The organism is Micromonospora sp. MW-13, assembly GCF_003434305.1.
Taxonomy (GTDB): domain Bacteria; phylum Actinomycetota; class Actinomycetes; order Mycobacteriales; family Micromonosporaceae; genus Micromonospora.
Genome location: NZ_QKKX01000044.1, coordinates 115,344 through 171,627 on the forward strand (window position 1 = coordinate 115,344; position 56,284 = coordinate 171,627).

Genomic DNA, 56,284 nt, shown 5'->3' on the forward strand with positions numbered 1-56,284 from the left:
AGACGTACCTCCCGGCGGTCTCCGGAGCCGGTCCCGGCCCGGTCGATCCGCGCCCCGGTCGGGACGATCCGGCCGGATCCCCCACCGCACCGACGAACCGAGTCGAGTCACACCATGGCTGAGCCGAACCCCCCGACAGTGCCGGACGCCGCCCTGGCCCCGGCGCCGAGCACCGATGTCACGTGCTACTACCACGAGGACGTCAAGGCCCCGCTGCTGCGCACCGCGATCCTGCCGGTCGCCGACCGGCTGCGCGACGCCGGGCTCACCGTCCACCTGGAACGGCACTGGCTGCACGGCCCACACGTACGGCTGAGCCTGCGCGGGGCGGAGGCGCTGCGGGTCGCGTCCGCCGCCGAGGCCGCCGAGCGGCTGCGCGGGCATCTGGTGAGCGCGCCCTCCCGGGCCGGCCTGGACGTGGCGCAGTTGCTGCGCCGCTCCGAGGCGGCCGGCCGGGCCGAGCTGGTCCCACCGCCCTACGACCCGATCCAGCCGGACAACACGGTGCTGGTGACCGAGGGCGACCGGACCTCGCTCGCCGCGTTGCTCGGTTCGCCCGGCGCGGTCGGCTGCCGCGCCGACATCCTCGCCGAGGGGCTGCGCCCGGTCCGGGTGTCCCTCGACGAACTGGCCCGGGTCGGCGACGCCCCGGCCGCCCGGGTGGGGGTCGTGGTCACCGCGATGGCCGCGCACGCCGACACCTGGCCGGGCCGGCTGCTCTCGGGGTACCACACCTTCCTGTCCCACCTGGAGGACTTCCTCTTCGGCGAGCGGGACACCGTGCTGCGCCCGCGCTTCGCCGCCTTCGCGAGCCGGGCCGGTGACCGGTACCTGCGCCTGGTCCGCCAGGCGGCCACCCCGGACCCCGACGATCCGGTGGCGGCGGCGTGGCGGGCCTGGAGCGCGGCGTCGTGGCGGATCGCCGAGCGGGCGTACGACGCCGGCGCGCTCAGCGGGCAGCTCTCCACCGAGTTCCGGCGCCGGTCCACCTCGTTCGACGAGGCCACCGCGATCCGGTGGGACCTCGAACAACGCGGGGCCAGCGCGTACCACCGGGCGCTGGAGGCGTCGGGCTTCCAGCGGATCGCGGCGACCCGGGAGTTCCAGGTGTACCGGTTCTGCACGAACATGCTCTACCAGTTGCTGGCGCTGTGTGACGTCGCGCCGCTGGAGCGGTATCTCGGGGCCCATCTGCTCGCCGAGGCGACCCAGCAGATCCACGGCGTGGCGTGGCAGGACGCGCTCGTGGCCCGCGACGGGTGACGCCGGTGGGCGGCACGGGGGTGGTGACCCTGCGGCCGGGCAGCATCGTCCGGCCGGTCGAGGGCGGGCTGTTCGTGGGCGGCTGGCGGTCCAGCGCACTGGTCACCGCACCGCCGGTCGCCGGTGAGCTGTGGCGGCGGCTGGAGCCGCTGGTGCGCGAGGGCATCGATCCGGAGACCGCGATCGCCGGCAGGTCCGCCCGGACCGCCGCGGCGGTGCGCTGGCTGTTCGGTCTGCTCGCCGAACACGACCTGCTGGTCGACGCCCGGCTGCCGTTGGACGGGCACCCGCTGGCCGCGTACCTGGCCGGGGTGGCCGGGGACCCGGCCGGCGCGCTGGCGGCGGTGCGACAGGCCACCGTGGCGGTCACCGGCGGCCCCGGCCAGGTGCCCGCGGTACGCGCGGCGCTCCGCGCGTCCGGCGTGGCGGTCGCCGGCGACGCCGGTCCCGACGCCGACCTGACGGTACTGATCCGCACCGGGACCGGGGACGATCCGCCGAACGGCGGCGGCGAAATGCTGGCGGTGACCGTCCGGCCGGACGGCGCCCTGATCGGCCCGCCGGGACGGCCCACCCCCACCGGCCCCGGCGCACCGGCGGACCGCGTACCGGCACCGGTGGGACCGGCGCACCGGCTGCTGCCGTACCTGGTGGTGCACGAGGTGGTGCGGGCCCTCGGCGGGCTCGCCGACGACACGGCGCTGCTGCTGCGGGGCGGCACCGTCCGCCGGGTCGGGACGCCGGCGGCCGACGGCGACGGCGGCGTCGACCGGCCCGAACGGCCGGACCCGGGCGACGTCTCGGTGCTGGTCCGGGGGGACGACGGCCCGCTGGTCGAGGCGGTCCGGGCCGCCGCCCCGATCCGGTCCACCGGTACGCCACACCGCCGGCCGGGACGGGTCGTGGTCGTCGGCGCGGCACCGGACTGGCCGGTGGCCCGGCACCTCGCCGAGCAGCGCACCGCCCACGCGACCGGGGCGGCGTACCTTCCGGTGCGGGCGCGCGGGACGTCGATCGAGATCGGCCCGCTGAGCCGACCCGACACCGCCGACGACGCCTGCCTCCAGTGCGCCGACGTCCGGCGCCGGGCCACCCTCGACACGGGCGACCAGCGCGGCAGCGCGGTCGCCGCCGCGCTGGTCGCGGACGGCCGGCCGCTGCCGCTGCCGCCGTACTGGCAGCGACTCGTCGCAGCGCTGGCCGCCGGGCAGCTCACCGGCGGCGTCGATCCGCGAACCGTCGGCGTGCTGGCGGTACGGGACGGCTCGGTCACCCGCCACCTGGTCCGGCCGGTGCCGGACTGCCCGGCCTGCGCGGCGCTGCCGCCCGACTCGGCCGCCGCCGCCCGGGTCGTCCTGCACCCGCGCCCGCTGCCGGCACCGGACCGGCTGCGCCGGGGCGCACCGGACCTCGGCGTCCTGCGCGCCGAGCTGGTCGACCTGCGGTACGGGCCGGTCACCGCGGTCCACTCCGAGCGGGAGGGTCCGGTGGCGCTCGCGGCGGCCGAACTGCCGGTGCCGGGCCGCTCCGGTCGGCTCGGCGGCTACGGCCGCGCAGCCGACCACCCGACCGCGCAGGTGCTGGCGCTGCTGGAGGCGGTGGAACGGGAGGCCGGCCGGTACCCGCAGGGCCGCCGGACCACGGTGCTGGGCAGCTACCGGGAACTGGCCGCCGACGCCGTCGACCCGGCGCGGCTGGGCCTGCCGGAGCCGGACGCCGTGCGGCACCCGGCCTACCCGCTGGACCCGTACACCCCGCAGACGGTGACCTCCTGGGTGTGGGCCCACGACCTGAGCGGTGACCGGCAGGTCCTGGTGCCCGAGCACGCCGCGTACTACGGGGTGCGCCGACCCGGGGCGGGCCGCTTCCTGTTCGAGAGTTCGAGCGGCTGCGCGGTCGGGAGCTGCCTGGAGGAGGCGGTCCTGCACGCCTGCCTGGAGACGATCGAGCGGGACGCCTTCCTGCTCACGTGGTACACCGCAACGCCGCCGACCGCCCTGACCATGCCGCCGGACCTCGATCCGGTCACCCGGCACCTCGCCGACCGGATCGCGGCCGAGGGGTACACCCTGCACCTGTTCGACATCACCAGCGACGTCGGCGTACCGGTGATCTGGGCGCTGCTGACCGCGGACCGGGCCGACGCCACCGCCCGGGGCGCGACCTTCTCGGCGGCCGGGGCACACCCCGATCCGCGCCGGGCCGTCGCGGCGGCGGTCCTGGAGGCCGGCGTGAACATGGCGGTCGCGCCCAGGATGCCCCGCCCGCCCCGGGACCGGCTGCTCGCCATGCTCGACGACCCGGACCAGGTGCGGGACCTGGCGGACCACGCGGCCCTGCACCTGCTCGCCGAGACCCTGCCCCGCTTCGACTTCGCGACCCGGCCGGCGGACCCGCGACCGTTCGACGCGCACTTCGCGGGCCGGCGGGATCGCTGGCGCCATCCGGACCTGACCGAGGTGCTGCGCCGGCTCGTCGACGCCATGGCCGCCGCCGGGATGCCGCCGCTGGTGGTGCGGCAGACCGGCGCGGCGGAACGCCGGCTGGGGCTGACCGCCGTGAAGGTGCTCGCCCCCGGCGCCCTGCCGATGACCTTCGGGCACCTCAACCGGCGGGTGGACCTGCCCCGGTTGCGGCGGCGCTCCGGCACCGGTCCCGGTCGCCCGACACTGCCCCACCCGTTCCCGTAGCCGCCCGCCCGGTACCCACCCCGTCCCGGAACGCATCCGTTCCGGTACGCATCCCGTACGGTCAGAGGAGCACCCACGATGAGTCGCTGGTCCGCGCTGCACGCCTACCTGCACGGCGGCTCCGAACACACCGAGACGGTGCTGCGGGAGTACGTCGTGCCGACCACCGGCGACCTGCTCGACCGGGGCGAGATCTCCTCCTGGTTCTTCGTCCGCTACTGGGAAGGCGGCCCGCACCTGCGCTGGCGGGTCGCCGACGCCTCCCCCACGACGGTACGGCGGCTACGTGACGGGCTCGCCGAGGCGGTGGCCGCGCTGCCACCACCGGCCCGGGAACTGCGGCCGGCCGACTGGTACGCCGGGTTCGGGACGGCGGGTACGGCCGACACCGCTGGCAGGACCGGCACGGCCGGCGGGCCGGACCTCGGCTGGCACCCGCACGGCACCGTGCTCGACCAGCCGTACCACCCGGAGGTCGACCGGTACGGCGGACCGGAAGCCATCGGGGCGGCCGAGGAGTTGTTCGCCGCGTCCAGCCGGGTCGCCGCCACGCTGCTCGACGCGGCGCCCGCCCGGCGTCGCTCGACCACGGTGGACCTGCTCTTCGGCTTCCTCGCCGCCAGCGGCCTCACCGCGCCCGAGGCGGTGCGCTTCCTGCGCGGCTACGCCAACGGGTGGTCCCTGGTGCCGGAGGCACACGGCCAGGACCTCGGCCTGGCCCTGATCGCGGCGGAACGCGACTTCCACGCCAACCCGGCCGCGTACGCCGGGCGGCGCCGGCTGATCGACGACATCGTCACCGGCCGACGCGGCGCCACCACCTCGGTCAACTTCTGGGCCGATGCGGTCACCGGGTACGCCGCGACGCTGCGGGCGCTCCAGGGGCGGGGCCGGTTGCGCGGCACGGTCGCCGGCATCCTCGCGTCGCAGCTACACATGTTGCACAACCGCCTCGGGCTGGGCATCCCGGCCGAATGCCACCTGGCCTGGCTGGCGTCGTTCGCCTACGCCAAGCCGGCCGCGCACGCCGAGCCGGCCGCGCCGCAGGGATTCCACGCCGACACGCTCGACGCGGCGGACCGGCGCTACCACGAGCGGTCGAAGTTCGTCCGGGCCCGGTGGCCGGAGCAGCACCCCCGACCGGTCGAGCCGGTCCGGCCCGACCCGGGCGCGTCGGTCGGGGCGGCGACGCTGGCCTTGCCCGAGCCGACCCCGGGTGGGCTCGGCGACGCCTCGCTGGCCGAGGTGCTGCTCGCCCGGCGGACCCGCTACGACTTCGGCCCGGGCGAGCTGGACGCGGCGGAGCTGGGCCGGTTGCTGCGCTACGCGGCCGGCGAAACCGCGCCGGAGCGGGGCGGCACGGCAGCGGACGAGGAGGACGCGCCGGTGGGCGGTGCTGCGCGGCTGCTGGCGTACCCGAGCCCGGGTGGCCTGGTGACCACCCGGCTGATGGTGCTGCCCCGCCGGGTCACGGGCGTGCCGGCCGCGCTCTACCGGTACCTGCCGGAGCGACACGGCCTCCAGCGGGTGGCGGCCGATCCGGGCACCGCGCGGCTGGCCCGGATCGCTCCCCAGTTCGCCGCGCCCGGCACGCCACCTGGAATCGGCGACACCGGTGGGATCGGCGAGCCCGGCGGGCCGGCCGGAACCGGCGGAACGGGCGGGCTCGACGTCGAGGCGGTGGCGCTCTGGCTGTTCGTGGTGGCCGACCTGGACCGGGTACGGGCCCGGTACGGACTGCGCGGCTACCGCTTCGCCGCCGTCGAGACCGGCCACCTCGCACAGAACCTGCTGCTCGCCGCGACTGCTGCCGGGCTCTCCGCCGCGCCGGTCGGCGGCTTCTACGACGACGAGCTGAACCACCTGCTGCTGCTCGACGGCCTCACCTCGACCGCCTTCTACGCCATCGCCCTGGGGCGTCCAGCGTGCACACCCGTTGCTGACCTCGTCGTCCCGAACTGGCGGCGAGCGCGTCGGATCGGGTGTCGCCCGTAGGCGTAGGCTCGGGTCGCTTCGTGGGCGACAGATGTACCCAGAGACATAGATGACGTATGACACCCCGACCCTTACCAGCCCGCCACCTTCCAGGCGGGCACGGTCACCAAGCGGGTTTCGGTGGCGACGAGGATCCATCACCGACCAGGAGAGTGGCGGTCCACTTCGAGCTGGTGTCGGTAGGTGCGACCGCACGTCGAGCGCCCAGGCTGGTCAGCGAACTGCGCGGAACCATTGGGGCGCGACTTAGGTACGCGTGCGGGTGACAGACGCGACCACGGCGACCAGACTTTTCCGCATGCGCACACGAGTCATGATCGTTCTCGCAGCGGTCGGTTTGAGCGGGCTGATGATGACCAGCGGTTGCTCCTATGTAGAGGACATCTGCGGCGACGGTGAGTACCCGGTCATCGCGGTCGGTGGACAGGGCGGCAGCGCCTGCGTCCCTGATGGCCAGGAGCCGACCGCCCCGTATGTCCGCTACCCGCAAGGCAAGGTCCCGAAGCACGTCGATGATGAGTGGGACATCTACTGGCGCAGCCACGGCATCGACGATCGGGGCAACATCATCGAGACCTGAGGACGGCTTGACCCGCTACAGCCCGGCGAAGATGGGCGTGGAACGTTACCGCTTCCGCAGAACGCAGATCACCACAACATCGAGGAGGTCGACCCGGCGGGAGCACGCTACCGCCGCACCGACCACGACGATGCTGCCTTCGTCGGGCGCGTCTCGGAACTCATCGCATGACTCAACGGATCACGTGGAGAGCCCGGTGCGGGGCCGGGCCAGCACGCCGGGTTCGGCGGGCGGGGACGAAATACCGGCAGCCCAAAGGCTGCAGGGCGTCTCGTTAGTTGCTGTCACCGTTGCTGCCGACAGCCACCTCTCGCCGCGACCGGCGCGCGCGTCGGGTATTGAAGCGCGGTGAGCAACTGACTGTGCAAGTTGGCGTTGGAGTACAGGCCGCCGCCTTGATCGCCCGCATGTCCTCCGGTTCGATCGGTGAAACGGCCGCCCGCTTCCTCGACAAGCAGAATCCATGGTGCGTGATCCCAGATGTGGTACCGCTCGACCAAGAAGGCATCGATCTCGCCACGAACAAAGCTCGACGAGCGGGAGGGGGCTTGCCGGTACGCGGGCCACACTCGATGGGAGACGGGCTCTGGACGCGTCGTCCAGAGCATCGAGCCGAGCATCTGCCAACGTCGAAGTGGTGCTAACTCCAAGGCAGTTGCTGCTGCGTCATCCCAGCGGCGTCCCGCCAGCTGGCGACACGCAGCCCAATGTAGTCAGCCATGGCTCCTCCTGCACGAGGTCGACGACGTCCGGCGTAGAGTCTGCACAACGGACGGTACGTGCGGTCACGCTTCGCGGCCAGCCCAACACCGCACGCATGCCGCCAGGTCAGACCATCCAGCCGCCAGCCCTCCGGTTGCACCGACCTCTCGCTTGTAAGTCCTGGGCGCCTCGTCCGGCGGCGTCTACCCACGTCTGCCACCTCGGGCGTTCGTCCGTATGCCGCTGTCGCCGGTTCTCCGGTCGTGTCAAGGCTCGCCGTAGGCGACCGCGAAGCGGCTTGGTCTTGGCGCGGCCGGGGCTTCTCGCGTAGCCCTCGTGGTGCTTGACCGAGGAGATCCCCCGTCCGCCGCCGATCTCCGAGGGAAGGCCGGGGCTCGGGGCGGAGCCCCGAAGGTCTAACCGCCCGCTAGGCTCCTCGCCTCAACGTCAGAGTGCGGGAGTGTACGTGATCAAGCTGTTCAGGACCAAGAATTCCACGTGCCGCTGTCGGCCCCAATGGCCGGCTCTGGTGACGGAGATGAACGGCCATGTCATGCCGTGCCAACCATCCGAGCACGGCAGTCCGATGACCAGGCTATTGGAGCTGTCAGCCCGGTGCGCCGAATGCGCCGCGACCTACCCGGGCAACTTCATCATCGAACCAGGCACGCCGCCTCCGTTCGAATGGGCGCACGAGCCTGAGAACACCGTGTGCTCCTGTGAGCCACGGTGGCCGAAGCTGATGGTCATGCTGCGTGGCCAGTGGTACCTCGGCTACCCAGGGACCGACGGTCAGCTGGTAGTTGACGGCGCAGCGGAAGGGGCATTCTGCGATAGCTGCGGGGCCCGCTTCCTCGGGGACATGGTGGTCGACCTCAATGACAGGTCACACGTCGAAGATCCTGACGAGACATAGCAGGTGTGGCCGGCCGGCCCGGCCGATGCCGGCCGGAGGTCGCCAGCAGGCCGGGGCCGGGCCGGCGCGGCGCCGCCGCTTGATGCGTCGCATGTGAGCGCGTAGAAAGCCGGTGGTTCGGCAACGGGCGATCGGGCTACGGTTCGCGGATGAGCATCCTGCCCGGCGCGACGAGGCAGTCGTTCGTGGGTCGCGATCTTCGGCATCGCACCCTCGATAGGCACTCCTTCAAGTTTTGTGATTTCCGTGGCGCCGACCTCCGGGGTGCGTCTCTCCGGGGTGCCAGCTTTGCTGGCTGCGATCTGCGGGATGCCGACCTGCGCGACGCGGATCTGTCCTACGCGCGGTTCAGCTACGTTAGGACTCACGATCCGGAGTACGGACGCACGGACGCTACCGGGGCCCGGTGGGACGGGGCCAACCTTCGAGGCGTCACCGCCGAGCGCGTCATTGGGTGGCCGGACGGCCTCTCAGACTCACGCACTACTTCGGGTTGACGTGTCGGCACCCAGTGCTACTCGGCCCTCGTTGGGCATGCCAGCGTACCCTTTCTGCCGAATCGCTGGACTCGACTCCAGAGACCTCGGTGTGAACTCTCGGCGAGGCGGTCGGATCGGGTGTCGTCCGAGGTCATTCGGCCTGCTGAGGGTCGTCCCGGTCGGGTTCGGTCGGGTGGGTTGCTGTACTCCATAGCTGTACTTCCTTGGCTGCACGGAGCACGTCACGGGCGGCGGTGGCCAGCGGGCAGTTTGCTGTCCGGCAGATCGGGCAGCGGCCGTCGGGGCCGGGTTGATGGTCGCGGAGGACCCAGCGGGCGGTGAGGATAAGCCGGTTGCGGATCTGGGCCAGGGAGAGGAACGGCGCGGTCATCCTCAACCCACCCCGAGGGTGGCGGCGAGGTGGATGAGCGTCGTTGGGGTGGCGGGGTCGCGGGCGACCTGGGCGAGCACGTCCCGGCCTGCCGGTCGGTGGCGGATCTCGGCCGGCGCAACGTGGTCGGCTTCCATCAGGGCCCGGCCGGCGCTGATCGGATCGTCGGTCTGGAGGTACGCGCGGGCGGCGTCGATCAGGTGGGCGGCGCGGTGTTCGGCGGGTAGCCACCGCCAGCCGTCCCGCGTGGTTGCCTTCTCGTGCCAGGCTACGGCGGCCCCTCCGTCGCCCAACTCCACCGCTGCGGCGACCCGGGCCAGCTCCACCGCCGTCGGCCCGAACCCGGTGCGGTGGTGGTCATGCCCGTCGCCGACTCGGGCGGCCAGGGCGGCGGCCTCGTCGAGCAGCTCGGCCACCGCCGCGTCGTCGCCGTGACGGGCGGCGGCCAAGGCTGCCTGGAGAAGCAGGGTTCCGCACAGGGACAACTCCGGGGGTAGGCCGAACTCGATCACCGGTGGGGCGATCCGGTAGGCGGCGGCCAGCATCGCCGACTTCGCCACCCGCACCTGCCCAGACGCGCGGAGCACCTGACCGAGCTGCACCGCTGCGGCGGCCACCACCACTCGGTCGCCCGTGGCAGCGATCATCGCCCGGTCGACAGCAAGCCACGCCAGGTCCGGGGCACCCAGCTTGACCATCAGCGACGCGGTGATCCGGTACGCCTCCACCAGTGGCGCCCGACCCGCCACCGGGTCAGTGTCGTGGACGCGCTCGACGTCGGCCAGCAACTCCGGCAGCAGGTCGACCACGCGTGTATAGCGGGCATGTTGAAAGGTCGTCCAGGCGTGCGCGACCTGGCGGGCCATCTGGACGGCCGGCAGCACCGGCCGGCTGCCTGCGGGTCGGCCGAGGGGAATCTCGTACGTCGACAGCGCCGCCCGGATCCGCTCCACGCCCTCGGTCCGCTCGGGCACGCCCGCGGGTCGTATGTCCCTGCCGAGTAGTACCGCGGTGTCGATGCGCAGGACAGCGGCGATGTTCTGGAGGGTGGAAAGCTTGTCGAGGGACCGGACGCCGCGCTCGACCTTGTCGACCCAGCTCTTGGACTTGCCGAGCCGGTCGGCGAACACCTGCTGCGACAGTTTCCGCCGACCACGCCAGTACGCCACCCGACGACCGACCGGCAGTCGGTCACCGTCCACGATTTCCCCGCCGGTCCGGCACCGCCCGCGTAGTTTCCTCCACCGGTACCCGGTCCGCCTCGGCTTGGGCGAGAAGCCGTTGTTTCGCCGCCTCATGCTCCGCCGCTTGGATCTGCTCGCCCCGGCTCTGCGTCGGCTCGCGCTGCACACCGTCCATCTGCGTCCTCCTGTGGAAGGGCGCGGCAGCGGTGCTCTTGGAAGGACCGACCACCGCCGCGCCGAACAAGAGGCGCGGCTTCTCGGCCGGAACGGCACCTGTCCTAGCCACGCCCGGAGATCAGCATCCAGTGATCGGACAGTTACGGTCGAGGAGCGGCGCGTCCGCTATCTACGTGCGGACAATGCGCAGACAGCGGCCTCGGCCTGGTCAACGAGGCTGATCGTGCGGGTGGCGTGTCCGAGACTCTGGACCCGCTCATAAACGCCTAACGCCTCGCCGACATCTCCGGTGTCCGCGAGCGCCGCAGCGAGACGCAGTAAGTAGGGTCCGGTCCACGCGGCACCGGCCGACTCTGCTGGCAGCCCGGCCAACCCAAGCCGCAGATGCTCGATCGCCTGCGCGTCCCAACCGAGTAGCCGGTAGGCGAGTCCACGCTGCATGGCCAGGTATGCGGCCGAGTGGAAGTAGATCCACGGCGGCTCCCGGTCGGGCGCCTGACTGGCAGCCTCGTTCAGCTCTACGGCCTGGTCGAGCAGGTCGGTGACGGCCTCCGCCTCGCCGATCAAGGCGTGGCCACGGGCCTGCTGCTGGGCGGCGATGGCCCGCACTCCGGGGCTGGCCGGCTGTCGCACCGCCGCTGCGGAGAGACCGATCAGCGGACCTGAGCGACGCTCCGACCAGGCCAGATGCCCGCGCATACTGAGTGCAGTAGCGATCATGTCCGCGTTGCCGGCCTCCGTGCCCCACTCCAGCGCGGTGCCATACCACCGGCTGGCGACGCGACGTCGATCGCCGGCGGCAAACAGCCACCCTCCGAACTGAGCCCACTGCGCCGCGAGATCGACCACCTGCGGCCGGAGCGCGCCGGCGACCTCGACAACCAGCGTGGTCACCAGGTCCAACTGGGTACGAATCGTCGGTAGCAGCGGTGTGGAGCCGAGGGTGTCTTCGAGCCGCCGGTGGGCGGCGAGCAGCTCTGCCAGGATGTGCAGGGTCGCGGGGTCGACACGGCGGGGGTGTCGGGCGGCATAGGCCAGCCGCTCAGGGTCGCGCGGCGCGGGAGACGGGTGCAACATGCCGGACAGGAACCCGCTGGCATCAAGAACGTCATCGAGCCGCGCGGCCAACTCCACGGTCGGCCGGCGGCGGCCCGTCTCCAGGTCGTGAAGGTGCCCCCGGCTGGACAAAACGAGCGGGGCGAGCTGCCGCAGCGAAAGCCCTGCCGACATGCGCAGCCTGCGCAGCTCAGCACCAAATCGACCATCCGTGATGGGGGGCATGGCGCACTCCTCAGCTACAAGGACGCGGCGGCCTGCCCAGACTCTTAGCAGGTCACCACTTCGGACGGTACACCCGACCTCACCCCCATCACGGGCAGCGGCCAAGGGCGGCCTGCACCAGCAGTGTGCCGCACAGGGACAACTCGGATGGGGTGCCGTACTCGATCACGGGCGGGGCGATCCGGTACGCGGCGGCCAGCATCGCCGACTTCGCCAGTCTCGCCCGCCCCGACTCGCGCAGCACCTGGCCGAGCTGCACCGCAGCGGCAGCCACCAACCCCCTGTCACCGGCCGGGCTTCCCGGCCGAGCAACACGGCCGTGTCGATCCGCAGGACGGTGGCGATGTCCTGGAGGGTCGACACCTTGTCCAGCGACCGGACACCCCGTTCCACCTTGTCCACCCAGCTCTTGGACTTGCCGAGCCGGTCGGCGAACACCTGCTGCGACAACTTCCGCCGCACCCGCCAGTACGCCACCCGCCGACCGACCGGCAGCAGCTCACTGCTGCCCACGACGCCACCGCCGCTCCGGTACCGCCTGGGTCGTCTCCTCAACCGGTATCCGATCCGCGTCGGCCTGCGCAAGAATTCGCCGCTTTGCCGCCTCCCGCTCAGCCGCCTGGATCTGCTCGCCCCGGCTCACCGCCGGGTCGTCGCCATCACCCTGCATTCCCACCTCCGTCAGCAGAAGCGCGGCGGCAAGCTCGGCCGTCGCGTGCCATCCACAATGACGCCGAAATGTCACCGACCGCGACGACACAAGATGCGACAACCCGGCCACATCACCGGCGACATTTAGGCGACATCCCGCTATGGTGACGGTCATGACCGTCCCGAACACCGCCCTGCGCGCCGTCCGTACCGGAATGCGCATGAGCCAGGACGACTTCGCTCGCGCGCTCCAGGCCGCCGGCCACCGCGTCGGCGAGCCCAACGACGCCAACAAGAGACTCGTCCAGCGATGGGAGTCCGGCGCGATCGCCGCGCCGCGGCCCGTCTACGCCCGCGCGCTGGAGGTCGTCACTGGCCTACCCATCTCGCTGCTTGGCTTCGCCGCGGTGCCCGACGGCCATGTCGCCGACGACCAGCACGGTGGCCACGACCTGACGTCTCCCATGTCCAGCCTGGCCACGCCGACGCCAACGTCCAGGCCAGCCACGGTTCACACGTCGTACGAGGGCGTATGGCTCAGCCGCTACCAGTACTATTCCAGCGGTCGGGGGGAGTCCTTCGCCGGGCAGCACTTCGTGGTCGTGCTTCAGCACGGCGACCGGCTGACCGCACGCAGCCTGCCGGGCTCGGCGGCATCGTCTCTGTCGCTGGATCTCACCGTGGACGGTGCCGTTGTCACTGGCACGTGGGTGGAGCAGACCGACTCGGCCGGCTACTACCGGGGCGCCCGGTATCACGGCGCAATCCAGCTTCTGGCCGAGCCCACGGGTCGACGGATGGCCGGAAAGTGGGTCGGGTTCGGCAAGGACATGGACATCAACACTGGCCCGTGGGAACTAGTTTTCCGGGATGCCTCGACGTCCAAGGCGACGCTCGATCGGTACAACACGTCGGCGGCGTAGCGCGCGCCTCGCGGGGGCAAGGCGACCTGTCGGGCGCGCGTACGTCTCCGGCTGCCGGTGGCAACGGAGTCCACGGATGTCCGGCGTTGCCCGCGACCGTCGTCACCAATTTGGTCACCCAGCTCGGCTATCAGACGTTGAAGCGGAACTTAGACGGCCTCTCCCGTGACCTGCGGCGACCTGGTCGGCGCGCTGGTCACGCTCGCTCCTGGGCTCACGTCGTTGATGGCTGGTTGCCGACGTTTCGCGCTGTCTTGTGCCCCGTGTGTGCCCCCCGGAGACTCCCTTGCTCAGGAAACGGGCGCACCTCGCGGCTGTGCGGACCACGCCCTGGGCGGATCCGCGATATGGTGGTCTATGCCGTTAGCGCGTTCCGCCAACCGAATTTGGTGGCTTGGCCTGATCTCAGCGATCGTGATGACCGGGTGCGATTCCACACGCGAGATCCCATCCGAGCCCTTGCCGCAGACGTCCACCTCCGGGCAACGGCAGATAGCTCAGTCGTCTGCACCGCCTACCGCTGCGGTCTGCCCGCCGACCGCGCAGAACACATCCCGGGATCTACAGGGTGTCGGTGACGGCGCAACGCTGTGGGCGATGCTGTTTTCGGGGATGCTGCGGACCGGCACGGAAGTCAAGGTGGCCTGGCGCATGACCGGCAGTGGCGACTTCTCGATCAGCGCCACAGGTCCCGACGGAAAGGTCGTCAAGCCTGTCTGGGGTCCCGAGCCGCATGGCGGGAGCAACTGGAATCGGCCGGGCGACGAGTGGGGCACCGGCTGGGTTTTTCCCACTCCTGGTTGCTGGACGATCAACGCGACGCGAACCAGCGGGACAGGATCCCTGTTATTGCGGGTCGCTCAACAAGGTGGATGATTAGGACGTATAGGGACACAGCCCCTGCCGAAAGGGCGAATCGTGCGGGGCTGCATTCCCCCGAGGGGGTCAACCATCGGGCGTTCGTCCGCATGCCGCTGTCGCCGGTTGTCGTGGTGCCGTGCCGTTGCTGTCGCCGGCCGCAAGACACACGGTTTAGGAAGGCGACAGTCGCAGTCTTGCCATCGTGGCCGTGACCTGCACGGGCCGGTCGTCCACCGGCTCTACGTATCAAGATCATTGCAGGCGCTCTGCACGATGCGCTGCGGACGCCCGAGGACGGCCGGAGGCCGCCCGCAGGGCAGGCCGCGAGCGCGACGGCTACCTCTGCCTTACAAAGATCAAGACGATTGCCTGCCTGCGTCGGTCACTGCTGGCGACCTGCTCGCCGTGTCGCCTACCGTCGACCCCGGACCGTGTTCGTCGGCAGGCTTGGCTGTACGGATGGCTGTACGGCCTTTTGATCCGTAGCTCCGGGCAGTGCGGTCCTGTACGGCTATCCGCGATGTCAGATGGCCCTTGATCACCCCGGGAGGGATGCTGCGGGCCGGTGGGTTGCTGTACGGCGCTTGCGCGCCGTGCGGGCACTTGCCCTGGAGCATGTCAGCCATGCGTGGTCGTTCCCGCCGTATACCGCCCCAACCTTGCCGTATTCAGTTTGACTGAATATCCTTTCGTCATGACTATCCGCGAACAGAGCTATTTCGCGCTCGCCGCGCTGATGGACGGCCCACTCCACGGATACGCGATCATCAAGCGCGCCGAGGAGCTGTCAGGCGGTCGGGTACGCATGGCGGCTGGCACCCTCTATGCGGCGCTCGACCGGCTCAGCGCCGAAGGGCTCCTACGCGTCGTCGACGAGGAGGTGGTCAACGGGCGGGCCCGGCGCTACTACAACCTCACGGACGAGGGCGTTGCCGTGCTCCGCGCCGAGGCCGATCGGATGGTCCAGGCTGCGCGCGTCGTGACCGACCGACCGGCGCTGCGCGTTCGGGCGGTGAGGCCGGCATGACTCAGGAGGTACTTGAGGCGCGGTACCGGCTGCTGCTGTGGGCGTACCCGAAGCGCTACCGGCGTGAGCGCGGCGCTGAGATGATCGGCACGCTCATGGAGGCGGCCGGCCCTGATCAGCGGCGCCCGCCGACGCGGGAGGGGGCGATGCTGGTCCTACGGGGACTGCAGACCCGCGCCAGGACGCACGACGCGCGTTCGACCAGCCGGGGCTTCCGTGGATCGCTGCGCCTGGCTGTGCTCCTGCTGCTGGTGTATGCCACGGCCGGCAGCCTGGCCGAGACCGGCAGAGTCCTCCCCCGCATCGTCACGGACGGCGTGGACTACCCACCTGAGCTCATCTATCCACTGGTAACCGTCATCGCCGCCTTGGCGGTCGTCGCGGTAGCCGGCGGGCGATACGTACTGGGCCTACTGGCGGCGCTTAGCGCGCTCGCCGCGACGCTGGTCGTTCTGCGCCTCGCCTTGGTCGGCGTAGACAGCGTCACCGGTGAGCGCCACTATCCACCGATCGAGTTAATCCGCGACGTCGCCACGACTGACTCGACCCTCTGGCCGCTGCCGCTCGCCGTGCTGTTGATCGTGCCGTTGATTCTCTGGCCGGCGCCGGGCACACGGCGGCCTATGGCCTGGCTGCTCGCTGTGCCGGTCGCGGTGTTTCTGCTACCCACGGACTACGACGTGACGATCGGCCTGCAACCGGGGGCCACCGTCGTCGTGATGGCCGGCTTCCTGCTATGGGTTGCCGTCGATGCCCGGGCGACCATCGCGGCCGGGGTGCTGCTCATCCCGCTGATCATCGCCATGCTGTCGCTCAGAGCCCTGGGCGCCTGGGGTCAGCCCGAGGCTCTCGGCGCCACGTGGTTCTGGACACTCGTCGTCGGGGCCATGACCCTGCTGACCGCCGGCGCCCTCGGCCTCCGCCGCCAGGCCCGCGCCTAGACGCCCGCTGTGCCCGAGCCGGAGCTTGGAAGATCACCGTGCACGACGCCCGACGTACCTGCGCCACGCTGCTCGTCGACCTGGACGTGCGCCCGCGCGTCATCATGCAGGTGCTTCGCGGCACGCGGAGGTCTCGGTCACGATGGAGATCTGTCCTCGGACGCCACCCGGGACGCGCTCAAGCGTCTGGGCGAGAGCCTACGATAGCCACTGCACTTGAGGGCACATTTAGCGATCACCGGCCGCTGGCATCGCCGGCGAACCCCTCACCGGCCAGGTAGGCCGGCGAGCCAGCGGTCCAGGGCCGCCGGGGAGCGGAGCAGCACCACCGGCGGCCCCGACGGATCCGTCTGCCAGGCCCGCATCCGCCGGCGAGCCCGGCCGAACGCGGTGACGTGCCACACCAGGATCGAGTCTCGGGACAGCACGCTGCCCAGCGACTCACGGTTGCCGTTGCAGATCTCCTCCCCCGTCACCAGCCGGCGCGCGGTACGGCGCAGCAGCCGCCAGAGGGAGCACCAACGCGGGTAGTCCAGGCCGACCACCAGGTCGGCGCGCGCCAGCGGCACATCCCGCCACCCGTGGTACGCCCCGTCCAGGATCCAGCGGTCCCGTCGGCAGATCTCCTCGATCCGGCTGCGCTGCTGCGCGACCGGCACCTCGACCCAGCCGGGCTGCCAGAGCAGGTCGTCGACCGGGTACCACGGCACGCCGAGGCGCTCGGCCAGCAGCGCGGCGAGGGTGGACTTGCCGGCGCCGTACACCACGTAGATCAGAATGCGAGACGGTGCGCTCATCGCGGCAGCGTATGCGGTCGACGCGACCGGGAGCCTGGACCGGATAGCCGGTTCCCGCCGCCACGGTTCCGACTCAGGTCGCAAACCGATTGCGTCCCTGCGCCAGATGTCGCGGCGGCGCTGCCCCGGCAGGCTTTTGCCGAGGGCCTTCGAGTGACGCCGCACGGACCTGCTCCGGACACCCGAGGGCCCCGAAGGGCAGCAGACGATGTTCCACGATGAGGCACCCGAGCGGCTCACCCCGCGACCCCGCCCGCCCCGGTCCGGGTCCCGCCTCCTGCGCCGGGCGGCGTTCCTGGCGACGATGGTCGTTGTCGCCACGGCCACGGTCGCGGGCTGCGCAGCGGGCACGACCCCGACCAACCCGGCCCCGCCCGTCGGCGTCCCGGCCGCCCCCGGCGCGTCGACCGACCCGGCCGCCCTGAACCGCCGGGATGTCGACGCCTGGCTCGACGGCCTGCTCCCGGCCGCGCTCCAACGGACCGGCATCGCGGGAGCCTCGGTCGCCGTCGTCCGCGACGGCGAGATCCTCACCGCGCGGGGGTACGGCCACGCCGACACGGGCACCGACGGCGGTGCGGCCCCCGTGCCCGTCGACCCCGACCGGCACCTGTTCCGGGTGGGGTCGGTGTCGAAGCTCGTCACCGCGACCGCCGTCATGCAGCTCGTCGAGAAGGGCGACCTCGACCTCGACGCCGACGTCCGCGACCAGCTCGACTTCACCCTGCCCCGCAGCTTCGACCGCGCCGTCACCCTGCGGCACCTGCTGACCCACACCGCCGGGTTCGAGGAGCGGGTCGGCGGCCTGATCGACCTGGCCGGCGCCGGCACCGACCTGCGCGAGGCCCTGGCGACCGACCCGCCCGAGCAGATCTACGAGCCGGGCACCGTGCCCGCCTACTCCAACTACGGCAACGCGCTCGCCGGGTACGTCGTCGAGCGGGTGAGCGGGATGCGCTTCGAGGAGTACGTCCAGCGCAACGTCCTCGGCCGCGCCGGCATGACGTCGTCGACCTTCGCGCAGCCGCTGCCGCCGCACCTGCGGGACCGCCTGTCGAACGGGTACGACGACGCCTCCGCCCCGGCCGCGCCGTTCGAGACCGTCGGCGTCCCGCCCGCCGGGGCGCTCAGCGCACCGGCGACCGACATGGCCCGCTTCATGCTCGCCCACCTCGGCGCACCGGTCGGTGGTACAGCCCTGCTCGGCCCCCCGGCCCTCGAACTCATGCACCGGCCGGCGCTCGACGCGGCCTCGCTCGGCACCCTCGCCGACGGCCCCCGGATGACTCTCGGGTTCTTCGAGGAGAACCGCAACGGCCACCGGATCCTCGGCCACGGCGGCGACACCTCGTACTTCCACTCCCACCTGCAGATCTACCCCGACGACCGGGCCGGCATCTTCATCTCGCTCAACAGCAACGGGCGCGGCGCGATCGACAGCCACGAACTGCGGCAGGCGGTCCTGTCGGGGTTCGCCGACCGCTACTTCCCGCCGGCCAAGCCCCTGCCGGTCCGGGCCGTCGACGCGGCAACCACCGCCGAGCACGCCGCGCTGGCCGCCGGCACCTACGAGAGCTCGCGGGCGATGCGCAGCACCTTCCTGACCGCGATCGGCCTGGTCGGCCGTACGACGGTGAGCGTCCAGGACGGCGGCCGGCTGCTGTTCGAGCCCGGCCCGCTCTCGGACTCCCCCGCCCTGTACGAGGAGATCACCCCCCACGTCTGGCGGGAGGTCGGCGGGCAGCGCACCCTCTCGATGCGGGTGGCCGACGGCCGGGTGCAGGCGATCGGCTTCGAGTCCGCGTTCGCCCTCCTGCCGGTCGGGCCCGCCCGCAGCACCGCCCTCGCCGTCCCGGTGATCGCCGCGTCGGCCGTCGTGCTCGTCCTCGCCGTCCTGTCCTGGCCGGTCGGCGCGGTCGCCCGCCGCCGCCTCGGCCGCGCCCCCCGCGACCCCGCCGGACGCACCGCGCGGGTCCTGAGCCGCCTCGCCGTCGCCGGCGCTGTCCTCGCACTCGTCGGCTGGGGGGTGAGCATCGTCAGCATCATGGGCCTCCAGGAAGTCCCGAGCGCCGCCCTGCGGGCCGTGCAGGCGCTACAACTGATGGGTCTGCTCGGTGTGCTGCCCGCCGCCGTCCGGCTCGTCGACGACATCCGCCGCCGCGCCGGCTGGCACCGGACCGCCGGCAGCGGCCTGATCCTGCTCGCGCTCGCCGGTACGGGATGGTTCGCCGTCGAGTTCATGCTGCTCGCCCCGGACATCTCCTACTGACCCGCCGACGCCCGACGATTCCCGACGGAGGACGCTCATCACCATGGCAGAGCACCCCGGCGCCGGCCGAGCGCCGGCCGGCGCACCCGGCTCGCCACGACTGACCCGGCAACTCGACGAGCGACTCACGAGGCTCGGAGTGACCGGCCGGTTCGCGCGGGACTGCCTGCTGGCGGCCGGCGTCACCGTGGCGACGTTCGTGCTGCTGACGACGTTTCTCCGGTTTGTCGCACCCGTCGACGGGCTCTCCGTCGACCCGGCGCGGGCCCGGCTGCTCGTCGCCGCCGCCTGCGGGCAGGCGATGGTCCTGTGCCTGCGTCGGGTACGCCCGCGGCTCTGCCTCGGGCTCGTCGTCGGCCTACAGGTCGTCATCACCGCAGTGGTCCCGTCCGAGGCGACGGTCCGTGGCGTCGCACCGCTCGTCGCGGCCTACACCGTCGGCACCCTGTTCCCCGCCAGGACGGCGCTGCTGCTGGCCGGCGCGGCTGCGGTGGCCGAGGCGTCGGGGGTGATCGCGGTTACCGCCGGGATGGCCCCCGACATCCTGGTCACGGCGCTCGGCCACCTGGCGTCGGGGGCCCTGTCCTACCTGGGGGCGACCTTCGTCGGCAGCTACGTCGCCACCCACCGGCGCTACCTGGAACTGGTGCGGGTGCGGGCGGACGAAGCGGTCCGGGCGCACCGGGAGAAGGTGCGGGCGGCGATCGGCGCGGAGCGCTCACGGATGGCCCGGGAGCTGCACGACGTCGCCGCCCACCACCTGTCCGGCATGGTGGTGCAGGCGGCGGCGGTCGAGCGGCTGATCGACCGCGACCCGGCGGCCGCGAAGGCCGGTGTGGCGTGGATCCGCGGCCAGGGCAAGGAGACCCTCGACAACCTGAGACTCGTCGTGGGTGTGCTCCGGGGGCGGTCGGTGACGCGAGGCGGCGCAGACACCGCCGGGCACGAGGAGGGGAACACCCCGGTGCCGGGACTGGCCATGCTCGACGACCTCGTGCGCACCGCACGCGACCTCGGCACCTCGGTCGAGTTCGTCGGCGAGGGAGCGCGGCGCGAGGTGCCCCCGATCGCCGACGTCGCGCTGTACCGGATGGTGCAGGAGTGCCTGTCCAACGCCCGCCAGCACGCCCCGGGCGCGCCGGTGCGCGTAGGGCTCCGCTTCCTGCCGCGCGAGGTTACGCTCGAGGTGTCGAACGCACCCGCCGCGCGCGGCCCCCAACCGGCGGGACGGGCCAGCAGCGGGGTCGGCCTGGTCGGCATGCGGGAACGCGCGCAGCTGATCGGTGCGCGGTTCGCGGCCGGCCCGACGCCGGCCGGCGGGTGGTCTGTCACAGTGACGTTGCCGACGGGACGCGACGACGCGCCCGCCGGCTCCACGACGGCGACCCCGAGGGGAGATGACCCGGCATGATCACGGTGATGCTCGTCGACGACCAGGCAGTCGTGCGGGCCGGCTTCCGGGTCATCCTGGAGCAGGCGGGGGACATCGAGGTCGTGGCGGAGGCGTCCAACGGGTCCTCGGCTGTCGAGCTGGCCCGCCGGCTGCACCCGGACGTCATCTGCATGGACGTCCGGATGCCCGGCGGCGATGGGCTCGCCGCGACCCGCCAGATCGTCGCCGACGCCGCCGGGGCGCCGCCGGCCGTCCTCGTGGTGACGACCTTCGACCTCGACGAGTACGTCTTCGGCGCGCTCGAGTCCGGGGCGAGCGGGTTCATCCTCAAGGACTGCGAGCCCGAGGACCTCATCGACGCGGTCCGCCGCCTCGCCAACGGATACGGGCTCGTCGACCAGGCCGTCACCCACCGGGTGATCTCGGAGTTCGCGCGGCGCAGGCCGGCGCCCCCGTCCGACGCCGCGGCGGCTCACCAGCTCACCGCGCGGGAGCAGGAGATCGTGGGGCTGCTCGCCAAGGGCCTGTCCAACGTCGAGATCGCCGAGGAGCTGTTCATCGAGACCAGCACGGTCAAGTCCCACCTGGGGCGGGCGATGGCAAAGATCGGCGTACGCGACCGGTTGCAGACCGTGGTCTGGGCGTACCAGAACGGTCTGGTCCCGCGCTGACCCGAGTCCCCGGTCACCGCCGACCAGCGTGACGCCAGGCGACCGCCCTGAGCGCCGCCCTGCTCCCCCGCGGACATGCAGCCGCCGGGACAACCGCCGGGGGAACCATCCGCCAAGGTCGGATCGGTACGCCCCGCACCGGGTGGACGAGCCGCCGCGAACGGTCGCCGGCGGTCACCGGAGCAGGGGCACCAGGGAGCGGCTGAGCTGGCCGCCCGGGCGGTACACCACGCACATGATGTCGCGGTCGCCGTCGGCCCAGGTCTCCGCCGTGGGCAGGATCGGGTAGTAGTCCAGCCCGGAGGCGGCCCGGGAGGTCCACCGCCGGTCGAAGTCACCACCGCACCCGGCCCAGGCAAACGCCGCCAGCGCCGGCCGGTCCCACGGCCCGTCCGCCGCGTGCAGGAACGCGTACGACTGGTTGTCCGCGTGTTCCTCGCACGGGCGGTAGAGCACGACCACCCCACCGGCGCGTCGCGAGTGGGCGGGGTCGGTGAAGCACTCGCCACCCTCGATGTTGAGGATCCCGGTGGTCTGCGCGGTGATGAACGTGTCGTCCTTGTGGGGGGCCGCCGGGCGTGGTTCGGCGGCCGGGAACGCCGCCACCGCCAGGACGGCGGCGACCAGCGCCCAGCCCCGGTGCCGGGGTCGGGGGTGCGGCACCCTGTCCGCCGCTGTCCGGGTCATCGCAGGTCCGTTCCGTAGGTGGTGACGCGGGCGGTTCCGCGCCGCCGCATGGTAGGCCCCGCCCGTTGAACCCAAGATCGACGGCTGATGTCCGGCGCGGAACGGCCCGGTTACCCGGCGGCGAAGGCACCTGCTCTGGATCATGAGTTCACCTGGCGGCCAGCCGGATGTCGTTCCGGCTTCCACTCGCCGGCCGGTAATGCGATGGCCTGCCGCGCCACCGTCGGCGGGCGCATCCCTCCTGCTGAAGGGCTTCCTACCGTGAATTCCGGCAATAGACCCTGGATCACCATGTCGCGACGGACGAGGATCGTGGCGGCCGGCGGGGCGGCGCTGCTCGTCGGCGGCTTCGCCCTCACCCCGGCGGCGTTCGGCGACGCCGCCCCGGCCAAGTACCCGGCGGCCGAGGTCCACCGGCCGTCGCCGATGCCCGACCGGGTGGTCCTCACCCCGACCACCACTCCGGCGACCTCGCAGAAGGTGACCTGGCGGGCCGAGGCGACCGCGGAGTGGGCTCAGGCGCAGATCCTCGCGGCGCCGAAGGCGCTCGGCTCCGTGACGCCGGCCACCGGTGCGGTGCGCACCGTGCCGGCGAGCGCCAGCACGTCGGTCAACACCTCGCTGGGCTACGCCTCGACGTACCACACCGTCGAGTTCACCGGGCTGAGCCCGGACACCCGTTACACCTACCGGGTCGGTGACGGCACCAACTGGAGCGAGTGGGCGGACTTCACCACCGCCGACAGCTCCCTCGATCCGTTCTCGTTCATCTACTACGGCGACGCCCAGAACTACCTCGACTCGGCCGTACCCCGGGTGTTCCGTCAGGCGTTCGCCGACCGGCCCGAGGCCAAGATGATCGTCAACGCCGGCGACCTGATCGACTCCGCGAACAGCGAGGAGCAGTGGGGTCAGTGGTTCAAGGCCGGCGGCTTCATCGACAGCCAGGTCAACAACATCTCCGTGCCGGGCAACCACGAGTACAGCGGCGGCCTCTCCTCCTTCTGGCGCCCGCAGTTCCCGTACCCGGACAACGGCCCGGGCAACCCGGAACTCAAGCAGACCGCCTACCAGGTCGACTACCAGGGCGTCCGGTTCATCGGCCTGGACACCAACCACCAGAGCAACAGCACGCTCATGGCGGCGCAGACCGCGTGGCTGGAGGGCCTGCTGCGGGACAACCCGAACAAGTGGACGGTGGTCACCTTCCACCACCCGGTCTACTCGACCACCGGCACCCGGAACAACCCGAACGTCCGCGACCAGTGGGGCCCGCTGTTCGAGAAGTACGGCGTGGACCTGGTCCTCCAAGGCCACGACCACTCGTACGGCCGAGGCAACGTCGCCGCCAAGCGCCAGTCGACCACCGTGCACAACGGTGTGGCCTACGTGGTCTCCGTCTCGGGCGGCAAGATGTACGCGCTCAACAACGGGGAGAACTGGACCGGCAACGGCGCCGAGGTCGTCAGCAAGGGCCAGAACATTCAGCTCTACCAGCTCATCGACGTCCAGGCGGACCAGATCCGGTTCGAGGCGCGGTACGCCAACGGCGAGCACCACGACGGCTTTCTGATCCGCAAGAACGCGGCCGGCGAGCGGACCGTCAACGAGCTGCGTACGCCGGAGAACACCGTCGGTGAGCAGGTCACCGTCAACCGGACCACGGTCGAGACCAAGGGCCGGGTCAAGGTCTCCGCGTACGGCTACGACCCGGGCGAGAAGGTGACCGTCTACCTGCGCAACACCAATGCGGAGCAGGGCCGCAACGGCGTCTTCATCGGCTACCAGACCGCCGACGAGCTGGGCCGGCTCAGCTACAGCTTCGAGCTGCCGCCCACCGCGAAGAAGAACTCCACCCACGTGGTCTACCTGACCAGCGACAACCAGAAGATCACCAGCCCGGTCGTCACCGTCACCAAGTAGCCCCGTCCCGGGTCGGGCCGGTCGATGCCGACCGGCCCGACCCGGAACGGTACGAGCAGGGAGAGTCACGTGAGGATCCGTACCCGGGCCCGGGCCGGCGCGCCCCGGACCGGCAGCCGGTCGGCCGGTGCGCTGCTGGCCGGCGCCGCCGCGCTCAGCGCGGCCGTCGGTCCGGCCGCACCGGCCGGCGCCCACCCGTTCGGTCCACCGTCCACCGCCGGCGTCAGCGTCGACGGAGCCCGGGTGGCGCTGGTCTGGCAGGCCGCCGAGGACGACTGGGTGGCGCTGGGCCAGTCGGTCGGCGCGTTCGAGGACCCCACCGCGGGCGCCGTCGACACCGCGTTGACCGGAGAGCAGAAGCTGCAACGCTCGGCGGCGGTGCGGGAGTACCTGCTCCGGCACGTCGACGTCCGCCAGGCCGGCCGAACCTGCGCGGAGGAGTTGCTGCCGCTGGAGCGGCTGCTGGCCGAGGGCGCGCGGTTCCGCTTCGACTGCCCGGAGCCGGTCACCGAGGTCCGGCTCACGGTCACCGCACTGACCGACCTGAATCCGGCGTACCGGACGATGGTCACCGCCCGGACCCCGATGGCGCCGGCCCAGGCGCTGTTCACCGCAACCGGGACCAGCCACGACCTGCGGGCCACCGCCACCGGCGGCGGCCGGCCCGGCGCGGTCACCGCGGTGGCTGCCGGGACCGGACTCGCAGCCGCCGGCGGCCTGGCCGTCCTGCTGGTACGGCGGCGGCGGGCGGGAGGCCGGCGGTGAACGGTCTGAACGGACTCGACGCCAGGCTGGTCACGTTCTTCGACGGCGGCGTGGTCTTCTGGCTCGCTCTGCTGGTGGCGCTCGGCGTCGGAGCGGCGCACGCCGTGGCCCCCGGTCACGGCAAGAGCATCACCGCCGCGTATCTGATCGGCACGCACGGTCGGTACCGGGACGCCGCCCGGCTCGGGGTGATCGTGGCGGTGATGCACACCTTCTCCGTGCTGATCCTCGCGCTCGCCTGGGTCGGCATCACCGGGGTCGCCGGTTTCGGCACGGAGTCCATCACCGGTTGGCTCCAGGCGCTCGCCGGGGTGGTGGTGATCGGGGTGGGGGTCCAACTGACCTACCGCCACCTGACCGGCCACAGCCACGGACACAGCCACGGACACGGACACGGACACAGCCACAGCCACGGACCCGGACACAGCGACGGGCACGGGCACGGCCATCTCCCCGAGCCGTCCCAGGCAGATGGACATGGACATGCTCATGGACACGATCACGAAGCCGACCACCACCAGGGGCAAGGACCACGGTCCACGTCCGACGGCACACCGACGGATCCGTGGTCCCGGCGCGGGCTTGTCGCGCTCGGCCTCTCGGGTGGGCTGCTGCCGTCGCCGTCGGCCTTCCTGGTCCTGGTCAGCGGGCTGCTCACCGGCCGGGCGCTGTACGCGGTCCTGCTCGTCACGGCGTTCGGCGTGGGGATGGCGGCGACGTTGACCGCGGTCGGTGTGCTCACCGTCCGCGGCTACGCGATGCTCGCCGGTCGCGCCCCGCGCTGGTCACTGGCCGCCACGGCGGTGGCCTGGACACCGCTCGTCGCCGGCATCGCGGTGTCCGCCGGCGGGTGCCTCTACCTGTTCGTCGCCCTGAGCGCGCTCACCGCCTGACCCCGCCCTGCCCGCTGGAACCCGTGGCGCTCGGCCGCCGACCGTCGGCGGCGGCCCTCCGAGCGTCACTCATCGGCGCCGGTCCGGCCGGAGCCGTGGAGCCGTGCACCCACATTCCGGCAGCACAGAGGGGTCGCACGGGTTGGGTCCCCCGGCCGGCCAGGTATGGCCGCGGCCAGGAGTACCGGACAGACGCCGGCCGTTACTGTCGTACGCGGCTGGCAGCATCACGGCATGCTGCTGACGTCCCTGGCCGAGATCGAAGGCGCGATCCGAGCGGCCTGGTCGCCGGACACCTGCGACCCGGTGGACCTGCCGCACTGGTCGAGCGCGAACCCCGCGTGCGGCCAGTGCGGCGTGACCGCCCTGCTGGTGCGCGAGCTGCTCGGCGGTGAGTTGCTGCTGGGGACCGTGCTGCGACGGGACGGCACGCGGCAGGGGGTGCACTACTGGAACCGCCTCGGCGGCGGGGTCGAGGTCGACCTCACTCGCGAGCAGTTCACCAGCGACGAGGTCGTCCAGGCTCCGGTCGTGGTCGATCCCCCACCCGGGCCGCCGGAGCGACTGCGAGACCAGCACCTGCTCCTGCGCCGGCGGGTCCTTGACTCGCTCGACATCACCCAGCCGTCGCAATCACCGGTTCCGGCGACAGGGCAGACCCGTCGCGGCCGGTAGCGGCAGCACCACCACGCCTCGACTACTGGATTCCGCACATCATCTCGGGGAATCCACGAGTCGCCACAACGAGAAGGCCCGGCACCCCAGATGAAGATCCGTTTGGTCGAGAACGGCGAGACCGGCGCGTACCGCCCGGTTGACTCCTTCAGTTACGCACGGCTGTCGGAGATCGGTTCCCTCGACGAGGTGCTCGCCTTTGTCAGCAGGTCACGTGCGGCCAACCCCGAGGCCCGGTTTCTCTGCACGCTCGACGACCTCAACCAGTGCTGCTACACGAGCATGCACGCCGCCGGGAACGACCGGATCGAATGGCCCGCCGAATCGGTCGACTTCGACGATCCGCGCGCTGTCCACGCCTTCGAAGTGGCCCGGCTGGAGCACGTGGTCGCCCGCCTGGACGACGCGCGGTACCGAACGACCTGGGAGGCGGTCGCAGGTACGCTTCGGCCTTCGCCCGCCGACATCGCTGCCCTCGTCGCCACGAACCGGGACGCCTCCGCCGTGCTCGACGACGTCGTCTACGTGCAGCGCCTGCCCGTCAGTCGCGATGACCTGTTGTTGGCGGGGCTGCCCAACGGCTACTTCAGTTCGGATTGGGACGTCTTCCAGAACCACGCCGTCATTCGGCGGATGGAGGAGCTGCACGGGTATCGCTTTTTCGGCATCGGAGCGTCCTGGCTCGGTTTCGTGGCCGACGCACCACCGAACGCGCAGGGCGCCGCGCGGCTCATCGAGGATCTGACGGGACTCTACGGCCACGCGGGGGATGCCTCCGACGCATGGCGGGAGCTCGAATCTCTTGCCCGGCGAAGCCCGACGTTGCTGCTGTGCTACACGGAGGACTTCGCCTGAAGTCGGGGGCCGCCGCCGGGCCGGGGAACCGCCGGGTGGCCGCCTGGGCGTCTGGCCGCCACCGCGCAGGTCGCCCCGGCCGCCCTGACACCACGGTTCCGGGTCCGCCTCACCTGGCCGGCGTACGCGTCAGCGGCAGTATTCGGCGTGCAGTTCCGCGTAGGGGCGGCGCCCGTTCGGGTGGTCCCGGTGCCGGCCCATGCCGATCTCCACGCAGCAGTGCGTCTGCGGCATCCGCGCGCGGTGCGCCGGGCACTCCTCGGCCAGCGCGCGGACCTGGTCCGCCACCAGGTCGAAGGCCCTGCGGCTGCCCGTCACCGTCAGCGTGTCGGCGGCGATGTCCCACCGCAGCTGGTCACGGAAGTCCCGGTGCCAGGCCCACCGGTGATCGGCCGCCGGTCGGGCCGGCCACGCGGCGCCCGGCAGGGTCACCGTGTGCGGCCTGCCGGGCCCGAGTCGGGCCCGGACCTGCTTCCACCGCGACGGCGGGAAGGCGAGCCGGTGGTGCAGCAGAAGCAGGTCGAGCGACCGGCCCCAGGAGCAGGCGGGCGGCGCGGCGGCGGCCCACATCGGCAGGTGGACGAGGGTGTACGGCGACCGGGCGGCGAAGCCCCACGCCAGGGCGAACATCGTCGCGGTCCGCTTGTCCAGACAGAACTGCGCCCCGAGGTGCCCCTCGTACAGGACGCCGAACCTCGGTGCCCGGGCGGGACGGACGACCCGCATCCGACGGCCCCCACCGGGCTCGACCTTCTCCATCACCGGCGGCCGAGCCCCGCTCGGCGACCCCGGACGCGGGATGCCTCCGGCCCGTGCGTCGGAGGCATCCCGCGTCGGGGCGACACGGAGTGGGACCTGTTCCTCGCCGCCGTCGACGGTGAGGATCAGGGCAGGCGTTCGATCAGCCAGGAGCACAGTTCCTCGGTGATCAGCGTGTGTTCCTCGTTGCGCGAGGCGACTCGGAACTCGTCGAGCTCACTCTCGCCCGGGTCGAGCGTGTCGACGGGCGTGTACAGCGCCTCCTCGGTGTCGACGTCGCGGATGGCCACGGCGCTGACGGCCGGCACGAAGCAGTGCGACCGGATGTGCGCCTGCGCGCGCATGCCCAGGTAGGTGGGCAGGGCGTTGAGGGTGTCGGCGAGGATGCCGAAGCCGTCGAGGGTGCCGCCGGGGGCGGAGCCGACGGTGGGCAGGCCGGACGTGTGAACCTGCCTCGTGTGGGTGGTCACCACCCGCAGCGCCGCGACGAGCTGGTCGTCGCCGGCGGGCTGCACGTTGAGCCTCGTACCGACGATCGCCAGCCCGAGGCCCTGCACGGCGAGCGCGCCGGCCGCGTTGCCGTTGCCGACGCCGGTGCCCACCCCGTTGGCCACGCCGATCCGGCGGGGCCGGCGGGGCCAGCCGCCCACCTCGTCCAGGGCGAGCAGGAAGTCCCGCCGGTCCTGGCTGATTGCCGGCTGGTCGTTCCACTCCGCGATGTGCCAGGCGAGCAGCTCGCGGGCGGCCGGGCTGTTCATTTGGTCGGAGAACCGGCTGTCGAGGTCCCGGATGTAGTGCGCGAACGCCTGTAGGGCGACCGGGACCGAGGCGCCCCGGTGCGGGCTGTCGTACGACCAGTACAGCGCCGTCCCGTGGTCGATGCCCTCGGACTCCAGCTTGGCCAGGGCGTACCGGGTGACCAGGCCGCCCATGCTGAACCCGCCGACCGCCAGCGGGGCGTCGCCGCGACGTTGCGCCACCGCCCGCAGCACCGCCGCCGTGGCGGCTTCGGCGTTGTCCAGGATCGACGCGCTGCGTTCCTGGAAGCCCAGCAGGACGACGTCCCGGCCGCTGTCGCGCAACGCGCTGATCAGGGCGTAGTCGCCGGACTCCAGGTACGCCCAGGAGAACTCCAGGGTGCTGGGGCCGGAGTTGAAGCCGTCGGCCAGGATCACCGGGCGGGTCAGCACGTCGTTGCCGGTGGCGAAGTACACCCAGGCGGTGCCGCCGGGCAGGTCCCAGACCTCGTTCGGCGCGAGCGGATCGACCTTCACCTCCCTGGGGCCGGCGGCGAGGATGACGGGCCGGTTGGCTCGCAGGGCCACGGAGACCTGCGGCCCGATGTGTGCGTCACTCATGGTGCGACACCTCCACGATCGATGTTTCTCTGCGTACGCGTGGTTTCGGACGTGGTGCGTGGAGCCCGGACGCGCGGGTGCCCGGAGCGGGACTGCCGGTGCGCGTCCGCGCCATGCCTTGGGGCGTCACCGCCCACGGCGCGGGCGGCTATCCGGCGCGACTGGCGGTGGCCGTCGCGCGTCACCGGACCGGTTGGGGCCGGGACCAGGTCACACGATCGCGCCACCGGGGTGGCCGGCGCCGGACCGTGGACGGTGTCGAACGTCTACCGACGCCGCAGGTGGTGCGCGGCGCGGGGCGCGGGCGGGTGGCGGCGTCGGAACCCACCGATCGCGCCGATGACGTCTGCGGTGTCCTCCATGCCCACCCTCCCCTCGCCTCACACAGAGCATCACAGCGAACACCCTCCGTCAATATGGAGACGGATGGATGACCGTAAGTTACATAAAGCATTCATAATTCACGATGTTTTCGGCCCGCTCCGTCGGGACCGGCAGGCGCCGCTGGATCCCGCCGATCCGGGACATCCACCCCGGGGCGGCGGGTCCGTCGAAGGACGATGAGGACGCCGGGCGTTCGCCGACGACCGCCGGCACGGCGGACGATGCCGCTCGATCGCCGGCACCGGCGACGATGCCACTGTGGACGGCGGAGCGTCCACTCCGCGGTGACGACGCTCGCGTTGAGCTGGACCCCGTTCGCGCCGGTGGCCTGGGTGGGGCAGCGGCTCCTGGTGGCCGCCGCACGGTCTGGTCTTCCTCGCCCCGCTGGTCTTCCCGGGCGGCCGGCTTCCGCGCCGGCGCTGGTCCCCGGTCGGGTACCTCATCGGTGCGGCGAAGGCGATGTCCGGGCAGACCCGGGTGCTGATCGTGAACGATCATCCGGTGGTCCGACGTGGACTGCGGATGATGCGGGTGGCTGAGAGCTGGGCCGATGGCGACGGTGCGCAACCAGCTCTCGGCCGGGCCCGCCAAGCTCGGCGTCGGCGACCGGGGCCCGGCGTCGCGGGGCCGGCGACGCGGAGCCGGCGACGCGGGGCCAGCGACGTGGGGCCGGCGACGCGGGGCCGGCGACGCGGGGCGGGCGTCGTGGCCTCAGCCGGCCGCGTCGGGGTGCCCCGCCATGCCCGAGCCACCGCCGCTGCCGCCCGAGGATCCGCCGGCGACGCCCGACCCGTCGTCCTCGGTGACCAGGTCCGGTCGGACGTCGGTGTCGTCCGGGGCCGGCACGTCGGTGTCGGCCCCGACCTGCACGAGCCGGGCCTGCCCGGCCTCGTCCTCGGCGTGCTCCGGGTCGACCGGCAGCTCGCCGTCACGCGCCTGGTATCCCACCTGTCGCCTCCCCCGTCGGTGCCAGTTCGACGGCGGCGGGTGGCTACCCGCTGCGGCGACCGGGAAACCCCGGCGCGGGCACGGACGCGGTCCGGACGGGCGGGGCCGAACCCGGGCGGCGGGGGAACGACCTGGCGAGAGGCGCACCCGGCCTCCCCCTCGCGGGACCTTCCAAAATGACGCCCGGCCACACCTCGGACGTATCGCACAAGATTCACTATATGAATGTCGACGCATTGTTCGACGTCGAACGTTGACACCCCGAAGCCCCTGTGGCAGGTTGACGAATGGCACGGGGGCGCCCACCCTCTGGAACTCTATTCCGGCGTTTCGCCGTTCACCGTTTCGGGGGGCGCGGCACTCCTGGCCTCGTCCTACCCGTAACACGGATTATTGCCGGATCGCCATCAGCTTCACCGACGATCCGAGCGCCGAGCGGAAGGGGGCCAAAATGCGTTACCTCCACTGACACGTCGCGTCGCCGCGGCCATCCGGCGCGTCCGGACGGCCGCGGCGCCACGTGCCCGCGAAACAGCCCACCACACCGGAAGGGACATCTCCCGTGGCGGACAGGTCGCTGCTGCGGCGCGTGACCCATGATTCACTGGCGCCAGTTCCTCGATTCCTGGCCCGACACAGGGTGCGCGGAGTGCCGACAGGCGCTCGGCGACCCCACTAAGGTCGACCCGAATTCCGCCGGGTCGGGGTCGGAATACCGAAAACCCGGGTGAGCGCACAATCGCTTGATCCTCCGGACACGGCACCATTCGGCACCTGCTCGTTCGGCATTGCCTGAGCTTCCGCTGACCACCGGGCGACCGCAGTTCGCGGCGAGTGCCGCGCTGCTCGGCGCCCACCCCGGCAGCGTCCCCGGGGCCGGGGGCGGTACTTGGTTCCACGCGCGAGAAGGGTCCGACATTGGAAGTACCGCCCGACCCCTCCCACACCGAGCGTCTCGTCGCGCTGCTGCGGGGACACGCCGTCACGCAACTCGTCGCGGCGGCGGCTCGCTTCCGGATACCCGACGTGCTGGCCGAGGACGCCCTCCCGGTCGCCGACATCGGCGCGCGGACCGGAATACCGGTGCCCGCGCTGGACCGGTACCTGCCGGCCCTGGCGGGACTCGACATCGTCCAGCGCGAGCCCGACGGTACGTACCGCGTCGCGCCGCTCGGACGGCTACTGCGATGCGAGCCTGGTTCACTTTACGGCCAGGCACTCATGGCCGGCGACGAGTACTACGGCGCCTGGCAGGAGCTGGACCACGCCCTGCTCACCGGTGAGTCGGCGTTCCACGCCCGACACGGATGCGGGCTGTGGGAGATGACGGCTCGGAAGCCGGATCTCGCGGTGGCCTTCGCCCGCACCATGCGGTGGAACTCCAACCGGGTCCTGTCCGACGTCCTCGCACTCCACGACTTCACCGACGCGCGACTCGTGGTGGACCTGGGGGCGGGCGACGCCACCCTGCTGTGCGGCGTCCTGGCCCGGTATCCAGGGGTTCGCGGGCTCGCCGTCGAACAGGGCTCGATGGCCGCACGGGCCGCGGCGACCGTGGAGGAAGCCGGCCTCAACCAGCGGTGCGGTGTGCAGACCGGCGACATCCGGCGGACGGTGCCGAGCGGTGGTGACGTCTACATCCTCAAGTCGGTCATCCACAACTGGCCGGACGAAGCCGCCACGGACATCCTGCGCAACGTCCGGGACGCCATGCCGGCCGGCAGCCGACTGCTCCTGGTCGAGAACGCCCACGACGGTACGGACCCGGAAGCGGCGCTGCGGGATCTGGCGATGATGGTGCTCTTCGGCAGCCGTGACCGCACGCCCGCCGAGTACTGCGCCCTGCTCACCCGGGCCGGCTTCGCCGCTTCCACGCCACGGCGGAGCAGTTCCGGCATGTGCCTGATTCCCGCCACCGCCGACAAGCCCTGACGACGTCAGGCATGGGTCGACTGTCGCTGGGCTGCGGGTCACGGGCCAGGTCCGCTCCACCGGGCCGGGGGGACATCCGCGATTCCTGGGATCGGCAGCGGGGCCGACAGTTGTCTGTGACCCTGACCGGGTGGGCACAGCAGCCGGGTGGGAGGCCGTCGAGTTGCGCGTGCACGGGGTCTCCGGCGCGGCGGCGGAGACGCTCCTCGACCACCCGATCGTGGTGCGCGTCGCCGGGGACCGGCACGCCGGCTTCTACCGGCCCCGCCCCGGCACCGGCGCGGCCGGGGGCGTCACCACGGGGGTCGTTGCCGAGGCGTACCGGTGGGGCACCCTGACGGCCGGCGCCGCGGTGCGCAGCGCCCTGTTGCTGCTGCTCCTGCCGTTCATGCTGGTCAACCTCGCGATCTGGCTGCGTCCGACGCCGACCGACCGGTTCGGCCTGCTCGGCGTGCTGTGCCGGCTGCTCGCCGGCACCCTCACCGCCGCCTTCATGCTCTCGATGGTCGGGATCACGCTGAACCTCGTCGGCTGGCAGTGCGTGCCGTACGACCAGTGCCGGGCCGGCCGCCCCTACCTGTCCTGGCTCACGGCGCTGCCGATGGGGCCCCGGCTGGCGCTGCTCGCGCTCGTCCCGCTGCTCGCGCTGCGGCTGATCTCGGCGATCGGCGCCCGGTCGGCGCGGGCGTTGGAGGGTTTCACCCCGTCGGCGCCACGGCCGGAGTCCGCCGGGACGGCGGGGGACCTCGGCGCCCCCGAGTTCTGGAACGACGAACGGACCACGGACTGGCTGCGTCAGATCCACGTCGGGATCGGCGCCGGCATCCTCGACGCCATCCTGCTCGTCGCCCTCCAGGGAGGCCGGCACGGGCCGGTGGGCCTGTTGCTGTTCGGCGCCGCGGTCGGACTGGTGGGGTTCTGCGCGGCGCTGCTCTGCCTGCCGACGCCGACCAGCGGCGTGCAGGCCCGCCGGGTCCGGGGCCTGCTGCGGGCGACCACCGTCGGGGTGACCGTCCTGAGCCTCGGCTACGCGGCACTCGCGCGCCAGGTCCAGCCCATCGCCGGACAACTGCCCGGCTACGAGGGCAGCGCCACCGGCCTGGTCGCGGCGCAGGGCATCCTGCTCGTCACCCTGGCCGTCGTCACGGTGGCGCGCCAACGGGCGGCCCCGCCCGGGGCCCGCCCGTTCCTGCGCGGGCTGGGCACACCCCTCGTGGCGGCGGTGGCGGTGAGCGTCGGCGCGGCCTTCACCGCCACGCTGGTGTTCCGGGTCGCCGACCAGCTCGACCGCGGGACCATCCCTGACCCGATCCGGCCCAGCCCGCCGGGCGTCGGCCCCCTGGACCCGCCGGTCGCCTACTGGTGGGCCGCGCTCGCCGGGCTCGCCGCGCTGCTGGTCGTCGCCGCGGCCGCCGCCGCCACCCTGGTGCTGAGCCGCCGCCGGCGACACGACCTGGCCGAACGCGTCATCGAGCAGGACTACCCGCAGGCGCCGTCGCACGCCGCGCCCCGGCTCCGCACGGTCCGGCAGGCCATCGCCCGGTCCCACGCCACCGAGGAGCTGGGCCCGATGCTGGTCGCTTTCTTCGTGATCTCCTCGCTCGGCCTGGCCACCATCGTCCTCGACCTGTTCGGGATCGGCCCCACCCAGCTCGCGGCCCGGGTCGGCGGGCAACGCGGCGGCGCGGCAGTGCTCGCCGCCTATGTCACCGACGCCGGGATCTGGATCGTCAGCCTGCTGGTGATCGGCCTGGTGATCGTCGGCTATCGCGCGTACCGGTCGGTCGAGACCCGACGCGTCGTGGCGGTCCTGTGGGACCTGGGCACGTTCTGGCCGCGCGCCGTCCACCCGTTCGCCCCGCCCTGCTACGCCGCCCGGGCGGTGCCCGAGCTGGCCAAGCGGGTGTCCGCGCTCGCCACGCGGGGCCCGGTGGTCCTCTCCGGGCACAGTCACGGCTCGGTCCTGGCCGTGGCCACCATCCTGCAACTGCCCCCGACCGTGCTGCACCGGGTCGCGCTGCTCACCCACGGCTCCCCGCTGCACCGCATCTACGCCCGCCTCTACCCGGCCTACTTCGGCGGGCCGACGCTGTGTGCGCTGGGCGACCGGCTCGACTGGCGGTGGCGCAACCTCTGGCGGGCCACCGACCCGATCGGCGGGCCGATCTTCCAGCACCACCGGGGCGCACCGCCACCGTGTGACCCGCCAGCGGGCGAGGCGGTCGACGTCCGGCTCCGCGACCCGCGCGCCGTGACCATCGACCCGGCGGACACCGTGCCGCCGCCCGTCGAGCGGCACTGGCCGTACCACACGCAGGCGGAGTACCAGGCGGCCGTCCGGGAGCTGATCGACCGGGCCGGCTGAGGCGGACAACCGCCGCCCCGGGTCCGGACGGGTGCGGCGAGGCGCGGCGTCGGGACGCCGGCGGGCGGGGCCGACCACCATCCATTGACAAACGTTGTTAACAATCAGAAGCTGAGAGAGCGCTCTCTTGACCCGTCCCGGCAAGCGAGGAGTTCCCGTGGGTTTCCGAAGAAAGCTGCTCTCCGTCGTCTCCGCCCTGGTCACCGCCGTCCCGGTGGCCGTGGTCGCGTCCCCCGCCCAGGCCGTCGGCCCCGCGCTGCTGCCCGTCACCGTCACCAACACCACCGGCCGCAGCGACGCTGTCCATCTGTACGTGATCGGCATCCAGCTCTCCAGCAACCGCCTCGGCTACGTCACCCGGGCCGGCACGTTCGTCCCCTGGTCCGGCGGGCAGAACCCGCCCTCGCCAGCACCGGACGCGTCGATCCCGGGGCCCGGCAACGGCGGCAGCACGACGATCCAGTTCCCGCGCGGCTTCTCCGGCCGCGTCTACTTCTCCCTCGGGGAGAAGCTCAGGTTCTTCCTGACCCCGAACGGGTTGGTGCAGCCCGCGCCGTGGGCGGCCGGCGACGCCAACCGCGACATCCTGTTCGACTGGAGCGAGTTCACCTACAACGACGCGGGGCTGTGGCTGAACAGCTCACAGGTCGACATGTTCGCGGTGCCGCACGCGGTCACCGTGACCGGCGCCAGCGGCGTCACCAAGCGGACCGGCGACGTCGTCAACAACGGTCGCAACGCCATCATCGACGGCATCCGGTCCCAGCCCGGCTGGGCGAACACGGTCTACACCCGATCCGACGGGACCGTGCTGCGCGTGCTCGCCCCCGGCAAGGCCGCCGGCGCGGGCCTGCTCAGCACCACCTACCTGGACTCCTACATCGCCTCGGCGTGGAACGCGTACACGACCAGAACGCTGACCGTGGTGCCGTTCGGCGACCGGCCGGACACCCGGTACTTCGGGCGGACGTCGGGCAACGTCATGACCTTCACCAACAGCGCCGGCCAGGTGGTCGCCTCCTTCAACCGGCCCTCGTCGGCGAGCGTCTGGGGCTGCGACGGTGATCTGCCCGCCCCCAACGACCAGGTGGTCGGCCCGATCTCCCGGACGCTCTGCGCGGCCCTCAACCGGGGCACGCTCGGCACCGTCGACACGCAGCCGAGCACGAACGCCGCCGAGTTCTACCGCAACAACCCGACCAACCAGTACGCCCGCGTCATCCACGCCAACATGAGCGACGGCAAGGCGTACGCCTTCGCCTTCGACGACGTCGGCGCCTTCGAGTCGCTGGTCCACGACGGCGACCCCCGCGCGGCCGGCCTGGTGCTCAGCCCGTTCGGCACGGGCGGCGGCGGGCCGGGCAACCCCGGTGGCGCCGTCCCGGTGCTGAGCAACTGGAACAACAAGTGCATCGACGTGCCCAGCTCCAACTTCGTCGACCGGGCCCCGCTACAGATGTGGACCTGCAACGGCACCAACGCCCAGAAGTGGACGTTCACCGGCAACGCCGTGCAGAGCCAGAACAACAAGTGCATGGACGTCGACGGCGGGGCGACCGGCAACGGCGCGGTGGTCCAGCTCTACACCTGCAACGGCAGCGGCGCCCAGCAGTTCACCCTGAACGCGGCCGGCGACCTGGTCAACCTCCAGGCCAACAGGTGCGTGGACATCAAGGACTGGAACGCCGGCGACGGCGCGCGGCTCCAGCTCTGGGACTGCGCCGGCAGCGCGAACCAGAAGTGGCGCACGGGCTGACCGACCGGAGACCGAGCCTGGGGGCGGGGCCGCGTGCGGCGCGGACCCGCCCCTCGCCCGGCCCGGCTCAGGTCCGCACGGCGGTGATGCCGGGTCGGGCCCACGACACGTCGGCCCGACGGCTCGCCGCTCCCGCGCCGGGCGCTGAAGGGGTGTCCGGCGGCCCACATCGTCGACGAGACGATTGACCGGTCGTAGCCGCAGCCGCTACGGTCAGGTTCACTATCTGCGGCGTCGCGAGGAAAGCCGGTGTGAGTCCGGCGCGGTCGCGCCACTGTGAGCGGTCCCATCGTCGATGGGCCCGCGAGCCAGGACGCTCGGACGTCCGCAGCCTTGCGATGGGGACGCGTCATCCCCGGAGAGGTTCCTGATCTCATGTCGAGCTCCACTCCCGCCCAGCCGTTGGTGCGTCCCGCTGCTTCCCCACGCATGCTGTGGGCGGCTCTGGCCGTCGTCGGCGCCCTCCTGCTCCTGGCCTACCTGGTCGCCTTCGACCAGGGCGCCGTCTCGCGCAGCGGCATGTACCTGCACGAGTTGATGCACGACGGCCGGCACCTGCTCGGTGTCCCATGTCACTGAACACCACCTCCGCCCCACCGACGTTCGTCACCGTCCTGCTCCGTGGCCTGCTCGCCGGCCTGGTCGCCGGCCTGCTCGCGGGGACGTTCGCCTACGTCGTCGGCGAACCGCGCATCGAGGCGGCCATCGCGATCGAGGAGGCGGCGACGCACGCCGCCCCCGCGGTCGGCCACGACCACCACCAGGACGAACTGGTCAGCCGGGAGGGCCAGCGCGGCGGCCTGTTCCTGGCCACCGGCCTGTTCGGGGCCGCGATGGGTGGCCTGCTGGCAACCGCGTACGCCCTGCTGCGTCGGCGCCTGCGCACCGCGGACGACGGCCGGTCCGGGCTACTGCTCGCCGGCGGCGCGCTGCTGGGCGCGGTGATCGTGCCGTTCCTGAAGTATCCGCCGAATCCTCCGGCCGTCGGCGATCCCGACACCATCAACCAGCGCACCGGCACCTACCTGCTGATGGTGGTCCTCGGCCTGGTGGCGGTCTGGGCCGGCTCGCTCGGCCATCGGTCGATCCGCCGGGGCGCGCCGCCGTGGCTTCGCGCCGGCGCGGCCGGCGGCGGGTTCCTGCTGGTCGCCGTCGTCTCCCACCTCGTGCTGCCGTCGTTCGAGGAGGTCCCCGACGACTTCCCCGCGACCCTGCTGTGGAACTTCCGGCTGGCGTCCCTCGGCACCCAGGTGGTGCTCTGGGCCGCGACCGGCCTGCTGTTCACCGCCCTGATGAGCCGGGGTCGGCGACCGGCGCTCGACCGCGACGCCGGGCGCCTGCCCGCTCCCGGGAGGTCGGCGTTCGACGCCGGTACTCCGGCCCGCCCGTGACCGCGACCAGCCTGCGGCTGGTCGCCCACGCCCACACCGCCGCCCTGAGACGGGCGGCGTTCGGGGCGGGTGACGACAACGTGGACGAGGGCGGCCTGACGGCCGCCCTCGCCCTCGCCCCCGCCGGGCCGGACCGGCGTGGACCGCTGGGACGGATCGACGCCTGCCTGACCAGCCCCGCTCCGGCGGCGGTGCAGACCGCGCACGCCATCGGCCTGCGCCCCACCGCCGAGGCCGCGCTCGCCGACTGCGACTACGGCCGCTGGGCCGGCCGGTCGGTGCGGGAGGTCGGTGACCGGCAGCCCGACGCGCTGCGGGAATGGCTGGCCGCGCCCGAGGCCGCCCCGCACGGCGGGGAATCCCTCGCCGCGCTGCGCGACCGCGTCGGAGGCTGGCTCGACAGCCAACTCGGCCGAGGCACCCGGATCGCCGCGGTGACCCACCCGATGGTCATTCGCGTGGCGATCACGCACGCGCTGGGGCTGCCGGTGGCGGCGGCGTGGCGACTGGACGTCGCACCGTTGGCGGTGATCCGGCTCAGCGGGCACGGGTCACGGTGGCAACTCCAGTTCCCCACGCCCCGGCAGCCCGGGGCGACCGGGGTGGCGGCGCTCCGGTGACCGGGTCCGGGCCGGGCCCGATCCGGGGCGGCTGCACCGTCACGGTCTGCCGGGACTGCTGCTGCGGCAGCACCACCAAACACCCGGAGGTCGACCACGACGCCCAGTTCCGGGCGTTGGAGCGGGCACTGTCGCCGCCGCACCAGGTGCGCGCCAGCCGCTGCCTCGACCGCTGTACGCAGTCCAATGTGATCGTGGTACATCCGACGCCGCAGGCCCGCCGCGGCGGCGCCCGACCCGTCTGGTTCGGACTCGTGGTCGACGACCAGGTCACCACCGACATCGCCGACTGGGTCCAGGCGGGAGGGCCGGGGCACGCGCCCCTGTCCGACCTGCTGGCCCTGTCGGTGATCACCGCCCCGACACCGTGACCGGGCGGACGGTCCTCCGGACTGCCCGTCGGGTGACGGCCCCGGCCGGGATCAGGTCCCCGGGTCGGCTCCGGGCCGGGGACCCCGGGCGGTCCGGGCGGCGCCGCCGAACAGCACCCGGCGCACGATCGCCGGACGCAGCAGCCGATGTGGCGGGTCGACAAGGTTGAGCACCCGCAGGAAGGCGGTGCCGAGCACCGCGTCGGTGCGGGCGGCGGCGTGGAGCCGGTGCACGTACGCGTTGACGAGCCGCACCCGCACCGTCCGGCGCCCCTGCACCTCGGGAAAACGCAGATCCGTGCCGACCGCGATGGACCACGGGCCGTCGATCAGCTTGCCGGCCCCGCGGAAGAACCGCCGCCACAACCGGTCCCGGTCGCCGGCCAGCAGGGTCCGCAGCAGCAGGCCCTCGGTGGCCGCGACCGTCATCCCCTGACCGTAGACGGGGTTGAAGCTGCACAGCGCGTCGCCGAACACCAGGTAGCCGAGCGGAAAGCGGCGCAGCCGCTCGTAGCGTCGCCGGACGCTCGCCGGGTACCGCATCCGTGCCGGTGCGCCGACGGGGGTGGCCTCGCGCACCAACCGGCTGATCAGCGGCAGGCCCAGCGACTCGGCGAACCGCGCGTAGCCCTCGTCGTCCAGCGGCGGCTGCTCGCCGAGCACCCCGCTGAGGGCCACCGCGAAGCGGTCATCCTCCTGGGCGGCGACGATGCCGGTGCGTGGGCGCCCAGGGACGGCGTTGGTCAGCGCGCCGAAAAGGCCGTCGAGGTGGCGGGGGTCGCGCTCGTAGTTGCGGGTGACATAGGTGACGTCGACCGCGACCCGCTGTTCGGCCGGGGCCGGATAGCCGAGCGCGGTCAGCCACGCCGGGGTACGCGACGCCCGGCCGCAGGCGTCGACCACCAGATCGGATTCGAGCCGGTAGGGCGCCCCGTCGCGCGGCGTCACCAGGACACCGGTGATCCGGCGACGATCGTCGGTGCTCAGCAGGTCGGTCGCCTCCGCCGGCGGGCAGAGCCGGACGTTCGCCAGCTTCTCCACCCGGGCGCGCACCGTGCGCTCCAGCAGGGGGCGGCTGACCCCCACGCCGATGAGTGAGGACGGGGAACGGCGCATGGGGTAGCCGTCGTTGCACCAGTGCACCTGTCCGTTGAGGTCGACCAGGGGTGCGCCGGCCCGGTGGAGTTCGTCGCTGAGGCCGTCGAACAGCTCGTCGAGCGCCTGCCGCCCACGGGCCAGCAGGACGTGCAGCTGACGCGACTGGGGCACCCCGCGCCGGGGCTGCGCCGCATCGGGCAGGACGTCACGGTCGACGACCGTGACGGTGTCGTACACGTCGCTGAGCACCCGGGCGGCGATCAGCCCGGCCATGCTGGCGCCCAGCACCACGGCGTTGCCTGCGCGGACCATGGTCGAGACGGTAGGCGACCGCGGCGTGCCGGTCCTCTTCGAGATTGCGCACGTTGGGAAAGGCGTCGGGCGGTCCCGTCACCAGCGCGGCCGGGGTGACCCGGGTCTCCAGCCCGGGGCGGGGCGGGTCAGTCGCCAGCTTCGAGGAGAAGGCGGCGCAGGAGCTGTTCGTCCTGTTCGTCGAGAGCACTGACGAAGCGCCGCAGTACCGAGGCATGGTCGGCTTCGGCCCTCAGCAGCCGGCCCATCCGGCCGGCGACGAGGGCGGGCGCGTCGGTGACGGCGGCGTAGCGGTAGGCGCGTCCATCTCGTTGGCGGGTCACCGCGTCCTTGTCGAACAGGCGGGTGAGGGTGGTCACAACAGTGCTGTACGACAGCGGCGGGGACCAGTCCAGCCTCTCGCGCACCTCGGCGGGGGTGAGTGCGCGGCCCGCGCCGACGAGCGCGGTGATGATCTCGGCTTCCAACTCGCCGGGGCGGCGGCGGTTGCCGTGCCGGTCGCTGTCGGGTTGATCGTTGGCCGCCACCGGCAAAGCCTACCGACCGCCCCGGACGCTCGCGACACCAGCAGGTCAGCTCGATGGTGGCAGACTGGCCAGGTCCTTGGATCGGAGGAGGGACATGTTCGATCACTTCGTCTGGTCTGTGGTGGTGACCCCGCTGTTGGTGCTCGCGGCGGCCCGGCTGCTGAGCGAGCGGCTCCGGCCGGGCCCGGCCGCCGTGGTCCTGGCCTGGTCGATGGCGGTCGCCGCCGGTGCCGGCCTGGTGAACGTGGCCGCCTTCGCGGTCAAGGCGGCGGCCGAGACACCCGCCGTGGCCCGTCGCCTCGACTTCTCGGACCAGGTCGTGCGGCAGGACACCGCGCATGTGCCGTGGGTGTCCTGGCTGTCCCTGCTGATGCTGGCCGTCGCGGGTGTCGCCCTCGTACGGCTGGCCCGCCGGCACCGACGGACGCAGGCGGCCCTGCGCCGGTACGCCGAGCTACCGGCGCTGGCGGGCGGGCAGTTGGTGGTCCTTGACGACGCCCGGGTCGACGCGTTCGCGGTGCCGGGTCCCCCGGATCGGATCGTGGTGACGACCGGCATGCGGGCCGTGCTCGACGACGCGCACTTCGCCGCCCTGCTGGCGCACGAGCGGGCACACCTGGCCGGGCGGCATCACCGGTTGATCCGGCTGACGCAGTTCGCCGCGGCGGCGCACCCGGTGTTCTGGTGGGAGATGCGGCGGATCGAATACCTCGTCGAGCGGGACGCCGACGAGCGGGCCGCCGTCGATGTCGGTAGCCGTCGGGTCGTCGCCCGGGCGATCGGCGCGGCGGCGCTGGCCGCCTCGGGGCGTCCGGGCCGGGCCGACGTCCTGCGCCTCACTCCGGCCGAGTCGGACGTCGCCCGGGCCGGGGCGGTGCCCCGTCGGGTGGCATCGCTGCTGCGGGACCGGTCCGGCAGCAGGTCCCGCCTGATGGCGGCCGTCCCCGCCCTGCTCGCCGCGGGTTCCGTGGTGTGGACCGGGGAGTGCGTCTACGACCTGCACGAACTCATGCGGAGTGCGCGTATCCGGATCGGGTGAGCGGGCACCGCTGGCGTGGGGAGCACCCCGGGCGGTAGCTAAGTGAGGTTAGGCTCTGCTAACTTCTACAGCCAGTAGAAGAGCCAGGGCCCGGCTCTGCCCAGCTACCCAAGGAGCACCGCCGTGCGCGCCCCCGTCCGAACTCCCCTCCTCTCGCTGGCCTGCGCCGGTCTTCTCCTGCTCGGGGCCACCGCCTGCGGCGGCGAGTCGGCGCCGACCGACGACGCCGCCCCGGCTTCCGACAAGAAGATCACCCTTTACAGCGGTCGCAGCGAGTCGCTGGTCAAGCCCCTGCTGGAGAAGTTCACCCAGCAGTCCGGCATCACCGTCGAGGTCCGTTACGCCGGAACCGCGGCGATGGCCACCCAACTGCTTGAGGAGGGCGAGAAGTCACCGGCCGACGCGTTCCTCGCCCAGGACGCCGGCGCGCTCGGCGCCGTGGCCAAGAAGGGCCTGTTCGCACCGCTTCCCGCAGACGTCGTCGCCAAGGTGCCGCAGACCTACCGCGCCAGCAGCGGGCAGTGGGTGGGCGTGACCGCACGATCCCGGGTCCTGGTCTACAACCCGGACCTCGTGCCGGCCGCCCAGCTACCGGCATCGGTCTTCGACCTGACCGGCCCGGCCTGGAAGGGCAAGGTCGGCGTCGCACCGACCAACGCCTCCTTCCAGGCGTTCGTCACCGCTGTCACCGTGCAGCACGGCGAGGCCAGGGCCAAGGAGTTCCTCGCCGGGCTGAAGGCCAACGCCCCGCAGGTACGCGAGGGCAACGCCCCGATCGTAGAGGAGGTCGACGCCGGCAAGCTGGCGGTCGGGCTGGTCAACCACTACTACCTCGGTGAGATCGCCCACGAGCGCGGCACCACCCCGGAGAAGATGAAGGCCAAGCTGCACTTCTTCCCCAACGGCGACACCGGCGCACTGGTCAACGTCGCCGGGATCGGAGTGCTCAAGAAGGCGGCCCAGGATCCCGACGTGCGGACCTTCGTCGACTACCTGCTCGGCCCCGAGGCGCAGACGTACTTCGCCGAGAAGACCTACGAGTACCCGGTCGTCGGCGGGGTTCCCGCTCCGGCGTACGCCCCGGCGCTGGACACGTTGAAGGTCCCCGCGGTCGACCTGAACGAGCTCGACCGGCTTGAGGCGACCATCAACCTGATCAAGGAATCGGGGCTCGTCCCCTGAACGCTCCGTTGACCGTCGGGAGGCGAACCCGTGCCGGCGGGTCCGCCTCCCGACGGGCGTTCCGCCGCCGGCCACCGCGCCCGGTCCTGCTCGCCCTGTCGCTCGTCGCCGTCGCGGTGACCCTGATCCCCCTGGCCTACCTGGTGGTGCGCACCGGGGAGGCGGGTTGGACGCGGATCACCGAAGAGCTGCTCACCCGCCGGGTCTCCCGACTGGCGCTGCACACCCTGGGTCTGGCCACAGTGGTCACCGTCGGCTGCCTGCTGCTCGGAGTCGGCGCGGCGTTCCTGGTGGTCCGCACCAACCTGCCGATGCGGCGGCTCTTCGCGGTGCTCGCCGCGCTGCCCCTCGCGGTGCCGACCTACATCGCCGCGTTCACCTGGGTGTCGACCGTCGACGGGTTCGAGGGGTTCTGGCCGGCCGCGCTGGTACTGACACTCTGCTCGTACCCCTATGTCTTCCTGCCGGTCGCCGCCGCGCTCGCCGGCAGCGACCCGGCGCAGGAGGAGGTGTCCCGGTCACTGGGCCGGGGCGGCTGGGCGACCTTTACCGCGGTGACCCTGCGCCAGATCCGGCCCGCGCTGACCGGGGGCGGCCTCCTGGTGGCCCTGTACGTCCTCGCCGACTTCGGTGCGGTCTCCATCCTGCGCGCCGACACCTTCACCCGGGCCATCTTCATCGCCTTCGACCTCGGCTTCGACCGCACCGGCGCCCTGGTGCTGTCGCTGGTGCTGGTCGGGCTCACCGTGCTGATCCTCGCCGGGGAGACGGCGACCCGCCGACCGGGGAGACGGTACGCGTCCCTGCGCGGCGCCCGCCGGTCGCCGACGCGGATCGACCTGGGCCGGTGGGGCTGGCCCGCCGTCGGCGGCCTGACCGCGGTCGCGCTGCTCGCCCTCGGTGTCCCGGCGGCCAGCCTCGCCCGCCGGCTCGCGGAAGGCGTCTCCCGCCCCGGCGACTGGACCGAGGTGGCCACCGCGGCCGGCAACTCGCTGTCGCTCTCGCTCGCCGGCGCCGCGCTCACCATGCTGCTCGCCCTGCCGCTGGGCCTGCTCACCGCCCGGGCCCCCGGGATGATCTCCACCGTCCTGGAACGACTCAGCTACCTCAGCCACGCCCTGCCGGGGCTGGTGATCGGCCTGTCCCTGGTCTTCTTCGGGATCAACGTCGTGTACCCGCTCTACCAGAGCACCGCGTTGTTGGCGCTCGGCTACGCCGCGCTGTTCCTCCCGCTCGCCACCGCCGCCGTGACCGGCGCGGCTGCGCAGGCACCGCCGGTCCTGGAGGACGTCGCCCGGTCGCTCGGTCGCGGACCGGTGACCGTGCTGCGCACGGTCACCCTGCCACTCACCCTGCCGGGCATCGCGGCCGGTGTCGCCCTGGTCTTCCTCGCCTGCATGAAGGAGCTGCCGGCGACACTGCTGCTGCGACCCACCGGCACCGACACCCTCGCCACCGAGCTGTGGACGAACACCTCGGTGGCCGCCTATGCCGCCGCCGCGCCGTACGCGGCATTGCTGGTCGGGCTCTCCTCGGTGCCCACCTGGCTGCTGACCGCCCGCACCGGAGTCCTGATCAAGGAGAACCAGTCGTGAGCTACCTGGAACTGCGGGCAGTGGCCAAGCGCTACGGCCCGGTGGACGCACTCACCCGGGTCGACCTGACGGTAGCGCCGGGCACCCTCACCGCCGTCCTCGGTCCGTCCGGCTGCGGCAAGACCACCCTCCTGCGCTGCGTCGCCGGCTTCGAGCACATCGACGCCGGCAGCATCACCGTCGACGGCCGCACCGTGGCCGGCGACAGCACCCACCTCGCGCCCCACCGACGCAAGGTGGCGATCGTGCCGCAGGAGAGCGCCCTCTTCCCGCACCTGTCGGTCCGGGACAACGTGGCGTACGGGCTGGACCGCGCGACCCGCCGCACCAGCCGGGTCCACGAGGTGCTGACCCTGGTCGGACTCGCCGACCACGGCGATCGAATGCCGCACCAACTCTCCGGTGGACAGCAGCAGCGGATCGCCGTCGCCCGCGCCCTGGCACCCCGGCCGGCACTGATCCTGCTCGACGAGCCGTTCAGCTCGCTGGACGCGGCGCTCCGCGCCGACCTGCGCGACGACATCCGGGCCGCGCTACGCGCCGACGGGGCCACCGCCGTTCTCGTCACCCACGACCAGGGCGAGGCCCTCTCCGTCGCCGATCAGGTGGCCGTCATGCGCGCGGGCGCCATCGTCCAGGCCGCAACCCCCGCCGACATCTACCACCATCCCACCGACCCGTGGACCGCGGCCTTCATCGGGGACGCGATCCTGCTGACCGGCCAGGTCCACGACGGGACCCTGCACACCCCACTGGGTGCGGTGCCGATCGCCCCACCACGCCCCGGCTGGTCGGCACCCACCACCACCGAGGTCGACGTCATGCTGCGCCCGGAGCAGATCCGGGTCGGCCGGGCAGACGAGGGCGTACCGGCCACCGTCGAGACGATCGCCTTCCATGGCCACGACGCCCTGATCACGCTGCGCCTCACCGACGCCGGGACGATCACCGCCCGCGTCTTCGGCACCACCGGCCTGCCGGCCGCCGGCGCCCTGGTCGGACTACGGGTCGAGGGCACCGCGCTGACCTGGGCGACCAGGATGCCGGTCCCCGTACCGACCCCGCCCGAGCACGACCGACGCCGACCAGTCGGGCCGCGACGGGACCGGGCGGAACCCGGGGTAGGGCACTGACCCGGCCGCCGTCGCCGGCCGCGACGGTCAGGGCGAAGTGGACAGACCTGCGACCAGCCCGAAGCCACCGCAGCAGAGCACCCCGAGCACGACCAGTGTGACGAGCAGGATGCTGTAGTTCGACCACATACCGAACTTCGTCACGTCGGTGCCGTGCCCGTCGTAGACGCGGTTGCGCCAGCCGCCGAACCGGAACGCCAGGGGATGCAGGACCCCGGGGTGGGCGACGAGCGTGGTGGTCATGACGGGGATGCCCATGAAGTCGGTGTAGCGGACGTCATGCGGACCCGCCGGGACGGCCACGTGCCAGGTGCCCTCGCCGGGGATCGCCACCACCTGCCTGTCGACCTTGAACCGGCTGGTGGACGGGGCGGGCACGAGGTACGGCCCGCGGTTGACCGAGACGACGAGCACGGCGTGGCCCGGGGGCGGCGAGATCGGGTGCGGGTAGGCGATCAGCGGCGTGACGGCGCCGGGCATCGGCGGGTACGACGGATGAGGAGGATACGACACCGCCACATCCTGACACGGCCCCGCACCCCGGCCGGTGGCGCCTGCGGTCGGGGCCGACCGGCACGGCCCTTGCGGAGCCGTGCCGGTCGGCCCCGGCGTCAGCGCGGCAGCTCGCGCCAGGCAGGATGGTTGCCACGCCAGGCGCCGGCGAGAATGGTCGCCGACGCCCGACTGGGGCATTCCTGTACCCGGGAACGCCCGGACTCGCCGCCGATCTGTGCTTGGACGTCCCAACGCCGACCGTCGGTGCGGATGTACACGTCTCGACGCCCGCGCCGGGTCGTGTCTCCGTTCCACCAGTGCTCCTCGACCATCACCCGCCGACCGTATAGCAATTGCCCGGCAAGGGGCACGGGCACCCTGGCCGCAACGGCGCCGGAGGGCGCCCTGCGGAGGGCGATGAGGCGCGTGAGCTGGCGCTGGGGCGGACGCCCGCTGCCGCCCCAGCCGCCGGATCGACGCCGACGTCCTGTCCCACGCCGACGCCCTCAGGGTGATCAGCCGCAACGGCGCCGGCCGCGACGGCATCGACGGCACGGCTGCCGACGCCGCCGGCATCCAGGTGCTCACCGCCCGGGGCGCCAACGCCCAGGGCGTCGCCGAACTCGCCCTCGCGCTCACCCTCATGGGCCTGCGCGGCCTGCCCGAGGCCAGCGCCGCCCTGCGCACCGGCCGCTGGGCGCGCAGCACCGGGCGGGAGGCCGCCGGGCGTACCCTCGGCGTGGTGGGTTTCGGCGCGATCGGGCGCCGGCTCGCCCACCTGGCGCGCGGCCTCGGCATGCGGGTCGTGGCGCACGACCCGTTCGTCACCGACGGCGGCGACGTGCCGCTGCTGCCGCTGGAGGACCTGCTGCGCACCAGTGAGGTCGTGTCGCTGCACGTCCCGCCGTCACCGGGCGGGCCGCTGCTCGGGGCCGCCGAACTCGCCCTGGTCCGCGACGACGTCGTCCTGCTCAACACGGCCCGGTCGAGCCTGGTCGACGAGGCGGCCCTGCTGGCGCAGTTGGAGTCCGGCCGGATCGCGCTGTACTCGGTCGACGCCTTCGACCGCGAGCCGCCGGAGCCGTCGGCCCTGCTCGCCCATCCCCGCGTGGTGCCGACGCCGCACCTGGGCGCCGCGACGGCCGAGAGCGTCCGCCGGGCGTCGGACGCGGCGGTGGACAACCTGCTCGACGCCCTCGGGGGCGGGGCGGGGGCCACTGAGCCACCCGGACGCTCGTCACCCGGCGGCGTCGGGCGGTCCTGGTGACCGTCGATTCTACTTCTCGGCGATGACGCCGGGCGGGGCACCGGGCCCGGGGGTGCCCCGGTGCCCCGCCCGTCGGGCTACCGGGGGGCGCTGCCGAACGCGCTGGACAGGTACGCCCGGGAGTCCGCGATCGCGCCCTCGATGATGCGGGCCGCCTCCCGGGCCTCCTCGGGCCCGTGCCCGGCCTGCACCTGGAGCCGGAACCGGGACGACCCGGTCGGCGTGACCGGGAACTCCACCATGAACGCGAGAACCCCCCGGTCGAAGAGCAGCCGGTTCGCGGTGCGGGCGAGCTTCTCGTTGCCGATCAGCAGCGGGACGATCGGCGACGGCTCTCCCATGCAGGTCAGGCCCCGGCCGGTCAGCTCGTCGCGCAGCGCGTGGATCGCGGTGAACAGCCGGGCGCGCAGCTCGTCGCCCTCCGGGGAGCGGATGATCCGCGCGGCCTCCCGCACCACGGCGGTCTGCACCGGGGAGAGCGCGTTGGAGAAGAAGTGCGAGCCGCCGAACATCTTGATGTACTGCTTGAGGGCCGGCGAGTTCGACGCCACGAAGCCGCCGTTGGAGCAGAACGTCTTCGAGAACGCGCCCATGACGATGTCGACCTCGCCGAGCAGGTTCTGCATCCCCAGCACACCCGTACCGCCCGGCCCCATCGAGCCGAGGTCGTGCGCGACGTCGACCAGCAGGGTGGCGTCGTACTCCCGGCAGACCCGCTGGAGGGTCACCAGGTCCGGCCAGTCCGCGTCCACCGAGAAGAGGCCGTCGGTGACCACCAGGATGCCGTTGCGGGTGTCGTGCGACCGGATGTCGACCAGGTGCTGGCGGACCGCCTCGACGTTGAGGTGCTCGTAGCGCACCACGTTGCGGGTCGCCGCCCGGGCGCCCTGCTGGAGACAGGAGTGCGCCAGCCGGTCGATCAGCACGTGGTCGGACTGGCGGACCAGGCCGACCACCGCGCCGAAGCCCGCCGCCCACCCGGTCGGGAAGAGCGTCACGTGCTCGAGCCGCACCAGGTCGCCGAGGGCCGCCTCCAGGTCGTCGGAGATCCGGGTGTTGCCGAGCACCATCGGCGAGCCCGCGCTGTGCGGGCCGTAGTCGCGCATCGCGCGGGCCGCTGCCTCCCGGATCGTCGGGTGGGTGTTGAACGACAGGTAGTCCTGCGAGTTGAAGTTGATGCCCCGGGTCCGCCGGCCCAGGTCGTTGGTGATCTGGGCGACGCTGTCCGGGGCCGCCTCCAGCACCCGGGAGTACTGCCAGGTCTCCGTACGGCGGCGGGCCTGCACCCAGCCGTAGAAGTCCTCGGTGCGGGCGAGCAGGTTCCGGCCGGCGGGGCGGTAGAAGTCGTAGGCGTTCTTGTCCAGCGCGTACTCCTCGTCCGGGTCGACGGGGTTGCGCAGGTGGGCCGGCTCCCACATCTCCGTCAGGTCCGCGACGACCTGGGCGAGTTCGCCGTCGCTCCCGGACCGGTCGAGGGTCGCGAAGTCGTCCCACGGGATGTGGGCGGCCCAGTTGCGGGTCATCTCGGAGACCTCGGCCGCGGTACGCGTCATGGTCTCGACGTCCCCGCGCTGGGCGGCGTGCAGGATCACCTCGATCAGCTCGCCGTCGTCACGCTGGTGCAGGTCGGTGGTGGTCACGGTGTCGGCTCCCTGGTGCGGCATCAGGCGAAGAGGTTCTGCTGGTACATGCGGGACGTCGCGGCGAAGTCGTCGAAGACCGGGTAGTCGGCCGAGGACTCCTTCGCGGCGTCGTTGAGCAGGAAGAGGTTGGACGCCTGGAAGAACTCCGAGACCGGCGCGACGTCGGCGTGCGTGGCGATGAACCGGTCGGTCTCCTCCTGGTTGCCGCGCAACGCGACGAACAGTTGCAGCTCGTCGTGCCGGTACGGCCGCATCTCCGCGAACGTGCAGACGTAGTCGTAGTAGGCGGCGGCGTTCTGGCTGCGGCGGCGGCCCTCGTACGCCGCCATCGACTCGTCGATCGACGTCTCCCCGGTCAGCCACCGGTCCAGGGCGGCGCTGACCAGCTCCGCGTCGCGGAAGGCGTGGGTCATGCCGATCGCGGTGCACTGGTCCTTGGCGGACTCGGCGTCGCCGACGAGCGCCCAGCCGGGCCCGTGCAGCGGCCGGAGGAAGGCCGACTGGTCCAGGGTGCCGTAGATCCGCTCCTCCCGGGTGCCCCGGGTGCGGACCGTCTCGCCCAGCTCGGGGCTGACGAAGTCCAGCGCCCGCTGGTAGTTGCCCGGCACGTCGGCGCGGAACTCCCGGGACCACTCGCTCGGCCCCCAGACCAGGACCATGTTCTGCCCGAAGTTGGTCGGCACCGCCGCGCAGCCGAGCCGGCCCCGCCGGTGGATCTGCCCGGAGCCGAGGTCGAAGCCGGACCAGTAGCTCCAGTAGGCGAACGTGCACCGGGGCCGCTCGTCGTACTTGGGCAGCTTGAGGGCGCGCGCGACGAACGAGTTCCGGCCGTCGGCGCCGATCACGATCCGGGCCCGCTCCTCGAACACCTGGCCGTCGGCTGCCCGCCCCCGCACGCCGACGACCCGGCCGTCCTCCACGATCAGCTCCCGTACCGTGGAGTTGGTGCGGACCTCGGCGCCTGCCTTGGCCGCGGCCTCGACGAGGATCTCGTCCAGCACCCGGCGGCGGACGGAGGCGTAGTTCCCCACCACGCCCGAGTCGTCGCCGTGCAGGTCCCGGAAGTGCTCGCGCAGCAGGTCCGTCGGCACCGATCCGGTCAGTCGGATGCCGTCGTTGACGATGTCGACGCTCGTGTGCGTGGGGGTGACCGCGGTGACCTGGTCCAGCAGGCCCCAGCGGTTGAGGTAGGACATCCCGTGCGGCCACAGGAAGTGCGTCGAGATGACGTCACTGGGAAACGACGACCGGTCCACCACGAGCACCCGGTGCCCTTGCCTGGCGAGCAGCAGGGCTGTGGAGGCGCCCGCGCAGCGGGCACCGACCACTATCGCGTCGTACATGATTCGCAGTTCCTCCGATGAGGGTTCGGCTGCCCCGCAGGTCGGCCTTCCGGCGCGGCAACCGACCGGTACGGCCCGGTGACCGCCCGCGAGGACGCCGGCCGAGCGGGATGAGATCGCCACCGTACACAGTGGACTGTCGGGGACCGCCGAGCGGTCGAGGTTGTTGCCCTGCGGAATATCCGCCGCTGCGCGATGTCGCCCGGTCCAGGAGCCGCCACCCACCGCCGTCCGGGTGGTCGGCCGGCCCGTCAGCGGTCCTGCGCGGGCGCGGCGATGCCCTCCTCGATCGCCAGCCGGGTCAGCTCCGGCCGCCGCCGACGCCCCGTCTTCTCCCGGATCCGGTCGAGGTGGGACCGGACGGTACGGACACTGATCATCAACGCCTCCGCGATGTCCTGGTCCCGCTCGCCGGCTGCCAGCAGCGACAGCACCTGACGTTCCCGGTCGGACAACGGCACCCGGTACAGCGGCTGCCGTCCCCGGGACGAGTCCAGCAGGATCGAGGCCAGGGTCGGCGACACGTAGGTGTTGCCGGCGGCGATCTCCCGTACCGCCCGGAGGATCTCGTCGGCGTCGGCGTCCTTGGTCAGGTAGCCGCGGGCCCCGGCGGCGATCGCCCCGAGCACGTCGGACTGGTCACCGTGCGCGGACACCACCAGCACCCGGTGGCCCATCCCGGCGACCGCGACCACCGCCGCCGCGTCGCGTGCCCCGGGCAGCCGCAGATCGAGGATCACCACTCCCCCGCCGGGCTGCCGGTACGCCGCGAACTCCTCCACCGACTTGGCGGTCACCCCGACCTGGACGTCCGGCGCGTCCCCGAGCGCGCGGACCAGCGCGGCCCGATAGAGGGGGTGGTCCTCCACCACCGACACCTCGATCGTCGGCACGCCGGTCACCGGGTCTCCCCCGCGCCGGTGGCCCGGGGGGCGGCGGCCGGGGCGGCGGGCCGCTGGGCGGCGGCCGGGTCCAGCACCGGGCCGACGGGGAACAGCGCCAGCACGGTCGGTGGCACCGGCGTGGGCCGAACCGCCCCGTACCCGAGCGCCTTGAGCGCGTCGCCGTCCGGTACCGGATGCCGCACGCCCTGGTCGGTGAGGAGGAAGACGGCGCCGAGGACGGCCTGCGGTGTCGGTCGCTCGCGCACCACCGCGGCCCTGCCGGCCGGTACGAACACCGTGTCGGCCCCCGTGCCACCACCGGCCGCCATCGGCGCCACCCCGGCCGGCACACCGGTGGCGGCGCCCAGCCTGACCACCGCCCGATCGCCGTCCACCGTCGCGCACACCGCAGCCCCTTCCTGGGGCACCTCGGCCGGCGGGGCGAGTCGGGCCGGATACCCGGCGGCCGTGCCGGCCACCGGCTTCGACTGCGCCACGTCGGCCGGCGTCACCGCGATCTCGCGCGCCGCGCCGTCCGGGTAGGCCGCCCGGTTGGCCGGATTGCCGAGCACCAACGCCGCCTCGGTCTGTCCGATCGCCAGCAGCCCGTCGGCGTGGACCAGGTAGTAGCGGGCCTCGGCGCCGACGGTCGTGGCGGCGAGCACCTGGCCGACCCGGGTGCTCAGGTCACCGACCCGGGGCCCGGCGGCGCCCACCCGGGACACCGTGATCAGTCGCAGGTCCGGACCGGCGACAACCGCGCTCAGCCAGGCCCCGCTGACCGGCAGCGGGCGTACCGCGTCGTAGCCGAGGGCAACCGCCGTGGCCGGGTCGGCGATGCGGTGCCGGCGCCCGGCCACCAGCGCGTGCTCGGTGCCGTCCGGGCCGGCGACCAGCAACGCGGTCGCCGCGTCCACCTCGGTGCCCACCGGCGCGACCCCGGCCAGCGCCGTGGTGACCGGCGCGGTGCCCGCCGGCCGGCCGTCGGCGATCTGCGCACAGACGGTGAACGGCCCGGTCAACAGGCGGTCCCGGCCCGGCAACGACGACGGCGCGCCGGGGATCCCGAGCGGGACGCCGCGTGGCGCACCCGCCAGCGACTTGCTCGACACCCGGCTGGTGGCGGTGCCGTCACCGCCCGCGAGCAGCCGCGCCGAGGCGTAGTTGAGCATCGGGTGCAGCAACCCGTCGGCGCCCATCACGTACGCCGCTCCGGTGTCCTTGTCGATCACCACCTGGCCGGGCTTGCGCCAGTCGGTGTTCGCGCCGGGCCGCAGGAACCCGTACACCCCGAAGCCGGCGGTCACCAGCAGGGTGACCGCCGCGCCGAGCGCACACCCGATGACCAGACGGCGACTCGGCGACACCGGGTGGTTGGCGTCACCGACCTGTAGCGCCGAGACGAGCCGGCGGCGAAGGAACTGGTAGGCCTGTAGTTGGTCGCGCTGTGTCCACATCAGTTCGTCCCCGCCATGGTGCGGTGCACGCCCGGTGCACTAGAACTACGGATACAAGGTACGGATCGCCGACGACATCGAGCCCAGGGAGCCGAGCCATGCCGACAGCCGCACCGGCCACCGCGCCGCCGATCAGTTCCACCCGGCACCGGGCTGGGCCGCCGATGCCCGTACCACCGGTGGGGCAGCGCAGCCTGCGTGGACTCGGCGTCGGCCGGCTGGTGCTCTGGCAGTGCGCGGTGCTGGGCGCGGTGGCCGCCGGTGGGCCGTCCGGCGTGGTCGGCGGCACGCTCACCGGGGTGGCAGCGGTCGTGCTGCTCGGCACCGGGGTGCGCTGGCACGGCCGGTGGCTGTCCGACTGGGTGCTGGTCCGGCACCGCTTCCGGCGTCGGTCCCGGCACGCCCGGCCGGCCCTGCCCGGCCTGCGGACCCGGACCGAGGCGGACCGGGCGGGCAACCGGATCGGGCTGGCCGGTGACGGCAGTTCGTGGAGCGCGCTGCTGCGCGTCGAACCCGACGGCGACCTCGACGACCTGCTGCGCCGGCTGCTGTCCCGCTACGACGACCCCGATCTGCCGCTGGCCGGCGCGCAACTGGTCGACTTGGTCTCGCCCGGCACCGGCACCGCGGCGCGCTGGATAGCGATCCGGCTCGACCCCGAGACGGCCGCCCGGGCGGTCCGGGCCCGGGGCGGCGGCCAGACCGGGGCGGTACGTGCCGCGGGCACGGCCGCGCTGCGGCTCGCCGCCGACCTGCGGGCCGCCGGGCATCAGGTCACCACGCTCGACGGCGGTCAACTGCGCGACGCGTGGGCCGCCGTACTCGGTGTCGACTCGCGGCGCGCGGACGAACCCGGCACCGAGACCTGGCACTACTGGTCGCTGGGCATGCTGCACCAGGTCTGCTACCGACCGCGCCGAGCCGCCCGGAGCCTGACCGAGGTGGCCACGCTGCTGCGCCGGCACGCCGCCACACCGGCCCTGGTCAGCACCGTGTCGGTACGGTGGGACCGGCAACGCGGCGGCGGAACCCGCAGCACGGCGCTGGTCCGGCTCGGGGTGCCCGCCGGCCCGGCCCGGGAGGCGGTCGCCGAGGCGGTCCGGCAGGCCACCGCCGACTTCGACCGGGACCTGGTCCCGCTGGACGGGGCGCATGCCGAGGCGGCCTGGGCGACGCTGCCGCTGGCTGGCCTGCCGGTGGGTTAGCCACCCCATGCGCGTACCGCGCCGTAGATGTCGAGCACCGCGCCCGCTACCGGCACCAGACCGAGCAGCACCAGGAACTCGACCACGTCGAGCAGCCGGCCCCAGTACGGCGACGGTGTGTTGGCGGCGGCCCGGACCGCGTACGTCGCGCAGACCACTCCGGTCACCAGGAGCAGCCCGGCGAGGAGCAGCCGCGTTCCGGGTCCGCCGGCCAGGCTCGCCCGAGCCGTCAGGCCGAGCACCGACCCGGCACCGGCCAGCAACAGGGCGGCCCGCTGGCCGAGGCCGACGTAGGCGCGGGCGCGCAGCAACAGCGCTGCGCCGGCCAGACCGGCCAGCGCCCACGCCCAGCGACCGCCGCCGGACAGGAGTATCCCGACGCAACCGGCCACGATGACCGCCAGGCCCCAGAGCAGACCGGTCAGGATCCGTTCGGCGGCCTCGGTGTCCCCGACCACCTCGGGTCCGAGCGTCGGCCGCTCGTCCCGGCGGAACGCCTCCACATCGGTCGGCACCCCGGGCAACGGCAGCCGGCCGAGCCGGAGCGCGAGCATCGGCAGCGCCGGACTGGCCACCACGGCCACGCAACAGGTGACCGCCGCGACCGAGGCGGGCGAGGAGGCGGTGAGCAGGTCGGCGAGCGCGCCGAGACCACCGGCCGCGGCAGCCACCGCGGCGGCGGCGAACCGCTGCTCCGCCACCACCACGGCGGCCGCCGCCGTGTAGAGGGTGACCGCCGTGCCGGCCAACGCCAGCCGACCCGCGGTCAACTCCATCGCCGCGCCCGGACCACCGAGCACCGCCAGCCCGCCGATCAGCGCGGCCGGTACGCCACCGGCGGCCACCGCCGCACCGAGACCTCGGTCGCCGAACGCCCGCGACATCGCCCCACCGGCGAGCAGCAGCACCAGGGCCAGGATGCCGGCGAGCAGCGCGACGGCCGACGCGGCGAGCCCGCTGAGGCCGACCGCGACCGCGACCGCGGTGAAGGCCAGCGCGGCTACCGCACCGCCGACCTTCCGGGACACCGCCGCCCGCCACACCCCGGGCCGGTCCGCGGCGGCGCTCGCGATGGCGTCCACCACGTCGTCGAAGAGCATCGGGGTGGCCCGCCGGTCGACCGTCTCCAGGTAGAGCACCTCGCCGTCGCGCACCCCGGCGCCGCTGACGGTGACCGCGCCGTCCAGCGGCGGCCCCCCGAAGCGGCGCAGCTCCCAGCCGACCCCGCCGGCCCGGTCAGCGTTGGTGGCGAGCAGCCGGACCAACTGCGGAAGCAGCTCCGCCACCGTGCTCTGCGTCGGCAGCGACACGTCGAGACGGGCGTGTGGCGCTACCACGGTGACCCGCCGGGGAGCGAGCGCGGTGGTCACTGCTGGGCCTCGCCGAGCAGCGGGGCGTACCTCGCCTCACTGGCCGCCGCCAGCTTGGCCAGGCCGTCGTTCACCGCCTCCAGCACGAGTTGGCCGAGGGTGTGCGCGTCGTAGCGACGCAGCACCTGCGGGTCGATGGTCACCTCGGTGAACCGGCCGTCGCCCCTGAGCTTCACGGTGACGTCGCCGTTGCCGGCGTACCCGGTCAGCTCCATGGTCGTCACCGAGCGCTGAATCTCCTCGATCCGTTGTTGCTGCTCACGCACCTGGGCGAGCAGATCCTCGATCGCCGGTTCCATCTGTCGTCTTCCCTCCGGTGTCACCGCCACCCGCGGTTGCCGTCGCCTGCCGCCGGGCTACGGCCGCCGCCCCTGCACGTCGTATTGGATCGACTCACGGGTATGAGTCGCAAGGTTCCCGAGATACACGTACTGCGCGGCGGTGCTGTAGGCGTCCATGTAGTCGGCCCGGCCCGGATCAGCCCGGGCCCACCGTACGGCCTCCTCAGCAGCCGCGCCATGCAGCGCGCCAACCGGCACGGTCGGCGCCGATCCGCCGGTGCGTAGCTCGAAACTGGCGAGGTCGCCGGCCGCCGTGTAGACCGTCCCGTTGCCGGTGAGCTGCGGGTGGTGGAAGACCTCGGTGGGCAGGCCCTGCGGATGCACCAGGGCGGGCGCCTGTAGGGAACCGGTGACGACGTTGGCCGCCTGCCCGAAGGCGAAGCCGGCGAACGAGCCGACCTCCGGCAGCTTGCCGACACCGAACCCGACCACGTCCTTGACCGCGTTGGCGATCGCCACCTGCCGGGCGTACGCCTCCTGCGCCGTGCGGGTGGCCTGCTCGGCGTCCTGCACGTTGGCG

At 72.8% G+C, this 56,284-nt stretch carries 53 protein-coding genes, 3 pseudogenes and 1 riboswitch (2 of these 57 only partly in view); of the genes and pseudogenes, 32 read left to right on the plus strand and 24 right to left on the minus strand.

The window, feature by feature from the left end; genetic code table 11:
* The 5 genes from C5N14_RS21215 to C5N14_RS21235 all read left to right on the plus strand — a co-directional run.
* A protein-coding gene (locus C5N14_RS21215) for a lantibiotic dehydratase (RefSeq protein ID WP_128763621.1) crosses the window boundary here: on the plus strand, positions 1-122 show its final stretch. Its footprint begins 2,779 nt before the window's first position; the window shows 122 of its 2,901 coding nt (coding positions 2,780-2,901); the start codon falls outside the window, past its left edge; the stop codon is at positions 120-122.
* Positions 115-1,263: a lantibiotic dehydratase C-terminal domain-containing protein gene (locus C5N14_RS21220; protein WP_117669869.1), complete on the plus strand. Its 1,149-nt coding sequence runs from the start codon at positions 115-117 to the stop codon at positions 1,261-1,263. Before C5N14_RS21215 ends, C5N14_RS21220 begins: the two co-directional genes overlap by 8 nt.
* A 5-nt stretch (positions 1,264-1,268) precedes the next feature.
* Positions 1,269-3,953 carry a TOMM precursor leader peptide-binding protein gene (locus C5N14_RS21225; protein WP_128763622.1) on the plus strand — a complete coding sequence of 895 codons (2,685 nt, stop codon included), beginning with the start codon at positions 1,269-1,271 and terminating at the stop codon, positions 3,951-3,953.
* Positions 3,954-4,031: 78 nt separating this feature from the next.
* Positions 4,032-5,948 (plus strand): thiopeptide-type bacteriocin biosynthesis protein, encoded by a 1,917-nt coding sequence (locus C5N14_RS21230; protein ID WP_117669871.1) that lies wholly within the window; start codon positions 4,032-4,034, stop codon positions 5,946-5,948.
* 298 nt (positions 5,949-6,246) lie between these two features.
* Complete coding sequence (locus C5N14_RS21235) at positions 6,247-6,528, plus strand: SCO0607 family lipoprotein (RefSeq protein ID WP_117670014.1); 282 nt, start codon at positions 6,247-6,249, stop codon at positions 6,526-6,528.
* 284 nt (positions 6,529-6,812) lie between these two features.
* On the opposite strand, the gene C5N14_RS34240 is transcribed toward C5N14_RS21235, so the two are convergent.
* Positions 6,813-7,148 (minus strand): inositol monophosphatase family protein, encoded by a 336-nt coding sequence (locus tag C5N14_RS34240; protein WP_117669872.1) that lies wholly within the window; start codon positions 7,146-7,148, stop codon positions 6,813-6,815.
* Between the two features lie 548 nt (positions 7,149-7,696).
* On the opposite strand from C5N14_RS34240, the gene C5N14_RS21245 reads away from it, so the two are divergent.
* Together C5N14_RS21245 and C5N14_RS34245 are read left to right on the plus strand one after the other, a co-directional pair.
* Positions 7,697-8,146: a hypothetical protein gene (locus C5N14_RS21245; RefSeq protein WP_128763623.1), complete on the plus strand. Its 450-nt coding sequence runs from the start codon at positions 7,697-7,699 to the stop codon at positions 8,144-8,146.
* A gap of 149 nt (positions 8,147-8,295) precedes the next feature.
* On the plus strand, positions 8,296-8,643 hold the full coding sequence (locus tag C5N14_RS34245; protein WP_117669874.1) for a pentapeptide repeat-containing protein: 348 nt from the start codon (positions 8,296-8,298) through the stop codon (positions 8,641-8,643).
* Between the two features lie 133 nt (positions 8,644-8,776).
* Here the strand turns inward: C5N14_RS34245 and C5N14_RS21255 are convergent, their stop codons facing one another.
* The 7 genes and pseudogenes from C5N14_RS21255 to C5N14_RS31795 form a co-directional block, all read right to left on the minus strand.
* The gene (locus C5N14_RS21255) at positions 8,777-9,016 is read right to left on the minus strand and encodes a hypothetical protein (protein WP_117669875.1); all 240 of its coding nucleotides are present in this window, start codon (positions 9,014-9,016) and stop codon (positions 8,777-8,779) included.
* 2 nt (positions 9,017-9,018) lie between these two features.
* Positions 9,019-10,218: a helix-turn-helix domain-containing protein gene (locus tag C5N14_RS21260; protein ID WP_243639878.1), complete on the minus strand. Its 1,200-nt coding sequence runs from the start codon at positions 10,216-10,218 to the stop codon at positions 9,019-9,021.
* Positions 10,208-10,375: a hypothetical protein gene (locus C5N14_RS33325; RefSeq protein ID WP_243639879.1), complete on the minus strand. Its 168-nt coding sequence runs from the start codon at positions 10,373-10,375 to the stop codon at positions 10,208-10,210. Before C5N14_RS33325 ends, C5N14_RS21260 begins: the two co-directional genes overlap by 11 nt.
* 167 nt (positions 10,376-10,542) lie before the next feature.
* On the minus strand, positions 10,543-11,658 hold the full coding sequence (locus C5N14_RS21265; RefSeq protein ID WP_117669877.1) for a helix-turn-helix transcriptional regulator: 1,116 nt from the start codon (positions 11,656-11,658) through the stop codon (positions 10,543-10,545).
* Positions 11,659-11,746: 88 nt separating this feature from the next.
* On the minus strand, positions 11,747-11,932 hold the full coding sequence (locus tag C5N14_RS33330) for a hypothetical protein (protein WP_243639892.1): 186 nt from the start codon (positions 11,930-11,932) through the stop codon (positions 11,747-11,749).
* Between the two features lie 23 nt (positions 11,933-11,955).
* Positions 11,956-12,156: pseudogene (locus C5N14_RS33335) on the minus strand (helix-turn-helix domain-containing protein); the annotation flags it as partial.
* A gap of 1 nt (position 12,157) precedes the next feature.
* A complete protein-coding gene (locus tag C5N14_RS31795; RefSeq protein WP_128763624.1) occupies positions 12,158-12,484 on the minus strand; it encodes a hypothetical protein in 327 nt (108 codons plus the stop codon).
* On the opposite strand from C5N14_RS31795, the gene C5N14_RS21275 reads away from it, so the two are divergent.
* On the plus strand, positions 12,471-13,232 hold the full coding sequence (locus tag C5N14_RS21275; RefSeq protein ID WP_117669878.1) for a DNA-binding transcriptional regulator: 762 nt from the start codon (positions 12,471-12,473) through the stop codon (positions 13,230-13,232). The genes C5N14_RS31795 and C5N14_RS21275 overlap by 14 nt on opposite strands.
* A gap of 497 nt (positions 13,233-13,729) precedes the next feature.
* Here the strand turns inward: C5N14_RS21275 and C5N14_RS31800 are convergent, their stop codons facing one another.
* Positions 13,730-13,918, minus strand: a complete 189-nt coding sequence (locus tag C5N14_RS31800; protein WP_128763625.1) for a hypothetical protein — start codon at positions 13,916-13,918, stop codon at positions 13,730-13,732.
* Between the two features lie 869 nt (positions 13,919-14,787).
* Here C5N14_RS31800 and C5N14_RS21280 point away from each other — a divergent pair.
* From C5N14_RS21280 to C5N14_RS33340, 3 genes and pseudogenes are all read left to right on the plus strand, one after another.
* On the plus strand, positions 14,788-15,120 hold the full coding sequence (locus tag C5N14_RS21280) for a PadR family transcriptional regulator (protein WP_117669879.1): 333 nt from the start codon (positions 14,788-14,790) through the stop codon (positions 15,118-15,120).
* Complete coding sequence (locus C5N14_RS21285; protein ID WP_117669880.1) at positions 15,117-16,061, plus strand: hypothetical protein; 945 nt, start codon at positions 15,117-15,119, stop codon at positions 16,059-16,061. Before C5N14_RS21280 ends, C5N14_RS21285 begins: the two co-directional genes overlap by 4 nt.
* A 5-nt stretch (positions 16,062-16,066) precedes the next feature.
* Positions 16,067-16,268: pseudogene (locus C5N14_RS33340) on the plus strand (site-specific integrase); the annotation flags it as partial.
* A gap of 59 nt (positions 16,269-16,327) precedes the next feature.
* Here the strand turns inward: C5N14_RS33340 and C5N14_RS21290 are convergent.
* Positions 16,328-16,858: an adenylate kinase gene (locus C5N14_RS21290; RefSeq protein WP_117669881.1), complete on the minus strand. Its 531-nt coding sequence runs from the start codon at positions 16,856-16,858 to the stop codon at positions 16,328-16,330.
* Between the two features lie 208 nt (positions 16,859-17,066).
* Between C5N14_RS21290 and C5N14_RS21295 the strand changes: the two genes are divergently transcribed.
* Genes C5N14_RS21295 through C5N14_RS21305 form a run of 3 tightly spaced genes read left to right on the plus strand, consistent with a single transcriptional unit; the run spans position 17,067 to position 21,191 of the window.
* Positions 17,067-19,127: a serine hydrolase gene (locus tag C5N14_RS21295; RefSeq protein ID WP_207892812.1), complete on the plus strand. Its 2,061-nt coding sequence runs from the start codon at positions 17,067-17,069 to the stop codon at positions 19,125-19,127.
* Between the two features lie 43 nt (positions 19,128-19,170).
* Complete coding sequence (locus C5N14_RS21300; protein WP_117669882.1) at positions 19,171-20,538, plus strand: sensor histidine kinase; 1,368 nt, start codon at positions 19,171-19,173, stop codon at positions 20,536-20,538.
* Positions 20,535-21,191, plus strand: a complete 657-nt coding sequence (locus C5N14_RS21305; RefSeq protein WP_117669883.1) for a response regulator transcription factor — start codon at positions 20,535-20,537, stop codon at positions 21,189-21,191. The genes C5N14_RS21300 and C5N14_RS21305 overlap by 4 nt, the downstream gene beginning before the upstream one ends.
* 174 nt (positions 21,192-21,365) lie before the next feature.
* On the opposite strand, the gene C5N14_RS21310 is transcribed toward C5N14_RS21305, so the two are convergent.
* Positions 21,366-21,878 carry a hypothetical protein gene (locus C5N14_RS21310; RefSeq protein WP_117669884.1) on the minus strand — a complete coding sequence of 171 codons (513 nt, stop codon included), beginning with the start codon at positions 21,876-21,878 and terminating at the stop codon, positions 21,366-21,368.
* A gap of 291 nt (positions 21,879-22,169) precedes the next feature.
* Between C5N14_RS21310 and C5N14_RS21315 the strand changes: the two genes are divergently transcribed.
* The 5 genes from C5N14_RS21315 (at position 22,170) to C5N14_RS21335 (ending at position 26,989) form a co-directional block, all read left to right on the plus strand.
* On the plus strand, positions 22,170-23,801 hold the full coding sequence (locus C5N14_RS21315) for a metallophosphoesterase family protein (protein ID WP_117669885.1): 1,632 nt from the start codon (positions 22,170-22,172) through the stop codon (positions 23,799-23,801).
* 69 nt (positions 23,802-23,870) lie between these two features.
* On the plus strand, positions 23,871-24,566 hold the full coding sequence (locus C5N14_RS21320; protein WP_117669886.1) for a hypothetical protein: 696 nt from the start codon (positions 23,871-23,873) through the stop codon (positions 24,564-24,566).
* A complete protein-coding gene (locus C5N14_RS21325) occupies positions 24,563-25,459 on the plus strand; it encodes a hypothetical protein (protein ID WP_117669887.1) in 897 nt (298 codons plus the stop codon). Before C5N14_RS21320 ends, C5N14_RS21325 begins: the two co-directional genes overlap by 4 nt.
* Before the next feature lie 234 nt (positions 25,460-25,693).
* Positions 25,694-26,134: a hypothetical protein gene (locus tag C5N14_RS21330; protein WP_117669888.1), complete on the plus strand. Its 441-nt coding sequence runs from the start codon at positions 25,694-25,696 to the stop codon at positions 26,132-26,134.
* Between the two features lie 90 nt (positions 26,135-26,224).
* Positions 26,225-26,989: a hypothetical protein gene (locus C5N14_RS21335; protein WP_117669890.1), complete on the plus strand. Its 765-nt coding sequence runs from the start codon at positions 26,225-26,227 to the stop codon at positions 26,987-26,989.
* A gap of 129 nt (positions 26,990-27,118) precedes the next feature.
* Here the strand turns inward: C5N14_RS21335 and C5N14_RS21340 are convergent, their stop codons facing one another.
* The 3 genes from C5N14_RS21340 to C5N14_RS21355 form a co-directional block, all read right to left on the minus strand.
* Entirely contained in the window at positions 27,119-27,715 is a 597-nt protein-coding gene (locus C5N14_RS21340; protein WP_128763626.1) for a hypothetical protein, read from the minus strand.
* A 158-nt stretch (positions 27,716-27,873) separates the two neighbouring features.
* Entirely contained in the window at positions 27,874-29,106 is a 1,233-nt protein-coding gene (locus C5N14_RS21345; protein ID WP_117669894.1) for a triacylglycerol lipase, read from the minus strand.
* A 1,095-nt stretch (positions 29,107-30,201) separates the two neighbouring features.
* Entirely contained in the window at positions 30,202-30,438 is a 237-nt protein-coding gene (locus tag C5N14_RS21355) for a preprotein translocase YidC (protein WP_117669896.1), read from the minus strand.
* A 918-nt stretch (positions 30,439-31,356) separates the two neighbouring features.
* On the opposite strand from C5N14_RS21355, the gene C5N14_RS21360 reads away from it, so the two are divergent.
* The 7 genes from C5N14_RS21360 (at position 31,357) to C5N14_RS21390 (ending at position 38,873) form a co-directional block, all read left to right on the plus strand.
* On the plus strand, positions 31,357-32,370 hold the full coding sequence (locus C5N14_RS21360; RefSeq protein WP_128763627.1) for a methyltransferase: 1,014 nt from the start codon (positions 31,357-31,359) through the stop codon (positions 32,368-32,370).
* A 130-nt stretch (positions 32,371-32,500) separates the two neighbouring features.
* A complete protein-coding gene (locus tag C5N14_RS21365) occupies positions 32,501-34,735 on the plus strand; it encodes a hypothetical protein (protein WP_117669900.1) in 2,235 nt (744 codons plus the stop codon).
* Between the two features lie 157 nt (positions 34,736-34,892).
* Positions 34,893-36,491, plus strand: coding sequence for a beta-1,3-glucanase family protein (locus C5N14_RS21370; RefSeq protein WP_117669902.1), 1,599 nt, complete (start codon positions 34,893-34,895; stop codon positions 36,489-36,491).
* A 245-nt stretch (positions 36,492-36,736) separates the two neighbouring features.
* Positions 36,737-36,805, plus strand: a riboswitch (cobalamin riboswitch).
* Between the two features lie 61 nt (positions 36,806-36,866).
* Positions 36,867-37,070, plus strand: a complete 204-nt coding sequence (locus C5N14_RS21375; RefSeq protein ID WP_207892813.1) for a CbtB-domain containing protein — start codon at positions 36,867-36,869, stop codon at positions 37,068-37,070.
* The gene (locus tag C5N14_RS21380; RefSeq protein WP_117669906.1) at positions 37,061-37,882 is read left to right on the plus strand and encodes a CbtA family protein; all 822 of its coding nucleotides are present in this window, start codon (positions 37,061-37,063) and stop codon (positions 37,880-37,882) included. Before C5N14_RS21375 ends, C5N14_RS21380 begins: the two co-directional genes overlap by 10 nt.
* Positions 37,879-38,502 (plus strand): histidine phosphatase family protein, encoded by a 624-nt coding sequence (locus C5N14_RS21385; RefSeq protein ID WP_117669908.1) that lies wholly within the window; start codon positions 37,879-37,881, stop codon positions 38,500-38,502. Before C5N14_RS21380 ends, C5N14_RS21385 begins: the two co-directional genes overlap by 4 nt.
* Positions 38,499-38,873 carry a hypothetical protein gene (locus C5N14_RS21390; protein WP_165878179.1) on the plus strand — a complete coding sequence of 125 codons (375 nt, stop codon included), beginning with the start codon at positions 38,499-38,501 and terminating at the stop codon, positions 38,871-38,873. The genes C5N14_RS21385 and C5N14_RS21390 overlap by 4 nt, the downstream gene beginning before the upstream one ends.
* Positions 38,874-38,924: 51 nt before the next feature.
* On the opposite strand, the gene C5N14_RS21395 is transcribed toward C5N14_RS21390, so the two are convergent.
* Both C5N14_RS21395 and C5N14_RS21400 read right to left on the minus strand, forming a co-directional pair.
* Positions 38,925-40,283 (minus strand): NAD(P)/FAD-dependent oxidoreductase, encoded by a 1,359-nt coding sequence (locus C5N14_RS21395; RefSeq protein ID WP_117669910.1) that lies wholly within the window; start codon positions 40,281-40,283, stop codon positions 38,925-38,927.
* A 128-nt stretch (positions 40,284-40,411) separates the two neighbouring features.
* Positions 40,412-40,810: a BlaI/MecI/CopY family transcriptional regulator gene (locus tag C5N14_RS21400; protein WP_117669912.1), complete on the minus strand. Its 399-nt coding sequence runs from the start codon at positions 40,808-40,810 to the stop codon at positions 40,412-40,414.
* Positions 40,811-40,904: 94 nt separating this feature from the next.
* Between C5N14_RS21400 and C5N14_RS21405 the strand changes: the two genes are divergently transcribed.
* The 4 genes from C5N14_RS21405 (at position 40,905) to C5N14_RS21420 (ending at position 45,759) form a co-directional block, all read left to right on the plus strand.
* Positions 40,905-41,849 carry a M56 family metallopeptidase gene (locus C5N14_RS21405; RefSeq protein WP_117669914.1) on the plus strand — a complete coding sequence of 315 codons (945 nt, stop codon included), beginning with the start codon at positions 40,905-40,907 and terminating at the stop codon, positions 41,847-41,849.
* A 123-nt stretch (positions 41,850-41,972) separates the two neighbouring features.
* Positions 41,973-43,031, plus strand: coding sequence for an iron ABC transporter substrate-binding protein (locus tag C5N14_RS21410; protein ID WP_117669916.1), 1,059 nt, complete (start codon positions 41,973-41,975; stop codon positions 43,029-43,031).
* A gap of 116 nt (positions 43,032-43,147) precedes the next feature.
* Positions 43,148-44,626: an ABC transporter permease gene (locus tag C5N14_RS21415; RefSeq protein ID WP_371685882.1), complete on the plus strand. Its 1,479-nt coding sequence runs from the start codon at positions 43,148-43,150 to the stop codon at positions 44,624-44,626.
* Entirely contained in the window at positions 44,623-45,759 is a 1,137-nt protein-coding gene (locus tag C5N14_RS21420) for an ABC transporter ATP-binding protein (RefSeq protein ID WP_117669918.1), read from the plus strand. Before C5N14_RS21415 ends, C5N14_RS21420 begins: the two co-directional genes overlap by 4 nt.
* 27 nt (positions 45,760-45,786) lie before the next feature.
* Here C5N14_RS21420 and C5N14_RS21425 read toward each other — a convergent pair whose 3' ends face one another.
* On the minus strand, positions 45,787-46,272 hold the full coding sequence (locus C5N14_RS21425) for a hypothetical protein (protein ID WP_117670023.1): 486 nt from the start codon (positions 46,270-46,272) through the stop codon (positions 45,787-45,789).
* Positions 46,273-46,705: 433 nt separating this feature from the next.
* Here C5N14_RS21425 and C5N14_RS21435 point away from each other — a divergent pair.
* A pseudogene (locus C5N14_RS21435) lies at positions 46,706-47,521 on the plus strand (NAD(P)-dependent oxidoreductase); the annotation flags it as partial.
* 77 nt (positions 47,522-47,598) lie between these two features.
* Here the strand turns inward: C5N14_RS21435 and C5N14_RS21440 are convergent.
* The 4 genes from C5N14_RS21440 to eccB all read right to left on the minus strand — a co-directional run bounded on the left by C5N14_RS21440 (position 47,599) and on the right by eccB (position 52,848).
* Positions 47,599-49,161, minus strand: coding sequence for an aminotransferase class I/II-fold pyridoxal phosphate-dependent enzyme (locus C5N14_RS21440; protein ID WP_117670025.1), 1,563 nt, complete (start codon positions 49,159-49,161; stop codon positions 47,599-47,601).
* A gap of 23 nt (positions 49,162-49,184) precedes the next feature.
* Positions 49,185-50,507: an NAD(P)/FAD-dependent oxidoreductase gene (locus C5N14_RS21445; protein WP_117669924.1), complete on the minus strand. Its 1,323-nt coding sequence runs from the start codon at positions 50,505-50,507 to the stop codon at positions 49,185-49,187.
* A 251-nt stretch (positions 50,508-50,758) separates the two neighbouring features.
* Positions 50,759-51,409: a response regulator transcription factor gene (locus tag C5N14_RS21450; protein WP_117669926.1), complete on the minus strand. Its 651-nt coding sequence runs from the start codon at positions 51,407-51,409 to the stop codon at positions 50,759-50,761.
* Positions 51,406-52,848, minus strand: coding sequence for a type VII secretion protein EccB (gene eccB, locus C5N14_RS21455; RefSeq protein WP_117669928.1), 1,443 nt, complete (start codon positions 52,846-52,848; stop codon positions 51,406-51,408). The genes C5N14_RS21450 and eccB overlap by 4 nt, the downstream gene beginning before the upstream one ends.
* 164 nt (positions 52,849-53,012) lie before the next feature.
* On the opposite strand from eccB, the gene C5N14_RS21460 reads away from it, so the two are divergent.
* Positions 53,013-54,053: a type VII secretion protein EccE gene (locus C5N14_RS21460; RefSeq protein ID WP_165878180.1), complete on the plus strand. Its 1,041-nt coding sequence runs from the start codon at positions 53,013-53,015 to the stop codon at positions 54,051-54,053.
* Here C5N14_RS21460 and eccD read toward each other — a convergent pair.
* The 3 genes in view from eccD to C5N14_RS21475 are tightly spaced (at most 57 nt apart) and all read right to left on the minus strand, a layout consistent with a single transcriptional unit that may run on beyond the window.
* Complete coding sequence (gene eccD, locus C5N14_RS21465) at positions 54,050-55,423, minus strand: type VII secretion integral membrane protein EccD (protein WP_117669932.1); 1,374 nt, start codon at positions 55,421-55,423, stop codon at positions 54,050-54,052. The genes C5N14_RS21460 and eccD overlap by 4 nt on opposite strands.
* Positions 55,420-55,722, minus strand: a complete 303-nt coding sequence (locus C5N14_RS21470; protein ID WP_117669934.1) for a YbaB/EbfC family nucleoid-associated protein — start codon at positions 55,720-55,722, stop codon at positions 55,420-55,422. The genes eccD and C5N14_RS21470 overlap by 4 nt, the downstream gene beginning before the upstream one ends.
* Before the next feature lie 57 nt (positions 55,723-55,779).
* Positions 55,780-56,284: the final stretch of a WXG100 family type VII secretion target gene (locus tag C5N14_RS21475; protein ID WP_117669936.1), read on the minus strand. 1,904 nt of this gene lie beyond the right edge of the window; 505 of the gene's 2,409 nt are visible here — the last part of the coding sequence; its start codon lies off the right edge, out of view; it ends in the stop codon at positions 55,780-55,782.

Excerpts from the sequence above, each read along its gene's own strand:
- C5N14_RS21220 (WP_117669869.1), top strand. The coding sequence starts at position 115 with ATGGCTGAGCCGAACCCCCCGACAGTGCCGGACGCCGCCCTGGCCCCG.
- C5N14_RS21305 (WP_117669883.1), top strand. The coding sequence starts at position 20,535 with ATGATCACGGTGATGCTCGTCGACGACCAGGCAGTCGTGCGGGCCGGC.
- C5N14_RS21255 (WP_117669875.1), bottom strand. The coding sequence starts at position 9,016 with ATGACCGCGCCGTTCCTCTCCCTGGCCCAGATCCGCAACCGGCTTATC.
- C5N14_RS21275 (WP_117669878.1), top strand. The coding sequence starts at position 12,471 with ATGGTGACGGTCATGACCGTCCCGAACACCGCCCTGCGCGCCGTCCGT.
- C5N14_RS21290 (WP_117669881.1), bottom strand. The coding sequence starts at position 16,858 with ATGAGCGCACCGTCTCGCATTCTGATCTACGTGGTGTACGGCGCCGGC.
- C5N14_RS21380 (WP_117669906.1), top strand. The coding sequence starts at position 37,061 with ATGTCACTGAACACCACCTCCGCCCCACCGACGTTCGTCACCGTCCTG.
- C5N14_RS21335 (WP_117669890.1), top strand. The coding sequence starts at position 26,225 with ATGAAGATCCGTTTGGTCGAGAACGGCGAGACCGGCGCGTACCGCCCG.
- eccB (WP_117669928.1), bottom strand. The coding sequence starts at position 52,848 with ATGTGGACACAGCGCGACCAACTACAGGCCTACCAGTTCCTTCGCCGC.
- C5N14_RS21395 (WP_117669910.1), bottom strand. The coding sequence starts at position 40,283 with ATGGTCCGCGCAGGCAACGCCGTGGTGCTGGGCGCCAGCATGGCCGGG.
- C5N14_RS21300 (WP_117669882.1), top strand. The coding sequence starts at position 19,171 with ATGGCAGAGCACCCCGGCGCCGGCCGAGCGCCGGCCGGCGCACCCGGC.
- C5N14_RS21330 (WP_117669888.1), top strand. The coding sequence starts at position 25,694 with ATGCTGCTGACGTCCCTGGCCGAGATCGAAGGCGCGATCCGAGCGGCC.
- C5N14_RS21235 (WP_117670014.1), top strand. The coding sequence starts at position 6,247 with ATGCGCACACGAGTCATGATCGTTCTCGCAGCGGTCGGTTTGAGCGGG.
- C5N14_RS21295 (WP_207892812.1), top strand. The coding sequence starts at position 17,067 with ATGTTCCACGATGAGGCACCCGAGCGGCTCACCCCGCGACCCCGCCCG.
- C5N14_RS33325 (WP_243639879.1), bottom strand. The coding sequence starts at position 10,375 with ATGGACGGTGTGCAGCGCGAGCCGACGCAGAGCCGGGGCGAGCAGATC.
- C5N14_RS21265 (WP_117669877.1), bottom strand. The coding sequence starts at position 11,658 with ATGCCCCCCATCACGGATGGTCGATTTGGTGCTGAGCTGCGCAGGCTG.
- C5N14_RS21315 (WP_117669885.1), top strand. The coding sequence starts at position 22,170 with ATGTCGCGACGGACGAGGATCGTGGCGGCCGGCGGGGCGGCGCTGCTC.
- C5N14_RS21470 (WP_117669934.1), bottom strand. The coding sequence starts at position 55,722 with ATGGAACCGGCGATCGAGGATCTGCTCGCCCAGGTGCGTGAGCAGCAA.
- C5N14_RS31795 (WP_128763624.1), bottom strand. The coding sequence starts at position 12,484 with ATGACCGTCACCATAGCGGGATGTCGCCTAAATGTCGCCGGTGATGTG.
- C5N14_RS21460 (WP_165878180.1), top strand. The coding sequence starts at position 53,013 with ATGCCCGTACCACCGGTGGGGCAGCGCAGCCTGCGTGGACTCGGCGTC.
- C5N14_RS21375 (WP_207892813.1), top strand. The coding sequence starts at position 36,867 with ATGTCGAGCTCCACTCCCGCCCAGCCGTTGGTGCGTCCCGCTGCTTCC.
- C5N14_RS21285 (WP_117669880.1), top strand. The coding sequence starts at position 15,117 with ATGACTCAGGAGGTACTTGAGGCGCGGTACCGGCTGCTGCTGTGGGCG.
- C5N14_RS21280 (WP_117669879.1), top strand. The coding sequence starts at position 14,788 with ATGACTATCCGCGAACAGAGCTATTTCGCGCTCGCCGCGCTGATGGAC.
- C5N14_RS21230 (WP_117669871.1), top strand. The coding sequence starts at position 4,032 with ATGAGTCGCTGGTCCGCGCTGCACGCCTACCTGCACGGCGGCTCCGAA.
- C5N14_RS21340 (WP_128763626.1), bottom strand. The coding sequence starts at position 27,715 with ATGCGGGTCGTCCGTCCCGCCCGGGCACCGAGGTTCGGCGTCCTGTAC.
- C5N14_RS34240 (WP_117669872.1), bottom strand. The coding sequence starts at position 7,148 with ATGCTCGGCTCGATGCTCTGGACGACGCGTCCAGAGCCCGTCTCCCAT.
- C5N14_RS21445 (WP_117669924.1), bottom strand. The coding sequence starts at position 50,507 with ATGTACGACGCGATAGTGGTCGGTGCCCGCTGCGCGGGCGCCTCCACA.
- C5N14_RS34245 (WP_117669874.1), top strand. The coding sequence starts at position 8,296 with ATGAGCATCCTGCCCGGCGCGACGAGGCAGTCGTTCGTGGGTCGCGAT.
- C5N14_RS21405 (WP_117669914.1), top strand. The coding sequence starts at position 40,905 with ATGTTCGATCACTTCGTCTGGTCTGTGGTGGTGACCCCGCTGTTGGTG.
- C5N14_RS21310 (WP_117669884.1), bottom strand. The coding sequence starts at position 21,878 with ATGACCCGGACAGCGGCGGACAGGGTGCCGCACCCCCGACCCCGGCAC.
- C5N14_RS21345 (WP_117669894.1), bottom strand. The coding sequence starts at position 29,106 with ATGAGTGACGCACACATCGGGCCGCAGGTCTCCGTGGCCCTGCGAGCC.